This is a genomic window from Methylomonas sp. 2F7 (assembly GCF_057126975.1).
Genome location: NZ_CP195203.1, coordinates 1,037,245 through 1,094,915, shown reverse-complemented (window position 1 = coordinate 1,094,915; position 57,671 = coordinate 1,037,245). Strand labels below are relative to the sequence as shown.

The 57,671-nt window shown below is 52.9% G+C and carries 51 protein-coding genes (2 of these 51 only partly in view); 27 read left to right on the top strand and 24 right to left on the bottom strand.

The features are described from left to right. On the top strand, positions 1-1,246 hold the 3' portion of the coding sequence (locus tag ACR64Q_RS05090) for a L,D-transpeptidase family protein (protein WP_313733794.1). The gene continues 416 nt to the left of window position 1, outside the view; the window shows 1,246 of its 1,662 coding nt (coding positions 417-1,662); its start codon lies off the left edge, out of view; it ends in the stop codon at positions 1,244-1,246. Positions 1,247-1,311: 65 nt separating this feature from the next. Here ACR64Q_RS05090 and mepK read toward each other — a convergent pair whose 3' ends face one another. Beyond that, positions 1,312-2,289, bottom strand: a complete 978-nt coding sequence (mepK, locus tag ACR64Q_RS05085) for a peptidoglycan L,D-endopeptidase MepK (protein WP_313733793.1) — start codon at positions 2,287-2,289, stop codon at positions 1,312-1,314. A 1,081-nt stretch (positions 2,290-3,370) separates the two neighbouring features. Here mepK and ACR64Q_RS05080 point away from each other — a divergent pair. Together ACR64Q_RS05080 and ACR64Q_RS05075 are read left to right on the top strand one after the other, a co-directional pair. Then, on the top strand, positions 3,371-4,693 hold the full coding sequence (locus ACR64Q_RS05080) for a DUF3422 family protein (protein ID WP_020485395.1): 1,323 nt from the start codon (positions 3,371-3,373) through the stop codon (positions 4,691-4,693). Between the two features lie 242 nt (positions 4,694-4,935). After that, entirely contained in the window at positions 4,936-5,106 is a 171-nt protein-coding gene (locus ACR64Q_RS05075) for a rubredoxin (protein ID WP_020485394.1), read from the top strand. 70 nt (positions 5,107-5,176) lie between these two features. Here the strand turns inward: ACR64Q_RS05075 and ACR64Q_RS05070 are convergent, their stop codons facing one another. Further along, on the bottom strand, positions 5,177-6,886 hold the full coding sequence (locus ACR64Q_RS05070; protein ID WP_313733792.1) for a proline--tRNA ligase: 1,710 nt from the start codon (positions 6,884-6,886) through the stop codon (positions 5,177-5,179). 163 nt (positions 6,887-7,049) lie between these two features. Between ACR64Q_RS05070 and ACR64Q_RS05065 the strand changes: the two genes are divergently transcribed. After that, entirely contained in the window at positions 7,050-7,688 is a 639-nt protein-coding gene (locus ACR64Q_RS05065) for a response regulator (protein WP_020485392.1), read from the top strand. A gap of 43 nt (positions 7,689-7,731) precedes the next feature. Here ACR64Q_RS05065 and ACR64Q_RS05060 read toward each other — a convergent pair whose 3' ends face one another. The 3 genes from ACR64Q_RS05060 to ACR64Q_RS05050 all read right to left on the bottom strand — a co-directional run bounded on the left by ACR64Q_RS05060 (position 7,732) and on the right by ACR64Q_RS05050 (position 10,474). Next, on the bottom strand, positions 7,732-8,637 hold the full coding sequence (locus tag ACR64Q_RS05060) for an NAD(P)-dependent methylenetetrahydromethanopterin dehydrogenase (RefSeq protein ID WP_313733790.1): 906 nt from the start codon (positions 8,635-8,637) through the stop codon (positions 7,732-7,734). Positions 8,638-8,684: 47 nt separating this feature from the next. Next, positions 8,685-9,593 (bottom strand): NAD(P)-dependent methylenetetrahydromethanopterin dehydrogenase, encoded by a 909-nt coding sequence (locus tag ACR64Q_RS05055; RefSeq protein ID WP_101055021.1) that lies wholly within the window; start codon positions 9,591-9,593, stop codon positions 8,685-8,687. An 86-nt stretch (positions 9,594-9,679) separates the two neighbouring features. Further along, positions 9,680-10,474, bottom strand: a complete 795-nt coding sequence (locus tag ACR64Q_RS05050) for an inositol monophosphatase family protein (protein ID WP_020485389.1) — start codon at positions 10,472-10,474, stop codon at positions 9,680-9,682. A 90-nt stretch (positions 10,475-10,564) separates the two neighbouring features. Between ACR64Q_RS05050 and ACR64Q_RS05045 the strand changes: the two genes are divergently transcribed. The 5 genes from ACR64Q_RS05045 to ACR64Q_RS05025 all read left to right on the top strand — a co-directional run bounded on the left by ACR64Q_RS05045 (position 10,565) and on the right by ACR64Q_RS05025 (position 14,263). After that, entirely contained in the window at positions 10,565-11,290 is a 726-nt protein-coding gene (locus ACR64Q_RS05045) for an RNA methyltransferase (protein WP_036276353.1), read from the top strand. Positions 11,291-11,294: 4 nt separating this feature from the next. Next, on the top strand, positions 11,295-12,047 hold the full coding sequence (gene cysE, locus ACR64Q_RS05040) for a serine O-acetyltransferase (protein WP_026147227.1): 753 nt from the start codon (positions 11,295-11,297) through the stop codon (positions 12,045-12,047). A 288-nt stretch (positions 12,048-12,335) separates the two neighbouring features. Next, entirely contained in the window at positions 12,336-12,821 is a 486-nt protein-coding gene (gene iscR / locus ACR64Q_RS05035) for a Fe-S cluster assembly transcriptional regulator IscR (protein ID WP_020485386.1), read from the top strand. Further along, positions 12,821-13,924: a cysteine desulfurase family protein gene (locus tag ACR64Q_RS05030; protein ID WP_026603992.1), complete on the top strand. Its 1,104-nt coding sequence runs from the start codon at positions 12,821-12,823 to the stop codon at positions 13,922-13,924. The genes iscR and ACR64Q_RS05030 overlap by 1 nt, the downstream gene beginning before the upstream one ends. 15 nt (positions 13,925-13,939) lie before the next feature. Continuing rightward, positions 13,940-14,263 (top strand): HesB/IscA family protein, encoded by a 324-nt coding sequence (locus tag ACR64Q_RS05025; RefSeq protein ID WP_026603991.1) that lies wholly within the window; start codon positions 13,940-13,942, stop codon positions 14,261-14,263. A 50-nt stretch (positions 14,264-14,313) separates the two neighbouring features. On the opposite strand, the gene ACR64Q_RS05020 is transcribed toward ACR64Q_RS05025, so the two are convergent. Next, positions 14,314-14,658 carry an HvfA family oxazolone/thioamide-modified RiPP metallophore gene (locus ACR64Q_RS05020; RefSeq protein WP_020485383.1) on the bottom strand — a complete coding sequence of 115 codons (345 nt, stop codon included), beginning with the start codon at positions 14,656-14,658 and terminating at the stop codon, positions 14,314-14,316. A 198-nt stretch (positions 14,659-14,856) separates the two neighbouring features. Here ACR64Q_RS05020 and def point away from each other — a divergent pair, with 198 nt between their 5' ends. The 4 genes from def to ACR64Q_RS05000 are packed head-to-tail and all read left to right on the top strand — an operon-like array spanning position 14,857 to position 17,500. Next, positions 14,857-15,384, top strand: coding sequence for a peptide deformylase (gene def / locus ACR64Q_RS05015; RefSeq protein WP_313733788.1), 528 nt, complete (start codon positions 14,857-14,859; stop codon positions 15,382-15,384). Positions 15,385-15,395: 11 nt separating this feature from the next. Then, on the top strand, positions 15,396-16,310 hold the full coding sequence (locus tag ACR64Q_RS05010; protein WP_026603989.1) for a quinoprotein relay system zinc metallohydrolase 2: 915 nt from the start codon (positions 15,396-15,398) through the stop codon (positions 16,308-16,310). Positions 16,311-16,328: 18 nt separating this feature from the next. Then, positions 16,329-17,162 (top strand): quinoprotein dehydrogenase-associated SoxYZ-like carrier, encoded by an 834-nt coding sequence (locus tag ACR64Q_RS05005; RefSeq protein ID WP_026603988.1) that lies wholly within the window; start codon positions 16,329-16,331, stop codon positions 17,160-17,162. Next, on the top strand, positions 17,162-17,500 hold the full coding sequence (locus ACR64Q_RS05000) for a DUF2845 domain-containing protein (RefSeq protein WP_020485379.1): 339 nt from the start codon (positions 17,162-17,164) through the stop codon (positions 17,498-17,500). The genes ACR64Q_RS05005 and ACR64Q_RS05000 overlap by 1 nt, the downstream gene beginning before the upstream one ends. Before the next feature lie 108 nt (positions 17,501-17,608). On the opposite strand, the gene ACR64Q_RS04995 is transcribed toward ACR64Q_RS05000, so the two are convergent. The 5 genes from ACR64Q_RS04995 to ACR64Q_RS04975 all read right to left on the bottom strand — a co-directional run bounded on the left by ACR64Q_RS04995 (position 17,609) and on the right by ACR64Q_RS04975 (position 23,544). Continuing rightward, the gene (locus ACR64Q_RS04995; protein ID WP_313733787.1) at positions 17,609-18,511 is read right to left on the bottom strand and encodes an EAL domain-containing protein; all 903 of its coding nucleotides are present in this window, start codon (positions 18,509-18,511) and stop codon (positions 17,609-17,611) included. A gap of 28 nt (positions 18,512-18,539) precedes the next feature. Then, positions 18,540-19,538, bottom strand: coding sequence for a sulfate ABC transporter substrate-binding protein (locus ACR64Q_RS04990; protein WP_020485377.1), 999 nt, complete (start codon positions 19,536-19,538; stop codon positions 18,540-18,542). 297 nt (positions 19,539-19,835) lie between these two features. Then, positions 19,836-20,564: a VPLPA-CTERM sorting domain-containing protein gene (locus ACR64Q_RS04985; protein ID WP_026603985.1), complete on the bottom strand. Its 729-nt coding sequence runs from the start codon at positions 20,562-20,564 to the stop codon at positions 19,836-19,838. Between the two features lie 573 nt (positions 20,565-21,137). Next, the gene (locus ACR64Q_RS04980; protein ID WP_313733786.1) at positions 21,138-22,640 is read right to left on the bottom strand and encodes a hypothetical protein; all 1,503 of its coding nucleotides are present in this window, start codon (positions 22,638-22,640) and stop codon (positions 21,138-21,140) included. A gap of 502 nt (positions 22,641-23,142) precedes the next feature. Then, positions 23,143-23,544, bottom strand: coding sequence for a hypothetical protein (locus ACR64Q_RS04975; RefSeq protein ID WP_026603983.1), 402 nt, complete (start codon positions 23,542-23,544; stop codon positions 23,143-23,145). Between the two features lie 330 nt (positions 23,545-23,874). On the opposite strand from ACR64Q_RS04975, the gene ACR64Q_RS04970 reads away from it, so the two are divergent. From ACR64Q_RS04970 to ACR64Q_RS04940, 7 genes are all read left to right on the top strand, one after another. Continuing rightward, positions 23,875-24,261, top strand: coding sequence for a hypothetical protein (locus ACR64Q_RS04970; RefSeq protein WP_026147224.1), 387 nt, complete (start codon positions 23,875-23,877; stop codon positions 24,259-24,261). A 433-nt stretch (positions 24,262-24,694) separates the two neighbouring features. Further along, complete coding sequence (gene ftsH, locus ACR64Q_RS04965) at positions 24,695-26,590, top strand: ATP-dependent zinc metalloprotease FtsH (protein ID WP_313733785.1); 1,896 nt, start codon at positions 24,695-24,697, stop codon at positions 26,588-26,590. A 226-nt stretch (positions 26,591-26,816) separates the two neighbouring features. After that, the gene (locus ACR64Q_RS04960) at positions 26,817-28,343 is read left to right on the top strand and encodes a TolC family protein (protein WP_313733784.1); all 1,527 of its coding nucleotides are present in this window, start codon (positions 26,817-26,819) and stop codon (positions 28,341-28,343) included. A gap of 248 nt (positions 28,344-28,591) precedes the next feature. Next, the gene (locus ACR64Q_RS04955) at positions 28,592-28,957 is read left to right on the top strand and encodes a MarR family winged helix-turn-helix transcriptional regulator (RefSeq protein ID WP_483823278.1); all 366 of its coding nucleotides are present in this window, start codon (positions 28,592-28,594) and stop codon (positions 28,955-28,957) included. A 178-nt stretch (positions 28,958-29,135) separates the two neighbouring features. Next, positions 29,136-29,399 (top strand): YtcA family lipoprotein, encoded by a 264-nt coding sequence (locus tag ACR64Q_RS04950; RefSeq protein ID WP_313733782.1) that lies wholly within the window; start codon positions 29,136-29,138, stop codon positions 29,397-29,399. 15 nt (positions 29,400-29,414) lie between these two features. Continuing rightward, a complete protein-coding gene (locus ACR64Q_RS04945; RefSeq protein WP_313733781.1) occupies positions 29,415-30,572 on the top strand; it encodes an efflux RND transporter periplasmic adaptor subunit in 1,158 nt (385 codons plus the stop codon). Next, positions 30,569-32,842, top strand: a complete 2,274-nt coding sequence (locus ACR64Q_RS04940; RefSeq protein WP_313733780.1) for an FUSC family protein — start codon at positions 30,569-30,571, stop codon at positions 32,840-32,842. The genes ACR64Q_RS04945 and ACR64Q_RS04940 overlap by 4 nt, the downstream gene beginning before the upstream one ends. Before the next feature lie 891 nt (positions 32,843-33,733). On the opposite strand, the gene ACR64Q_RS04935 is transcribed toward ACR64Q_RS04940, so the two are convergent. The 5 genes from ACR64Q_RS04935 to ACR64Q_RS04915 all read right to left on the bottom strand — a co-directional run bounded on the left by ACR64Q_RS04935 (position 33,734) and on the right by ACR64Q_RS04915 (position 38,836). Next, on the bottom strand, positions 33,734-34,843 hold the full coding sequence (locus ACR64Q_RS04935) for a HupE/UreJ family protein (protein ID WP_313733779.1): 1,110 nt from the start codon (positions 34,841-34,843) through the stop codon (positions 33,734-33,736). 152 nt (positions 34,844-34,995) lie between these two features. Next, the gene (locus tag ACR64Q_RS04930; protein WP_313733778.1) at positions 34,996-36,165 is read right to left on the bottom strand and encodes a tetratricopeptide repeat protein; all 1,170 of its coding nucleotides are present in this window, start codon (positions 36,163-36,165) and stop codon (positions 34,996-34,998) included. Positions 36,166-36,227: 62 nt separating this feature from the next. Next, a complete protein-coding gene (locus tag ACR64Q_RS04925) occupies positions 36,228-37,868 on the bottom strand; it encodes a DUF4331 domain-containing protein (RefSeq protein WP_313733777.1) in 1,641 nt (546 codons plus the stop codon). Positions 37,869-37,960: 92 nt separating this feature from the next. Beyond that, entirely contained in the window at positions 37,961-38,650 is a 690-nt protein-coding gene (locus ACR64Q_RS04920; protein ID WP_205450847.1) for a DVUA0089 family protein, read from the bottom strand. Between the two features lie 12 nt (positions 38,651-38,662). Continuing rightward, a complete protein-coding gene (locus tag ACR64Q_RS04915) occupies positions 38,663-38,836 on the bottom strand; it encodes a hypothetical protein (protein WP_155931181.1) in 174 nt (57 codons plus the stop codon). Between the two features lie 283 nt (positions 38,837-39,119). On the opposite strand from ACR64Q_RS04915, the gene ACR64Q_RS04910 reads away from it, so the two are divergent. Then, on the top strand, positions 39,120-39,737 hold the full coding sequence (locus ACR64Q_RS04910; protein WP_026603970.1) for a sigma-70 family RNA polymerase sigma factor: 618 nt from the start codon (positions 39,120-39,122) through the stop codon (positions 39,735-39,737). Between the two features lie 5 nt (positions 39,738-39,742). Beyond that, positions 39,743-40,582 carry a cupin domain-containing protein gene (locus ACR64Q_RS04905; RefSeq protein ID WP_026603969.1) on the top strand — a complete coding sequence of 280 codons (840 nt, stop codon included), beginning with the start codon at positions 39,743-39,745 and terminating at the stop codon, positions 40,580-40,582. A 38-nt stretch (positions 40,583-40,620) separates the two neighbouring features. Here the strand turns inward: ACR64Q_RS04905 and ACR64Q_RS04900 are convergent, their stop codons facing one another. Continuing rightward, a complete protein-coding gene (locus tag ACR64Q_RS04900; RefSeq protein WP_036276341.1) occupies positions 40,621-42,213 on the bottom strand; it encodes an ABC-F family ATPase in 1,593 nt (530 codons plus the stop codon). 145 nt (positions 42,214-42,358) lie between these two features. Here ACR64Q_RS04900 and ACR64Q_RS04895 point away from each other — a divergent pair, with 145 nt between their 5' ends. Together ACR64Q_RS04895 and ACR64Q_RS04890 are read left to right on the top strand one after the other, a co-directional pair. Next, entirely contained in the window at positions 42,359-43,045 is a 687-nt protein-coding gene (locus tag ACR64Q_RS04895) for a glutathione S-transferase (RefSeq protein WP_313733775.1), read from the top strand. A gap of 12 nt (positions 43,046-43,057) precedes the next feature. Then, positions 43,058-43,360 (top strand): hypothetical protein, encoded by a 303-nt coding sequence (locus tag ACR64Q_RS04890; RefSeq protein WP_020485356.1) that lies wholly within the window; start codon positions 43,058-43,060, stop codon positions 43,358-43,360. A 97-nt stretch (positions 43,361-43,457) separates the two neighbouring features. Here ACR64Q_RS04890 and ACR64Q_RS04885 read toward each other — a convergent pair whose 3' ends face one another. After that, entirely contained in the window at positions 43,458-43,619 is a 162-nt protein-coding gene (locus tag ACR64Q_RS04885; protein WP_165786391.1) for a hypothetical protein, read from the bottom strand. A 205-nt stretch (positions 43,620-43,824) separates the two neighbouring features. Here ACR64Q_RS04885 and ACR64Q_RS04880 point away from each other — a divergent pair, with 205 nt between their 5' ends. After that, the gene (locus ACR64Q_RS04880; protein WP_026603965.1) at positions 43,825-44,109 is read left to right on the top strand and encodes a hypothetical protein; all 285 of its coding nucleotides are present in this window, start codon (positions 43,825-43,827) and stop codon (positions 44,107-44,109) included. 73 nt (positions 44,110-44,182) lie between these two features. Beyond that, positions 44,183-45,436, top strand: a complete 1,254-nt coding sequence (locus tag ACR64Q_RS04875; protein WP_313733774.1) for a hypothetical protein — start codon at positions 44,183-44,185, stop codon at positions 45,434-45,436. 58 nt (positions 45,437-45,494) lie between these two features. On the opposite strand, the gene ACR64Q_RS04870 is transcribed toward ACR64Q_RS04875, so the two are convergent. The 6 genes from ACR64Q_RS04870 to ACR64Q_RS04845 all read right to left on the bottom strand — a co-directional run bounded on the left by ACR64Q_RS04870 (position 45,495) and on the right by ACR64Q_RS04845 (position 56,345). Then, positions 45,495-49,913, bottom strand: a complete 4,419-nt coding sequence (locus ACR64Q_RS04870) for an EAL domain-containing protein (RefSeq protein ID WP_313733773.1) — start codon at positions 49,911-49,913, stop codon at positions 45,495-45,497. A gap of 5 nt (positions 49,914-49,918) precedes the next feature. Next, positions 49,919-50,863, bottom strand: coding sequence for an ABC transporter substrate-binding protein (locus ACR64Q_RS04865; protein WP_020485351.1), 945 nt, complete (start codon positions 50,861-50,863; stop codon positions 49,919-49,921). Between the two features lie 50 nt (positions 50,864-50,913). Continuing rightward, positions 50,914-53,064, bottom strand: coding sequence for a TonB-dependent receptor plug domain-containing protein (locus ACR64Q_RS04860; protein ID WP_313733772.1), 2,151 nt, complete (start codon positions 53,062-53,064; stop codon positions 50,914-50,916). A gap of 205 nt (positions 53,065-53,269) precedes the next feature. Then, positions 53,270-54,994, bottom strand: a complete 1,725-nt coding sequence (locus ACR64Q_RS04855) for a bifunctional protein-serine/threonine kinase/phosphatase (RefSeq protein WP_313733771.1) — start codon at positions 54,992-54,994, stop codon at positions 53,270-53,272. Between the two features lie 19 nt (positions 54,995-55,013). Next, positions 55,014-55,457: a cyanase gene (gene cynS / locus ACR64Q_RS04850; protein ID WP_313733770.1), complete on the bottom strand. Its 444-nt coding sequence runs from the start codon at positions 55,455-55,457 to the stop codon at positions 55,014-55,016. A gap of 78 nt (positions 55,458-55,535) precedes the next feature. Further along, positions 55,536-56,345, bottom strand: coding sequence for a formate/nitrite transporter family protein (locus tag ACR64Q_RS04845; RefSeq protein WP_313733769.1), 810 nt, complete (start codon positions 56,343-56,345; stop codon positions 55,536-55,538). Between the two features lie 525 nt (positions 56,346-56,870). Here ACR64Q_RS04845 and ACR64Q_RS04840 point away from each other — a divergent pair. Next, on the top strand, positions 56,871-57,671 hold the 5' portion of the coding sequence (locus ACR64Q_RS04840) for a hypothetical protein (RefSeq protein ID WP_313733768.1). It continues 408 nt past the right edge of the window; 801 of the gene's 1,209 nt are visible here — the first part of the coding sequence; the start codon lies at positions 56,871-56,873; its stop codon lies beyond the right edge, outside the window.

Below are 57,671 nucleotides of genomic sequence, written 5' to 3'. Positions count from 1 at the left end.
TCCGCGCGATGTTGAGTATCCGGTACACATCGCTCCCAAACCCGCTTTGGATTTGGCCGGCTTGTTGAAACAACACTTGGCATCGCAAACGTTGACCGAGGTAGTCGGTCAATTTGAGCCTAAAACTAAGCAATACCAACAACTCAAACAAATTTTCACGCGTTTGCAGCAGTTGGGAAATCAAACGGGGCCTCAGGAATTCAAGCCCGGCAAAATGCTACGTCCAGGCGATAAGCATCCTCATATCGTGCATTTGCGCCAACGACTGCGGGACATGGGCTTACTGGACAATAGTGCCGCCGATAGTAAAACTTACGACAGCGATTTGGTTGCCGCCGTCAAAAAAATTCAGCAACAACAAGGATTAACAGCAGATGGCGTGATTGGCTCGGCCACTGCCGCCTTATTCAATCAATCTTCGAGCGAAAAAATCGCCCAGATCGCGCTGGCCATGGAGCGCGCGCGCTGGATTCCGGATACCACCGACGGGCCGATGATTGTGGTTAATATCCCGGCATTTGAGTTGTGGGCGTTTAATTCAGTTGACGACCCTAACCCGCTGAACATGAAAGTAGTAGTAGGCAAGTCCCAGAGCAACCAAACGCCGGTACTTTGGGAAGAAATGAAATATCTGGAATTTATGCCGTATTGGAACATTCCAAAAACTATTTATGAAAAAGAAATACTGCCAAAAGCAGCAAATAACCAAGGCTATTTAGCCAGCCAGGAAATAGAGCTGGTAAGACACCAAAACAGTGAAGAGAAAGGCGGCGGCAGCTATTTGCGCGCGCGGCAGCGCCCGGGCAAGAAAAATCCGTTAGGACGGGTTAAGTTCGTATTTCCAAATACGGCGGACGTATATTTACACGACACCCCCGGCCATGCCGCATTTAACCGCCCACGCCGCGATTTAAGCCACGGCTGTGTGCGGGTATCGGCGCCGGAACAATTAGCCCAATTCGTCCTGGGCGATCAGGCCGGCTGGGACAAAGAAACCATCAAGCAAGCAATGTCGGCCCCTAAAACCCGCCACGTGACGCTAAAACGCGCCGTACCGGTACTGTTTTATTACGGCACGACATTTGTCGATCATCAAAACCAGTTACGTTTTTACCCGGACGTTTACGGCCAGGACGAACAACTGAAAAAGGCCCTGGACAAAATCCATGCTCCAACTACAGCTAGTTCGACAGCGAATAATCAATTGGTGATGAGTAAAAGCCCAGACGTCGGCGCCAATCCATAAGCGGCAAAATCGAGCAGACATAAAAAAAGCGCCGCAAATGGCGCTTTTTTTATGAGCGAACGACTCTATAACTTCCAGGTTCTGAAGGTTCCGGTATCCAGGTGGATGAAGTTTGACTCGGGGTAATATCCTACTCCACCCCGGTGCATGGCCAGCGCCGCACTATGAATACGCCGAAGATCAAAACGCTCGATGCGAATATCCACAGCCCGGCCATGCATGTGAAAACTGTTATTGGCAACACCGGAATTCTCGGCATGCAATTTAGCGTTGGTCAATGGCGAACGATAACCGCAGATAACATCAAACGGTTGATTTAAACCCAAGATTTGTTTCAAATCGTGCAACTGATCCAGTAATTCCGGATCGATAGGATGTACATCGTCGGTGCGATAATCGCGCAACAAAAAGCTGATTTCATCCAACGCATCAGTAAGATAACGGCCTCTTTCAAAATACGTCAGACTTAATTTGTCCCCAGTATGCGGATTTTGAAACGCCAACGCCCGATGTGTCGCCAAGCGACCGTGATCAGCCAAGAACAACGAATCTTGGCTAGATTCCATGAATGGTTCTCTTGGCGCCGGCTGAATAATAGAATGTACTCTACCGCCCTGATTACCATGACGATTGGCATGGTATGACGCCGTGTTTACGTGTTGCTTTTTGCCTGTGTAAATATCTCGCACGCGAGACTCATGCAGGGAGTGGCGTTCCGCATGGGCGGTATGCAGGTGCCCATGCTCGCCGACAACAGATTTAAGGTTGTTTCCGCCAGCGCTTTTGCTTAGTTTGGCAGGTTGACGAACAGCCTTGGTCGCCTGAATGACTCCATGTTTAGGCAAACGCACTGCGCTCCTTGCCGACTTCGCCAATCGATGGTTTTTATCCGCTTTTACCGCTACGCTTTTCGCAGCATGCACTACGCCGGGCATCGCAATAGATAAAACCGCACCAACAGCCAGACGCCCAAAGAAACTGCGTCGAGACAGCTCTACGTCGTCTTGCTTATTGTCTTGATTTTCTAAATTATGTCTCAGCATCCATAATCTCCTGATTAAACATCATTCGGATAGTGATGATTCCGAAGGCTAATGCCTATCGGTGTTTTGTAATTATAGCACTCTGTCACATTTCAAATTTGCTTTTGCCGACATTTTGCCACAAGGATTGCTTACACAGGAGAAGCTTGCAGACATTCAACCCACACCAAACTGCCACTCAATTCAGCTTGAAACCTCACTTTCTCCGCTTACTATTCGCGCTTTTAGAATTTTCCGGACAGCAATAAAAGCACCAGAAATAGCCTGACAACTGCGGACAAACCCAAACAATGTCACCGTTTTGATATGCGAAGCCTGCCAAGCCGCGCCCTATCGAAATAATCAGTTGCTGTCCGCAAAGTACTGTAAAAGCTGACTTGAAAATTAAGCCGCTAAAACTTGCGAGGGACAAACTACCCCCATAAAACGAAAACACCAGCTTTGTGACTCAGGCTGTTTTCTCGCCATTTTTTTAATAAAAACACAAAATATTTTTTACTACGAACCGCGTATCACAGAAGCATTTTGCTAGAAAGCGTATGGTATCTCGACTGCAAATCATTGGAGAACGACATGGAAAAGCTCATTAAACCCCAAAATCAACTGACGCTGTCTCAGCAGCTCTGTCATTCCTTTTTTTCCCAAAAAGGCTACGACCCCTTCATAAACTTTCATTCGCACGATGGCTGCGCCATGTACGACTCTTATTTACGCCACCAAAGGAGTTTTGCATCCGGGATAACAGGTCAAAACTGCCAAATCAGCTTTGTGAGCAAATTTACCAAACTGGAGTAATACTCAACGGCGGACCTAAAAGCCGCAACCGATTACTCAAACCCGAGAAACATCACTGTCAAAAAACGGCCTGCGCCAGAGCCAATGGGCTTGCCAATATCGACATCTATTTAAAATCAATAACTTGCTTGGCGCAAACCATTTCATCAACACACCTGAATAAGGGCGTCACACATTTCTGATACTCGGATTTTTTATCGCCCGTTGCCCGCATCCGCTTGGGCAGTAGCAACCTACCCTTCTCTACGTTATATTCATCGGTAAAAGCGATAGACGCTAACCTTTGATGCTACCCAATTTACTTGTGACTACTCTATTTCAGATCCCGGAAAATCATCCGCAACGGTTTATCTTGCACAACGAAGTCCATGCTAGGGCCTCGTCTATTCTCAGCTTGCCGGTCAGGGCCAGTTACCTGGCATTATCGCTAACAAGCGACGAGAAAATGCAAGAACGTCGGCATTTGAAAGCACTCTGCGAACGGTTTGGAACTGCACCGCCCGACCTGGATGCGGACCACTTTAGCGCCAGCTTCGATGCGTTTCAGATGAGTTGGGAGCAACACGGCGAATTCAGTACCTACAGCTTTTATGCCTACGACACCGCCGCGGAGCCGTTTGCAGACCCTGCTTTAAAAAAAGTCCCAGTCGATTGGTTATCGCAGATCAGCGGAAAAGTGATCGTTGCCGCTCATGCCAGCGTCGTCTCAGCAGCAGACGTTAATTACCAAGACGAAATGGATTTATCGCCACTAACCACCTACTTTGCCGGCAACCCGATCGTCGGCTCAAAAGTAACTGGCGGCGCGGCAGCCGTATTTACCGATTTTCGGATTCATGTCGATGGCTTTAGCCGATTTTTGGTGGTCAATCAAAACTTGAGAACCGCGCAGGCCGGACGCTTATTGCATCGTTTGTTCGATATCGAAGTTTACCGCGTGATGGCGCTGTTAGCGTTCCCTATCGCGCGTAAACTTTATCCGGAATTAAAAAAGGCTGATCGGCAGCTGTATACCATCACTAATTCGATGACCCAACCGGATAACGATGACGCCAAACTACTGGATGAGTTAACGGCGTTGGCGGCTGAAGTGGAGAACCATATTTCCACCCATCAATTTCGCTTTGCCGCAGCCAGCGCTTACTACCAATTGGTCGGCCAACGCCTGGAAGACTTGCGCGAAGTGCGGATTCAGGGCATTCAAACCTTGGGCGAATTTATGAAACGGCGTTTGGAACCGGCGATGCATACCTGCAATTCCGTATCGCACCGTTTTACTCTAGTCTCCGAACGCGTGAGCAATGCCAGCCAGTTGTTACGCACCAAAGTCGACATTATTATCGAGCGGCAAAACCAGGGCTTGCTATCGTCCATGGCCCTGCGGGCAAAAATGCAGTTGCGCATGCAACAAATGGTGGAAGGCATTTCGATGGTAGCCATCACCTATTATGCTGCGAGCCTAATCGGCAAAATCGCCGAAGCATTGCACAGCTTAGGATGGCATGTGGACGCCGAGTTGGTGGAAGGCGCATCGATTCCATTTATTTTGGTCATCATCGGCATAAGCACTAAACGAATTCATAAGATCATTGCGAATACGACAGAATGAATACCATCCCATCATGCTGCGCGCCGTAAACCAGCCAAATATTGAACAGGGCAAAAATGACATTTATTTATGAATATCATGCAATTAGGTAACCTTGAGAATTGACTGACTAAGCCCGACCAGACATCTTTAAGGTAATCCGAACAATCCCCTCCAAATCTTCGTGGTTTTTTGTGCGCAGAGCATCGGCTACAATCGCCGGGCTTTCTTTAAACCGTGATTACAATTCGAGGAATCAATCCATGGCAGAGTATAGAAAATACAAATGCAAAACCTGCGGCCACATTTACGACGAGCAATTGGGCGATCCACGCAACGGCGTCGCACCTGGTACTCGCTGGGAAGACGTACCTGAAGATTGGGGCTGCCCTAAATGCGGCGCGGTAAAATCCATGTTTACTCTGGTACGCTAACAAGCGTCTAGTGCAGTAAATAAAAAGGGCGCAATTTGCGCCCTTTTTCGTCTGATTAATCTAATCGACACTAAGCAAGTTTGTCCTTTATAAAACTGACTAGATTGCCGAACGCAACATTTTGGCTTTCTTTATCCATCCGTCCTTGATATTCGACGGTTCCGCTATCCAGGCCGCGGTCGCCGATTACAATCCGGTGTGGAATGCCGATCAGCTCCATATCCGAGAACATGAATCCCGCTCGAACCTTTCTGTCGTCCAGTAACACTTCGATACCCGCATCCGTTAAATCTTTATAGATTTTCTCGACCGTATCGATCAAGCGATCCGACTTATGCATATTCATTGGGCAAATAGCCACTTGAAACGGTGCTAGTTCGTTGGGCCAAATAATGCCGCGTTCATCGTGACCTTGTTCGATAGCCGCCGCGACCACCCGCGAGATACCAATGCCATAGCAGCCCATGATCATGATTTGGTTTTTGCCGGCTTCGTTAACAATGGCGGCGTTCATCGCTTCGCTGTATTTAGTGCCCAGCTGAAAAATATGGCCCACTTCAATGCCTCTGGCAATGGTAATTTGCCCTATGCCGTCGGGACTCGGATCGCCTTCGACCACCATGCGCAAATCTGCAATGTGTTCCGGCAATTCTAAGTCGCGCTGCCAATTGACACCTTGATAATGTTTGCCGTCTTGGTTGGCGCCGCAAATAAAGTCGGACATCAAAGTCACGCTACGGTCTGCAACTATCTTTATGCGCAAACCGATAGGGCCTATCGAGCCGGGTTTGCAGTGGCAGGCGCCGAGAATTTCTTCATCGCTGGCAAATTGCAGTGGCGACAGTACACCGTCGATTTTTTCGGCTTTAATCGGGTTTAATTCGTGATCGCCACGCAGTAACAGCGCAACCAGGCTGTCGTCCTCGCCCCTGACGATCAAGGTTTTCAGGCATTGCTTGGCATCGACCTTGAAAAACCCGCTGACCTCTTCGATGCTGTGCTGATTTGGCGTATCCACCAAAGTTTTACTTTGGGTCGGCTCGGCGCGTGTCCCGTCCGGCATGACAGCTTCGGCTTTTTCGACATTCGCGGCATAATCGCTGACGGTGGAAAAGGCAATTGCGTCTTCGCCGGATTCGGCAAGTACGTGGAATTCATGGGAGACCGCGCCGCCAATTGAGCCGGAGTCGGCTATCACTGCCCGGAATTTCAAACCAAAGCGGTTAAAGATATTGGTATAGGCTTGATACATTACGTCGTAGGTCGTTTGTAGCGATTCCTGATCGAGATGGAAGGAGTAAGCGTCTTTCATGATGAACTCGCGAGAACGCATCACACCGAAACGTGGACGGATTTCGTCGCGGAATTTGCTCTGAATTTGGTAATACGTTATTGGCAACTGTTTGTAGCTTTTCAATTCATAACGAGCGAGATCGGTGATAATTTCCTCGTGCGTTGGACCCAGACAAAATTCGCGGTCGTGACGGTCTTTCAATCGCGCCAATTCCGGCCCGTATTTTTCCCAACGTCCGGTTTCTTGCCATAGCTCCGCAGGTTGCAAGGCCGGCATCAGTACTTCCAGAGCACCCGCTTTATTCATTTCCGTACGGACAATCTGCTCAACTTTACGCAATACTCGCAAACCCAGCGGCAACCAGGTATAGACGCCGGCGGCAAGTTTGCGAATCAAGCCGGCGCGTATCATGAGTTTATGACTGGCTATTTCGGCGTCGGCCGGTATTTCTTTGACGGTACTAAGAGGAAATTGGGAAGTGCGCATATTGGCCCTGAGGTTGTTTTATCAAAACCGCTATTTTAACGGCTAAACGCCAAAACCACGAATCAACGACGCTATTTGGGTCTATCCTAATAACTTTTAGCGTTGCTGTTGTTGATGAAATTTGGGAAACTTGACCAGATAAAAGACCCAGAAAAAGGAAGTTATGATTAAAGTACTGCTGGTTGATGATCATGAGCTTGTCAGAAGCGGCATAGAAGCTTTGCTGGCAGCTGAAAAGGATATTGTAGTGGTCGCCGTTTGTAATTGTGGCGAGGAAGCTTTGCGGATTGTCGAGCAAGAGCCGCCCGATGTCATTTTGATGGATATTAATATGCCCGGCATAGGCGGATTTGAAGCGTGCCGCCGCATATTGCAATCACGGCCGTCGATTAAAATCATTGCTTTGTCGGTGCATAACGACGGCCCCATACCGCAACAGTTGCTGAAACTAGGTGTGGTCGGCTTTGTATCCAAGGCTTCGCCGGTCAGCGAAATGGTGGCGGCGATTAAATCGGTAATTTCCGGTAAGCGCTATTTGTGCCAGGATGTGGCCAGTAATTTGGCTTTTCAGTTTTTGCCCGGCGCGGATGTTTCGCCTTTTTTACAGCTTTCCCAACGTGAGGCTGAAGTGGTACGTCTGATTTTACGCGGCAGGAGTATTCAGGAAATGTCGGAAGCCTTGCAACTGAGCGACAAGACCATCAATACCTATCGCTATCGCTTGTATCGCAAGTTGAATATAAAAAACGATGTGGAGTTGACCAGATTAGCGGTCAAATTTAATTATCTTGATGCCATTTAAGGAGCAGGGATGTGGGCTGTTTGCCACACATCCCTAGAAATAGTTAGACCAAGGTGCGGGCTTTGGTAAAAGCTTCCCGAAAATCCAGAAATACCGGCTTTTCAGCTTCCAGCATCATTTTCAACAATTCGTGTTGTAACTGGTATTTAACATTACCTATTGCCAGCGCACCGACACCGACCGCATTTGTCGATTGATTCGCCAAGGTTAATGGTGCCGATAAATCGTTTAACTCTATGCCTTCTATACCTGATGGCGGTACGGCATTAACATCGCCGGCTACTTTCAACTGCTTGGCTTGCGCGAGCACTGCGGCATTGATGACGCGGATACCGGCTTTTGCGGTGCAAAACACCAGATCTGCATCGGCTACTAACGCTGCTTTTTCTTCGTCATTATGGGCAACCCCTCCAGTCATGCTAGCGCCAAAGCGCCGGTTGTATTGTTTGGCAGCATCCTTTGCGGAATCGATCGATAGATGATCCACCAAGATTGTTTCTGCGCCTTGCAAGGACGCTATCACGCCGGTGGCGATACCGACCGGGCCGGTGCCGCCGAACACAACCGCCTTGCTACCCTTCAATTCCTTGCCATGATGTTCTTTCAGCGCTTTTTCCACGCAAGCCACCAAAGCAGCCGCTGTGGTACAAGCTCCGCTGGGATCGGCAAATACTGAAACCTCAAATGGCGGCACCATGGCCGGCTTGGTGGCTTGCAACATGTCGATAGCCATGCCCATATCCCTGCCGCCGATAAAGATCGCGGTTTTTTTGCTGGCCGACGGACTACGCGAAAAAATCGCATCTTGGGTCAAATTGTGAATGGTCTCCAATTTGACGTTGGAATACGGCATCAGCACATCAAAGCCTGCGTCGAGTGCCATGTTAATGTCAAACGGACTGTTGTTTGGCATCGGGTCGAACATGTGAAGTATGCTGCGTTTTGCCATTTTTACCTTACCCTCTGTGATAGGCAGACTTTGGGGAGCTTAGCTAATTACTTAGACGATTTGATGAATTCGCGAGCGACTTCGAAAGCGTGTTCGAAATGTAAGAATAGCGGTTGATCGCTTTCCAGCATTCTTTTCAGCAAACGGCTTTGCGCTTGGTATTTGATGTTGCCTATCGCCAGAGCGCCTATACCTACCGCGCCACTGGTGGATCCGGCTAACGGTTTGCCGTTATCGAACGCATCCACACCGGCAATACCGGCTGGCGGTACCGCGTTTACATCGGCCGCTACTTTCAATTGCGCAGCTTGGGAGATTAATTCTGTGCTGAGCAATTCAATGCCGGCCGCACCCGTTGCAAAAACCACATCGGCGGTTTTCATGTATTCGGCCTTATCGGCGTCGGCGCCTGCCAGCACTGTAATTTTGCCATCGCCAAATTCTTCGCTGCATAGCTCTGCGGTGCGCTCGGCTTTATCGAGTTGCCTACCGATGATTCGGACTTTAGCGCCCGCTTGAGCGGCAATCACCGCAGCCGCTTGACCGACCGGACCGGTACCACCCAAGGCGATCACGTTTTTACCTTCCAGCGTGGTGTCGAATTTTTCAGCCAGTTCTTTTTCAACTGCTGCGACCATGCCGGCTGCAGTGGTGAATGCGCCGCTAGGATCGGCGAATACTGATACTTCGAAAGGCGGGACCATGGAATTCTTGGCCATTTTCAACATATCCATTGCTTGCTTGGTCTCCCGGCCACCGATAAAAATAGCGGTGCGCAACAGGCCTTTCGGACTGCGCGAAAAAATAGCATCTTGGACCAAGCCCCTGACTTCGCTGGGTTCAACGTTGATGTAGGGGATTGCTGAAATCCAGCCGGCGTCCATCGCCATATTGACGTCGAACGGGCTTAAGTTCTTGGCTGTAGTCAGCATGTGCAGGATAAAGGGTTTTTCCATGATGGCCTCTTATAATTTGATTAGCCGGTAAGTATAAAAGAAAAGACAAGACGATAACAATTCTAGGCTAAATGCCAAATTGCGCTTTATTTTAAACGCGCCGGCACATGCGGCTCGATAGCATGGTACATCAACTGGTGCATCTTGGGGTTGCCAACGATAATGTTACCGGACTGTAAGTATTTGTCGTTAAAGGAAAAATCCGTGGCAACACCGCCGGCTTCCTGCACCAGCAACACTCCGGCGGCAATATCCCATTCCTTCACGCCGATTTCCCAATACGCATCCAGACGACCGCAGGCCACATAAGCCATATCCAGCGCGGCGGCTCCGGCGCGGCGGATACCGGCAGAATCTGCGCAGACCGCTTTGAACATACCTAGATAGGGCTCTATGTTTTCCATGGTTTTAAACGGAAAACCAGTGCCAATAAGGGCACCGCGCATACTGCTTTGTTTGGTTACCCGGATTTTGCGATTATTCAACATCGCCCCGCCGCCGCGTTCGGCAGTGAAGAGCTCGTCGCGGCTGGGGTCATAAATCACACCCAATTCCAGTTTGTTTTTGTTTTTTAGCGCTATAGACACGGCATATTGTGGAAAGCCGTGTAAAAAATTAGTGGTGCCATCCAGAGGGTCGACAATCCAGGTGTAATCGTTACCTTTATGCTCGCCGCTTTCTTCGGCCAGAATGCCATGGTCGGGAAACGCGGCACGGATGACTTTGATAATTTCCTGCTCGGCAGCCCGATCAACTTCGGAGGCGTAGTCGTTACGGCTTTTTTGATCGATGGTGAGTTTCTCGATATTTTGTGAAGAGCGTTGGATTAGGTCGCCGGCATTCCGCGCTGCGCGGACGGCAATATTAAGCATCGGGTGCATAGATCGAATTGGAAATGAGCAGTTAGAAAACTCGGATAGCATAGCAAATTTTGCTAGAATCGCTGCTTTTTTAGCCGCAGAGGCCGGGCATTGCTATCACATTTTAAAGTGGTTTTAGTGGAGACTTCCCATCCCGGCAACATCGGTGCGGTGGCTAGAGCTATGAAAAATATGCGGATGGATCAACTCCGATTGGTATCTCCAAAATTTTTCCCGCATGCTGACGCCACGGCCAGAGCTTCCGGGGCCGACGATGTGCTAAGAGCCGCAACTGTCTTCGATTCCTTGCCAGATGCTATCGCCGACTGCCGGATTGTATTGGGTTCCAGTGCGCGCGATAGGACCATCAGCTGGCCAAGTTTGACTGCCAGGCAAACCGCCGAAAAATGGGTAGGTGCATTACCGAAGCAAAATATAGCCTTGGTGTTCGGCCGTGAGAATTCGGGCTTAAAAAACCATGAATTGGACTTATGCCATTATTTGTTGCGGATTCCGTGCAATGCAGAATATAGCTCGCTGAACTTGGCGGCGGCAGTGCAAGTTGTGTGCTACGAGCTATTCGTCGCATCCGGCCAGGAAATGGTCAGTACGGTGGGCGATATGGGTGAAGAACCTCTGGCGACAGCCGAACAAATGGAAGCCTTCTATGTGCATCTCCAGCAGACTATGGCGGATATAGGTTTTCTACACCCGGAGCGTTCTAAATCAATCATGCGTCGCTTGCGGCGAATCTTTAATCGGACCCAGCTCGATACCAAGGAGCTGGATATCCTGAGAGGCATTCTGCGCTTCTCGCAAAATCACAATGCCGAATAACGCCATGCTGGCCAGACTTAAAGAAGATATAAACTGCGTATTTGCCCGAGATCCGGCCGCACAATCGGCTTTTGAAGTAATAACGACCTATCCTGGTTTCCACGCCGTACTGATTCACCATTTCAGTCATTGGCTGTGGTTACGTGGTTTTAGGTGGGCGGGCCGTTATTTATCGTTTTTGGGCCGCTGGCTGACCGGCATCGAAATTCATCCCGGCGCGCAAATCGGCCGGCGGTTTTTTATCGATCATGGTATGGGTGTGGTAATCGGCGAAACAGCGGTGATAGGCGACGATTGCACGCTATATCATGGTGTGACCTTGGGCGGTACCAGTTGGAACAAGGGCAAGCGCCATCCGACATTGGGCAACGGCGTGGTAATAGGCGCCGGCGCCAAAGTGCTGGGACCGATTGAAATTGGTGATGGCGCCAGAGTCGGTTCAAATTCGGTGGTGGTGAAATCGGTGCCCGTTGGTGTCACGGTAGTCGGGATTCCGGCCCATATCGTCGATGCGAAAGCCAAGCAAGAAAAAGCGCGACGCGACGCAATGGCCCAGAAAATCGGTTTCGACGCATACGGGGCGACTGGTGATATGCCGGACCCCATCGCGAATGCCATCAATCTGATGCTTGATCATATCCATCAGCTCGATAAGCAAATAGCCGATATGCAACACGTGCTAAACGATGCCGGCATCGATTGCCAGCGTCAGGCCATGTCGGCATTGGATGATTGTGAGATAAAGGATAAGCAATAACATAATCAGGTATTTTCTAACAACAAACCCTCCAGCGCTTGTCATCTGCGTGACTCAAACTGATTAGCGTTTGCCTTGAGCTTCTTGCAGAGTCGCGAGATTTCTACCCCGCAAATTCCCAACGAGTTCAAGCTGTAAAACGCTTGATCTGTCCTCAGAATTCAAAAATATGCGTTACAGATTGTCTGTGTTTAATACCTCAAGAACCAGTTACGATTGAATACTTGACCAAATTACTGGGTTTATTTATAGTCAGCATTATTTTCATTAGTTTGTAAGGGGTTTGAAATGCGGCTTACCACAAAAGGGCGTTACGCGGTCACCGCGATGCTGGATTTGGCTTTTCACAGCCAATCCAACCCGGTGACTTTGACTGACATTGCGACTCGGCAAACCATTTCCTTGTCTTATCTTGAACAATTGTTTGCTCGTTTACGCAAGGCCGGCATGGTCAAAGGTGTACGAGGACCTGGTGGCGGTTATACGCTCAGCCGTAGCGCCCGAGATATCAACATCGCCGACATTATCGAGGCAGTCGACGAACCTGTCGATTCAACCAAATGCGGTGGCAAGGCCAATTGCCACAACGACGAACCTTGCCTGACACACGATTTGTGGATGGGCTTGAGCGAGCAAATTCGCGCTTACTTAAAAGAAATCAGTCTCGGGCAATTGCTGGAGCGCGATTTTGTCAGTGACGTGGCAAAAAGACAGAGCAAACAAGTCGAGCATGTAATCGAAATGCAACCCAGGCAGGAAAAACGCATCGCGTAATGATCTATCTGGATCATAACGCCACCACCCGCTGTGACGAGCGAGTGGTGGAAGCGATGTTGCCTTACTTGCACGGCATGTATGGCAATCCATCCAGTCTTTATAAGCTTGGCCGCATAGCCCGTAGCGCCATCGACACCGCCAGGGAGCAAATCTTGGGGCTGATCGATGCACCAGGAGCGCAGATTGTATTTACCAGCGGCGGGACTGAAGCAAATGCATTGGCGCTAGCCAACGCCCGCGACCACGGGCTGGCGATTTCTGCAATCGAACATCCCTCCATTTTCGAAAACGCCGCACACTACCGGCGGTGTTTTCGCGACGTGCAAACGCTTGAGGTGGATGGCGCTGGAATAGTGCCATTACTCGCGTTGGATAAAGCCAATTGGCAAGCCGGCGACATGGCCTCGGTGATGTTGGCCAACAATGAAACCGGAGTTATTCAAGACATTGCTGACATCGCCGAACGTTTGGCTGAGCGAGGTGTCAACCTGCATACCGATGCCGTCCAGGGCTTGGGTAAAACATCATTTTCGTTCAAAAAGCTAGGCGTTAAATTGATGAGTTTATCCAGTCACAAAATATACGGGCCAAAAGGCTGCGGGGCGTTGGTAGTTTCAGAAGATTTTGTTTTAAAGCCCTGGCTGCGCGGAGGCGATCAGGAGCATGGCTCACGGGCCGGCACGGAAAATGTGGCGGCAATAGTGGGTTTTGGCAAAGCAGCGGAATTGGCTAAGACGGAAATGAACGCAAGGGAAGCTCGCATGCTTGCGCTGAGAATGCGTTTGGAGCAAGCTCTACGCACCATTCCGGGCTTGGCGATATTTGCCGAACACGCCAAACGATTGCCGAATACCGTGCAGTTTGGTATCCCCGGCATTAGCGGCGAAATGTTGTTAATGCGGTTGGATCAGCGCAATATCGCGGTTTCCAGCGGCTCCGCCTGCTCAGCGTCGTCCGGCGAGATCAGCCCGGTGTTGACGGCTATGGGGGCGGACGCCTCTTTGGCTAAATCAGCGATCCGCGTGAGTTTGGGTAAAGACAATCAAGAAACCGAAATCGATCAATTCGTCGATGTGTTAAAAGCATTGATAGCAAATTAACTAGGAGAATTAGCAATGGCTATTACCGTTACCGAAAGTGCCGCGAGGCAAATCCAAAAGCAGTTACAAAAACGCGGAACTGGCCTAGGTTTGAGATTAGGCGTTAAAACCTCGGGATGCTCGGGGTACGCCTACGTGCTCGATTATGCCGATCAGGCCGAAGCCGACGAAGTGATTTTCGACCAATACGATGTAAAAGTGCTGGTGAAACAGGCTGATCTGGATAAATTGAGCGGCATTGAGTTGGATTATGCCAAAGAAGGTTTTAACGAGGCCTTTAAGTTCAACAACCCCAATGTAAAAGGTACCTGCGGTTGCGGGGAGAGCTTTTCGGTTTAGCGTAAGAAACGCCGGCTTTCCTATTTAGATAAAGCCGGCGTCATCGGCGCTTATTTCATGTTCGCGCCGCAGTTTCCTTCCATTTTTTTGCCTTCAGCAGCTTTGTCCGCAGCTGGAGCAGCCGGTTTGTTACCAGCGCACTTGCCTTCGGTAGCAGCTTTGCTGTCAGTGCTTTTTTTCATCATAGACGCGCCGCATTTCCCTTCTCCGCAAGAGCCGTCTTTCATTTTATCGGCACCGGCTTCAGGTTTGGCTTCGGCAGTCAGCATATAGCCTGAGCTCAACTCAGACAACGCAAACGGATTGCTATCGGCTTGAGCAAAATTGCCCGCCAGCGTTGGCAGCAGAGATGCGCCGATTGCGATGGCGAACGGGGTTTTGTTGATTTTCTTCATACTATCTCCTGTGGAAAAAACGAATTGTTCTAATAAGTGGTTTGCCACCGGAACCCTGCATTTCCGGCAACTGGCCTGTTGTTAATATCACAAAAAAGCCTTGTAAAGTAAAGGCAGGAAGATTCTGCCAATCGGCAGTATACTTTCGCCCGAAACGACTCATTTCCGCAACCTACCAATGCGCTATCCAGCAAAACCATGACTTCAAAAAAACCGATTGCACAACTGGGAGCCGAGGTTTTGCGCCAGCAGGCGCAGCCAGTTGACGACTTTACCTGTCCGGAGTTCCACAAACTGATTGAAATCATGCATGAGACTATGCTGGAGGCCAATGGTGTCGGCATAGCTGCCCCGCAATTGGGTGCTTCCCGGCAAATTTTGATCATCGCTTCCCGGCCAACAGCCCGTTATCCGCATGCTCCGGAAATGCCGCCGATTCTGATGGTCAATCCAAGTTTCGAAATTGTTGACAGCACTTTACATAAAGATTGGGAAGGCTGTTTAAGCGTACCGGGTATCCGGGCCCTGGTGCCGCGTTACCAGGCTATCGTAGTGCAATATCAAGATCAGCAAGGCGAAATCTACAGCTTAGCGTTGCAGGATTTTCCCGCCCGAGTATTCCAACACGAATTAGATCATCTATTGGGATTGGTCTATCTGGATAGGGTTGAAAATAACCAAGATATTATCTCCGAAACCGAGTTTTTCAAACGCATCGCCGCATAGGAGCCAACTGAATGAAGTTTGTGTTGTTGTTAATAGGCCTATTGACCAGTTACAGCAGTATGGCTTTGCCGCCGCTGTCTTTCAGTCAAGTGGCGCCGGGCATCTATCTGCATACCTCTGCACACCATTGGCCGGATCGAGATAATCACGGCGAGATTGCCAATATCGGCTTTATTGTTGGTGAGCGCTGCGTGGCGGTCGTCGATAGCGGCGGCAGTCCGCAACAGGGAGTCGCGCTACGCAATACCATCAAGCAAGTTACCGCTAAACCGGTTTGTTATGTGATCAATACCCATGTGCATCCCGATCATATCTACGGCAATATCGCCTTTAAGGGACCGGGCGTGCAGTTTGTCGGCCATCATAAGCTGGCGCGCGCCATGGCGACGCGCGGCGACCATTACCTCGGTCGTGCAGCGGAATTGCTGGATATTCAGGTCAATCAAGACAATATTATTCCGCCCGATATAGAAGTAAAAGACACAATGACTTTGAACCTGGGTAATCGCGAACTGCTCCTGACCGCCCATCCGAGCGCGCATACCGATAACGATTTGAGCGTTTACGACAAGTCCACCGATACTATGTGGCTAGCCGATCTGTTGTTTTTAGAGCATATCCCGGTGATAGACGGCAGCATCAAAGGCTGGTTATCGGAGATGGAGCGCTTGGAGAAAAATCACTACAAATTAGTGGTGCCCGGCCACGGTCATTTGGTTAAAGATTGGCCGGTAAGCCTACAAGCGCAAAAAGCCTATTTGACTGGATTGGCAACTGAAGTGAGAGCCATGATCAAGCAAAGCAAAACCTTGGAGCAGGCCGTGAATAGCGTCGGCTTGCCTGCTAAAAAGAATTGGCAATTATTTGAACAATTCCACCGCAAAAATGTGACTATCGCATTTGCCGAGCTGGAATGGGAAGATTAAATAGTGGAGAGTAAAAGCATGCATAAACCTTACAACCTTATTTATCTGTTGGCTTTAATGATTTTGCCCGCGACCGCCGCCGCGGAAGGCGACGACATTACCTGGAACACGGTTTTGAAAAGCCAGTTTTTCGCCGGTAAAAATATCGAAGAATCCAATGCGGTTATCGAGTTGGATGCTCCTTATCGGGCGGAAGATCCGGCGATTGTACCGGTTAAAGTCACCGGCAAGTTTGCACAAAGCAAGGATAAATACATCAAAAAAATCTGGTTGTTTGTCGATAAAAACCCGTTTCCATTTGTCGGTGAATTCGAGTTCTTTCCGGAAAGTGGCAAAGCCGATTTAGCGTTGCGCGTGCGCGTCAATACCTATAGCGACATTCGCGCGGTGGCCGAAACCAATGACGGCAAGTTCAGCATGACCAAAAAATTCGTGAAAGCCAGTGGCGGCTGCTCGGCACCGATCGGCGCTGATCTGGATGAAGCCATGAAGCGGCTGGGCAAGGTTAAGTTTAGGCTCGACGACAGCATTCAAAGCGGTCAACCTGCCCTGACCCAATTGATGATCAGCCATCCCAACCTCACGGGTATGCAGATGGATCAAATGACCCGATTTATCAGAAAATCGCACTTCATCGATCAACTGAAAGTGACGTTTAACGGCAAACCCGTGCTTAACGCCAAAATCGATATTGCGATCAGCGCCGACCCGAATTTCCGCTTCTACTTTGTGCCGGATAAGGCCGGCGAGTTAAAAGCCGAATTTACCGATGTGTCTTGTGAATCGCCCACCAGCCGGAATGTTTGCAGTAAGGGCGGCAGCTACTCGCAAAGTTATACGGTAAGCCCATAATGGCAGGTTCGCCAATCAGAGGGATACTGTTGGCATTGGGCATGCTGGCATTTGCCGGCGATGCGCTTGCGCTGCGCTGTGGACATAAACTGGTCCAAGTGGGCGACTATAAATCGGAAGTGTTGGAAAAATGCGGGGAACCCGATTCGGTCGAACAGCGCCGAGCAATCCGCGGCAGCCGCTTGCGGCATCCCTACGGTGCATTGGAGATAGACCAGTTCGAAGAAGTACTGATCGAGGAATGGATTTACAACTTTGGGCCGCGCAAGTTTCAACAGCTGTTGGAGTTTGAAGACGGTGAGTTGAAAAAAATCCGCAATTTAAGCTATGGATACTGAAGCGCAAAAAGAACCCGCCGAAAAACGGCGGGGTTAGCAGGATTGCCACAGGAGAGCCCATCTCACCGAGCCATCGGTAAAACATTAAAAATTTACGATCATCACACCTTACATACCATGCTGGGCCGGGACACTGAAACTACCAAAATGCTGAGGCGCACCGGGCATTAAAGGATTGTCTTGCACCACCGACCTAGGTTTTTGCCAGTGCCCAGCCGCAGCCGGCCGGCCCAGGAAATAACCTTGCAACAATTTGCCGCCGGCATCCAAGGCAATATCCAGTTGCACTTCGTTTTCGATGCCTTCGATGATCGCTTGCGCGCCCAAGGCCTGGATAATTTCGATTAATTTCGGCAGTACCCGGCGAATCTTGGCATCGGTTTGCGCCTGATGGATGATGCTTAAATCCAGTTTCACAAAGCTGGGCGATAAACGCCACAAGCGGTCCAGATTGGAATGCCGGCTACCGAAATTATCGATAGCCACCTGAAAGCCGCGATCGCGATAATTGTCCACCGCCTCTAGCAACTGTTGATCGGCTTCCACCGCGTTTTCCATGATCTCCAGCACGACTTTTGTGGTCGGCACCGAATGCAGATGCAGAATGTGTTCGAACACCTTGCCGTGCGTATTCACGCTCACCAGCAATTTGGGATGTACGTTTAAAAACAGCAAGCCCTTATCCGTCGGCAGATTCAGATAGTTAAGCATGTGCAGGGTTCTCGCCACCCTATCCAACTTCACCAGTTTGCCCTGGTTATCCGCCCAACTAAATGCAAAATCCGGACTCACGGCTTCCAAGCCGGTGGACGTGCGCAGCAAAGCTTCGTAGCCCAACAGGCCATGGGATTTTCCTGCATCGAATATCGGTTGAAACTCGCTGCGCAATTTCAGGCCAATAAACCGACTCAAAACTTCCTGTTGCTGGATTTCCAGTTTGAATTCGTCCAGATCCAAATACAAGGCCCGTTCCAGATCGTCACGGAGCAATTCGATGGTATTTTCCACCATGGCTACACCCTCCACTGCCTAAGCATTCTTAGCGCCCGTAAATTTTGTCGAACACACCGTTATCGTCGAAGTGTTGTTTCTGTATAGCACTCCAACCGCCCAGTTGCGCGACGCTGACTAGGTCCAAAGTCGGGAATTGTTTGGCGTATTTAGCCGCGATGTCTTTGTCGGTCGGCCGATAGAAGTTTTTGGCGATAATCTCCTGGGCCTCCTTGGTGTAGAGATATTTCAGGTACTCGGTCGCCAGGTCCTGGGTGCCGTTCTTTTTCGCCACCGCTTCGATCACCGCCACCGGTGGCTCGGCCAGGATGCTAAACGGCGGGGTGACCACTTCGAACTTATCGGCGCCGAATTCTTTCAACACCAGGTAGGCTTCGTTTTCCCAGGTAATCAGTACGTCGCCGATTTCCCGTTCGGCAAAAGTGGTGGTGGAGCCGCGCGCGCCGGAATCCAGTACCGGCACGTTTTTAAACAGCTTCTCCACAAAAGCCTTGGCGGCGTCCTTGCTGCCGTTTTTCTTTTCCGCGAACGCCCAGGCCGCCAGGTAATTATAGCGGGCGCCGCCGGAGGTTTTCGGGTTGGGGGTGACGACGGAGACGCCGTCTTTGACCAAATCGTCCCAGTTTTTAATGGCTTTGGGGTTGCCCTTGCGCACCAGGAACACGATAGTCGAGGTATAAGGCAAGCTGTTGTTAGGCAATTTGCTTTGCCAGTCTTTTGGCAACAAGTTGGCTTTCTCGTGGATTTGATCGATGTCGCCCGACAGGGCCAAGGTCACCACATCGGCTTCCAGGCCATCGATCACGGCGCGGGTTTGTTTGCCGCCGCCGCCATGCGATTGCTGGATGGTGACGTCTTCGCCGGTTTTGGTTTTCCAGTATTGGCTAAACAGTTGGTTATATTCTTTATACAACTCGCGAGTCGGGTCGTAGGAGACGTTCAGCAAGGTGCGTTCGGCCAGTGCGTTGCCGCTCAGGGCCAGGGCTATACCGAAGAGTAAGGGCTTAAAGGTATGGGTAAATCTCATGGGTGCTCCTGAAAAAGGGTTATCGGATCTGCTTGCGGCAAGCTGGGCTTTGTTTGACCACGTTGCGTATGCTACGCAAAGCCGACAACCAACAAAAACGATATATTTAGAATTGAATATCTGATATTAAGATATTAGATTCCGGATACAGACCTAACCGACGCGTGGTCAGGTTTGCCATAAACAAAGGCTTTCAGGGAAATTTCGGAACAGCAGCGAGTAAGGAGTTCGCTAGTTTTGGTGCGATACCAGACCGTAAAACAGCGGGAAGCCGAAGCTTCCCGCTGCTAACCAAGGTCAAACCGCAACTATCTTACGCCGCCCTACCGCCGCCAATCCGGCCAGCGCACTGCCGAATAACCAAACGGCGCCGGGAACCGGCACTTGCGAGACGGTGATGGTATTGCCAGCCAGAGAAAAATTCAGGGTATCGGAGCTCAAGGTGAGCCGATAGTCGCCGTGATCGCGGGCGGCAAGCCCTGTCGGTAAGGTCAAGTTATCGTTAGTATTGATACCGGCGACAGCTTCACTGGTCGATAAGGTGTAATCGGCCACCAGATACAAATAATTGCCGGCCTGCAAGGTTACGTTAAATGCCGGATCGCGCAAGAAAAGGGAACCGTCCGCCGAACCGTCGGTGTTAGTCAAAATCGGCTGATTGCTGCTATCGGGGCAGTGATTGCCGTCGGAATCGTCGCAACGCGCCAACATATCGCCAGCATCCAGCAAGCCGTCATCGCGGTAGATATAAGTATCCGGATCCAGAAATGTAATTTCACCGTCGTTGTTCAGGTCGATTTCCTGGTAACCGGCGGTGGATGTTTGCTTTTGAGTGGCCTCATAAGCCAACAAATCGACTTTGAAAGTACCGCCGCTAAGCATATTGATTTTCCAAGTATCGTAGGTAGTGCCGCCGCTTACTTTATAAATGGTTCCTGACACTTCCAGAGTATTTGCTTGGGCCTCGGCAATGAACGCATACCCCGCCAATCCGGCGATACCAATTGATTTTATTAGTTTATTCACGATTACAACCTTTATGTTGATTGAAATTAGAGCGCATTGGCAACTTGATTTTCAGGGCCTCTAAAAATTCGTCATTCCCGCGTATTCGGAAGCGGTTAATCCGCGCGGCGGGTCCAGTTTGCAAAGTCAGCGACAGAACCGAATATGAATGATTGGAAGTCCCAAATCGTGTTAGCCGTTTCTACGCCTACGGCTAAGCACGCTGATCCACATACAACATTCAGACCACAAAACATTTTTCTTTAAATACAGAAAGATACGTAGATGGCGAGTGGTAATGCGCGGGGAATTTTCCGTGAAATAACTCATGTGCAAAGTTATTTGCCACAACTTATGCCCTTTGGGTATCTGAATAGGCATGACGGATTTTTTGGTTTAACTGAAGCAGCTTATTAACCCGATTCTCAAATATCGTCGCTCTCGCCAACGCGGGAATAGCGGAAGCGAGCAATTTAAGGGCCCACTGAATAGGCTGAAGAGAGGGAGCGCAACCGCTGATACAAAGTGTTGATTACGCTCGCAATCAGCGTGCTGAAGCGCTGATGAAAACTGCTTGCCCAGAGTTTCCTTAAATCAGCATACTTGAATGTTGCACCGTTTCCCGCGAACCAGCCAGCCAAGCCCGCCGAGCGCGGAAAAGAACAAGTAAAAGGTGCCCGGCAACGGAACCGGTGCCGATTGCAGCGGACTCATATGCCAGGCCAATGCGTAATCCCAGTTGAACGGACTGGCTTCACCGGACTTGACCCGTAATTCGTAGTGATGACCGGTGACCAGACTAAGCCACAGGTTCTCGCTGTTGTCGGCGCTGCTCGCCGAGAACGCGGCGATATTTTGGGCCGTGCTATCGAACAACTCCAGATTCAGGTCGTGCAAAGTGCTTGTCATATTCAGGTCGTTCGATACCCCAAGATTCCATACCAAAGACGCCTGCAAATTCAAATCCATCGCGGCGGCGAACTTATATGTAGCCAGACTATTACTAGCCAAACCGCCAAACTCGGTATCCACGTCGAATCCGGCCAAGCCGATGCCGTTCTGGGCACCGCCATCTTCCAGGCTATCTTGTTCGCCACCGGCGATGATTTCGTAACTATGCAAAATATTCAGCTGGCCGGCGCCGAATCTATCGTCCAGACCATTAATGGTTTGGTGCCCGCTGCTGCGATAGTCGACGATATTGTCCGTGGTTGAAGTATTTTGCGTCGCTCTGTCGGCACCCGCCAGCAACGCGGCTTTAACGGTTTCGGCGCGCTCGGCGTTGTAAACCGTTCCCACTCCGTCAATATCAATAGATCCCTGCGATAGATTGGCCGCGCCCTTGTGGCCGGTCTCGACTAATAACGCGGCAGCAGCGGCTACTATGGGTGTCGCTCCACTGGTGGTGGTTTGCGGCGCGACTACATCAGGACGCGTCCGTCCCGCTATATATAAAGAATCCACCGCATCGGACCCCCTATCTTGTCTGCCATCGGTACGACCCACCGCAATCGCGTTGTAAGCGCTACCCAATAAGGGCGAGTCGCTAAGGCCATTGTTCATACCAACCACCTGGATGAATTCGTTGCGCTGCACTTGCCTGTCAACAAGGCGCAAAATCATCGCCGTTTCCGACGCGCTGTCGCCTTTGCCAATCCAGCTATGGTTCGCAATCCGACTGGCGTTGACTGGAGCCAACGCAGCTGGACTAATGAGACTTTCGATCCAGGCGTTGGCATCATAACTGGCGATATTGTTTATACCGTGGGCGATAGAATCCTTACCATAAAATCTGGCACCAACGCTGTCGGCGTGTCCCGATGGTGAGGTACTGGCTTTTTTTCCCGGAAAACTGAACGTCTTACCGACAAATTGGGTGTTACGAATATTCGGCGCATAGATGGGGTAATCAGTGTGGTCCCTCGATTCGACTAATGACGCTTCGGCGTGAACCACATTGACGCCCTCGCCGGTCGGAGTGTTTGCGCCCAATTGAGTTAGCAAGGCTTGATAGCCGATATCGGCTTTGTAATCGGCGGCAGCTGCGGATGCCAAAAACAACAATGGAAACAGATAAAACCCAGGCTTTTTAATCATTGTTATCACCTTTTTAATCTCTTGACGTGCGGTTATCTCTACCCAGCCGTTCCGGAAATTACCTCGCGGGTAACCTAGTAGTCCGGCTGGTGACTGCACCAGGATTGGGCATTACTCTGAACGCCTCTAACGTCCCAACACTGGATCTGTCGATTAATCGCAACTATAGACCAGATATCCAGTATTGCCGGATGCTCCTCTATCGTTGAGTTTTGAAGTTAGGGAAGGGGTTTAGGTTTTGCATGCCCTATGGCGGTCAGTCCCGCGCAGAGAATCCTATGCAGCCACAGGCTCCCGCCGGTGCGGGACTTAGGAAATTTGAGTCCCAGGTTAAAAATCGGCAAGACAAAGGGAAAAGTGTTTAAAACATTTTTAGAAAGCAGTCATGCAAAGAACCCTGGGCATTCAAAAGCCTTGCTAACTAGCGAGATTGCAGCCCCTGCGGGTTGTTGGCCAGGGGCTTAGGTCGGTAAAAGCCTCGGGTGAACCGAGATTTACGCGATCAATGAATGCGAATCAGATACCCGTCGGTTTTTTCACAACCGGGTTTGCTGTGTGCGGTAATACTCAAGCGCGCGAAACCACCTTCTATAGGTCTATCCACTTTGCCCTTTATCTCCAAGCGACCGCTGGGTTGTTGGGTAATTTGCAGTTGTTTAGAGGTGAAATGATATTTGGTTTCACCGGCACTGACGTTAACCACAACCGAGGTCGGCGTCGTGTTGGCCGAAGCCATCAACGAAAACTCGCTAAACGATTGCAAATATTTATTGGTTGCCGGCTGAAACTCCGAAAACACCGGTTTATCGCAGTGCTGCGAACTCTGACTGCTGCCATAGGCATGTGCCGCAGTACCACTCAAACTCAACAAAGTGGCGGCAGCAATTTTTAATAGCGTGATCATTTTTTCTCCGAGGCGTGGTTATAAGAATAGTTATGCCCTTAGCTTACCAATAAATCACGGAATTGCTGGCGATCAATTCAATCCAGCACGTGCCTTCGTACCAATTCTCACCGTTACGATTATGCATATTCAAATAAAAATTGTGATGAAAAACACACAAGTAGTTCTGATGGAAACAAATTAAGTTCTAATAAGAACCATAATCTGATAAACTCTACCCACACTAACAATTGAAACGAAGCTCTCGAAACATAAGTTCGTTTTGATCCGGAAGTGCCGAGGCCCAACCCGCTATCGATTTATTTTTTCTTGTTTACCGAGGTTAACATCATGATGTCACGCAAAGAATTCATAATTTTCTCTATAGCAATCTCCCTTATCAGTGCGCTGTGTTTTCCTGTCTCCGCGGCGACTTTTAGCCACGAAGAAGTAAGAGCCGCTCTGGAAAGCACCATTTCCAAAGTCAAAGCGTCCATCTCCGCGGTGGAAAACGGCGCGGACAAGGAAACCGTAGCCGAGCTGGTCAGCAATGCCAAACAACAGCAAAAAGACATCGAGAACAACGATCTCGAAGTCAAACGCCAGCATGCCGGCAAACGTCTGAATACGGCATGGAAAGCAGCCCGCGGCGGCGATTTGCAGTTGGCCGGCGAATCGTTGAAAGAAGCTTTGAGCCGCTATGAAGAAATGCACAAACTTTATGTTTCCAGCCACTAAGCCGTAAACGCAGGCCGATTCAGCCATGTATCAACGGACCGCATCGGCGCACAAAATAGGGGCGTTTTGTGTGCATATTGGACATAAGGCTTGAACATCACCGGCTCCAAGCCTTTTGTAAACGCTCCCTTTTACGACCTGCATTGTCGATAACGCCGGCATATTTGATGCGCGTGGCCGGCCTTGGACCTATGTTCCAAGCGTTTTCTTACCTCCGAAAAGAAAAACGTGACAGTTAACTCGTTCGCCAACTGGCGAAGCGGCGATGCAGGTCTTTTTATATCGAATTAATGGCGCAAAAATTGCTGATTTTCTTATGTCGAACCAGTGTTATCTTCTCGCCTGGCTTGATGTGGAAAATGTCCGAGCACAAACCCAAGTCTTGCCTAAGCGTATTACTTGAACCTTGCATCCTAAACAGGAGATCGCAATCATGAAAAAGCTCTTAATCGCCCTGTCCGTAACCGTTGGCATTGCTATCGCGCTATTCGCGGCATTCAATCCCAGGCTATCTGCTTACAACTCGCAAAACGACATTTCCTATTCCGATTTCATCAAGGACGTACGCAGCAAGTCCGTGGCCGAAGTGGTGATAGACGGGAAATCTATCGATGGCCGCCGCCATAACGGCACGCGCTTTACCACATTCAATCCTGGCGATGCGCGAATCATAGACGACCTATTGGAGTATGACGTCAAAATCAAAGTCGAGCGGCCCGAGACCCAATCTACCCTAACGCAACTTCTATTCTCATGGGCTCCCACCTTGTTGTTGATCGGGGTATTGATCTATTTCATGCGTAAGCAGCAACAGGGTGCCGGCGCACAAAACGGCTTTGGTAAAAGCCGGGCTAAATTGATGACGGAAGATCAGGTCAAAGTGCGTTTCAATGATGTGGCCGGCGCCGAGGAAGCTAAACAAGACGTAGCGGAAATGGTGGACTTCTTGAAAGATCCGGGCAAATACGAAGCCTTGGGCGGCAAAATTCCCCGCGGTGTGCTGATGGTAGGCCCTCCCGGCACCGGTAAAACCTTATTGGCGCGGGCCATTGCCGGCGAGGCCGGAGTGCCGTTCTTCTCGATCTCGGGTTCCGACTTTGTGGAAATGTTTGTCGGCGTCGGCGCCTCCAGGGTGCGGGATATGTTCGAACAAGCTAAAAAACGCGCGCCCTGCATTATTTTTATCGATGAAATCGACGCAGTCGGCCGCCAGCGCAGTACTGGCGGCAATATCGGCGGCGGCGAAGAACGCGAACAAACCCTTAACCAACTATTGGTGGAAATGGACGGTTTTAGCGGCAACGAAGGCATCATTGTCATTGCGGCAACTAACCGTGTCGACGTGCTGGACAAGGCTTTACTAAGACCGGGGCGTTTCGATCGCCAAGTGCAGATCGGCTTGCCGGACATCAAGGGCCGCGAACAAATTCTCAAAGTCCACGCCACCCGAGTGCCCCTGGCCGACGATGTCAACATCAACGATCTGGCGCGCGGCACACCCGGTTTTTCGGGTGCCGAACTAGCCAATCTAATTAACGAAGGCGCCCTATTCGCTGCCCGCAACAACCAAAGGGAAGTGACCATGCACGACCTGGACAGCGCCCGCGACAAAGCCATCATGGGCGCCGAAAAACGCACCATGATCATGAGTCGCGAGGATTTGCTGATGACTGCTTACCATGAAGCCGGCCACGCCATCGTTGGCCGCTTGATGCCGGAACACGACCCGGTTTATAAGGTCAGCATCATGCCGCGCGGCGGTGCTTTGGGCATCACCATGTTCCTGCCGGAACACGACCAATACAGCGCCTGCAAAGATAAACTGGAGGGCCAAATTTCCAGCCTGTTCGGCGGCCGGATTGCCGAGGCTCTGATTTACGGCAAAAACAAAGTCACCACCGGCGCCTCCAACGATATACAACGCGCGACTCAATTGGCGCGTAATATGGTCACTAAGTGGGGCTTATCCGATCGCCTAGGCCCCATGGATTGCGGCGACAACGACAGCGGATTTATGGGCTCAACCAAACCGATGTCGGAGCAAATGGCGCGCCTGATCGATCATGAAATTAGACAAACCTTGGCGAACAACTATCGGCGCGCCGAGGCCATCCTTAAAACGCATATAGATATTCTGCACAACATGGCGCAAGCCTTACTGGATTGGGAGACGCTGGATAAATATCAGATCGACGAGTTGATGCAGGGCCGAAAGATCGCACCGCCCAAGGCCGTAGAGCCGGCAAAACGGCACTGCGACAACGGCAAATCGCCCAGGCCGACGACAGAAACGGTAGCTCCTATCGGCAAAATACCGGCTTTGTCGTGATCTCAAGGCCCGATAGACCTTTCGCACGGCAAATTTCAGCACATTCGTCCCCCCGCCATCCGGGAGAGGGTTGGGGGCGAGGGAATCAAAAAACCGAAATTTGCAGTGCGATGACGGGATAAAACAGTAATTGCATTAATGAACTGTTGCTCGCAGGCCCCGAATAAATGATAGAGTTCGGGGCCAAAGAATAGATTAATGACTAGGGGATTTTTTCCAAACTAGAGTGATTCGACAACCCAATAAACGCTTGAAAAAATTCGTTTCCAGCTCGGCAATATTGCCCTATTTAGCGCCAGCCTATCGCAACGCGGCGCTTGCGGCACTGACATTGTTGACAGCCTGCACCGTACCGAAGCCGGCGCCAATTGCGGAATATGATCCGCCACCCCCTTTGTCCAGGCACGCTTATCAAGCCCAAAACCGCCCGCCAGCGCCGGATACATCCAGTTCTCCAACTGAAGATGCCGGAATCGATACCCAGCAAACCTACGATTTGCCGGCCTTGGTGGATTTGGCCCTGCACACGCATCCGGAAACCCGGATTAGCTGGGAGGAAGCAAAAGCCGCCGCCGCGCGCCTGGAAAGAAATCGCAGCAACTGGTATCCCACACTGACGGTAATGGCATTCGGCCAGCATTTTACCAGTAGCTTCCCCATCCCCGGCAGCGCGCTGGTCAGCAACGGTTACGCGGCGTTTGCCAGCCTGGATTTGGCCTGGACCTTATTCGATTTCGGACGCCGGGAAGCGTTGGTTGATGCCGGTACGCAACGGCTGAGCGCGGCTAATTTTGCCTTTGACCGTAAACATCAGGAAATTGCCTATCGGGTAGCCAGTAGTTTTTTTGCTTATCAGGCCGCCTTGGCCAAGGTGACGGCGGCGCAGCAAACTTTCGAGTCGGCGAAAACCAACGCCGATTCGGTTCAAGCCAAACTCAAACAAGGACTGGCCACCAAACCCGACTTGTTGCTGGCGCTGCAAGAGCAGGCAAAATCCAGTTATGACCTGCAAGATGCGCGCGGCTCGGTCACGCAGACCCGTGCCGATCTAACGACGAGCCTGGGAATATCGCCGGCTTACAGCCTGCAACTGGTCGACCTGAGCAAGCTACCGTTGCCCGCAGAACTGGCGCAATCAGTGGAAAAAATCGTCGATCAGGCTTTGGAACAACGCCCCGATTTGCTGGCGCGTCTTGCCGAATTGCGGGCCCGCGAAGCGGATGTTAAAAAAGCCAGAGCCGAATTCTGGCCCAAGGTTTCGTTGCGCGGCATGGTGGGTAATCAATACTGGGGCAATGTGCATACCAAGCCATCGGGCGGCGAAAGTTATTCCGCCAACACCATGGTCGATACCGCCATGTTGAATGTGGAATGGACCTTGTTCGACGGCTTTGAACGCAGCAATGCGGTGCGGGAAGCGGAGGCCAAAAGGTCGGCGTCCCAAGCCCAGTTGGAGGCCTTGCGCCTGGAAATCATGCGCGACATCTGGAAAGCCTATGCCGACACCAAAACCGCACTGGAAAAACGCGAGTTTGCCTTGGCTCTGTTGAAAGCCGCCGAGGAATCCTATGCGGCAACCCAGGAGTCTTACACACACGGTTTTTCGACGGTAATCGAGCTGTTATCGGCGCAAAAGGATTTGGCGCGTGCCCGCTATACCGAAATCGATAGTCGAGCGACTTTATTACGTTCTGCCGCAACGCTGGTTTATGTGTCAGGCGAGCAAAATCCGGAAGTGTTGGATGAGCATTAAATGACTGTCTTTCATACTGTGGCCTCTAAGCATTTCTAGTTCAACACAGCAAATACCGGCTAAGCGATTCACCAGGTTTTTCTTGAGCGTGAATAGGCTTATAGCTATTATCGAATCCTAATTAGAACAATTATTTTTAGATTATGTCCTCCGACTCTACATTTCCGACCGCACTGCGCCAGTTACTCCGCACCCACCAGGCCTTTTTGTCGTATGCGGCCAGACACGTTCACCGGCTCGAATTAACCTTGCCGCAATACGATGTGATCATCACGCTGGGCAAAACCGCCGGCATGCAGCCCAAGAAACTTGGCGAGGAAACGTTGATTACCAAAGGCACGCTCACCGGTGTGGTCAGCCGCTTGGAGGACAAGGGCCTGGTGGAAAGGTCGGCCTCAAAAAAAGACGGCCGCAGCCAGATCATCCGCTTGACCGACGCGGGCCGCGCCGTTTACGAACAAACTTTCCCCGAGCATCTGGCCCATATCGGCCGCCTGTTCGACGATTATGCGCCCGAGGAAATCTCGAAGCTGGAGGCGGATTTACAGAGGCTGCATGAAGCGGTCATCACCGCGCGCGGCAATCATATTGAACAAGTCGATGATGAATTCTAGCGAGTACCGAAATGTTCATACGTTTGAGGTGAAGCGCACAATGATCTCTGGGCAATTACTTAAGTGGGCCTCTAAAAATAAAAACACCTCCTTCTCCCCCCGGGAGAAGGTTGGGATGAGGGAATTAAAATCAATTACTTACCCCCCTCACCCTAGCCCTCTCCCTGAGGGCGAGGGAATGTTTAGAGGTTCCCTTAAAACGTTTTTCCCGGCGAGTCTCTCGATTTTCCTGACCGCTTGCGACCCAATGCTAAGCCTGCAAGGTTCGTTCTGGCCGGCCTGGATCATCTGCATCCTCAGCGGGCTGGCGACCAGCATGCTGCTGATGTGGCAATTGGTGCACTACCGCCTGGCACCGCATTTGGGTCCACCGCTACTGATCGCGCCCAGCCTGTGGGCCTTATGCACCTTTATCATCTGGCTGGTGTTTTATGCAGCATGAATACGGCGGTGCCTGATGGAAAACATTCAAAACGATAGCCGAGGGTTAAGCCTGAAAAATCGGATATTGCTGGGTCGCGTCATTGGCATTGTTATCGTATTGGGTGCGCTGGCGACCGGCTCGGCGGTTTGGCATATCAACTATCAAAATCCGCGCACCAACGACGCGATGGTGCGGGCCAACATCGTCGGCATCGCCCCGGAAGTCAGCGGCCGCATCGTGGAATTGCATGTCGAAGATAATCAATATGTCAAACAGGGCGATTTGCTGTACGTGATCGACCCGCGCCCCTATCAGGCCAGATTGGACAAAGCCAAGGCTGAATTGCTGCTCGCGGAAAAAGATGTCGATTCCCGGCGTGCTTCCAGCGGTTCCGCAGAAATTGCCATCGAGCGTCTGGAACACCAGCGGGCCGCCGCCAACGCCGAAGTCAACAAAATCGAGGCGGAAGACGAATATCTGCATAACTATCTGGAACGCCTGGAACCCTTGGCGGATAAGCAATATGTCACCACCGATCAGCTGAAACAGGCGCGTTCCCGCTATGCGGCTTCGCGCGCCGAGTTGGCGGATGCAAAAGCTAAAGAACTGTCCGCTCGCAGTGCCATCGAGGAAGCCAAAAGCGACAGCCGCCGGGCGGTATCATTAATCGCCCAAGTCGGCGACGTCAACGCCCGCATCGAAGCGGCCAGAGCCCTGGTCACCGCCGCCGAACTCGATCTGGAATATTGTTATGTGCGCGCGCCGTTTAACGCCTATGTCACCAATTTGAATACCCGCGAAGGCGAATACGCCAAGGCCGGCGCGCAAATGTTTGCTTTGGTCGACGACCGCCACTGGTATGTGATCGCCGACTTCAAGGAAACCTATTTGCGGTCGATCAAACCCGGCCAGGAGGCCGAAGTGTTTCTGGTCGCTTATCCGGGCAAACGCTATCGCGGCGTGGTGACCGGGATCGGCTGGGCCAATTCGCCCGACAATATCAAACAGCATGGCGTATTGCCGGAAGTTGAACGCACACTGAACTGGGTCATTCTGGCTTCGCGTTTTCCGGTACGGATCGAGATTAAAGAGCACGACCCCGAGCATCCGCTCCGTATGGGCATGACCGCGTTTGTTACGGTGCGGAAACCAACTGCCGACGCAGCCGATACAGCCCTGCCGCCGCCATGACCATTGGCGACAGCCGGCCTGGTTTAAGCTCGCAACCAAAACCCAACCGGCTTTGGTTTGGCACCAGCCTGGGGCAATTCCTCCACGCGGAACTCAAAGATTCGCCGGCACGGCGCGTTGCCGCCCTGCGCTTGTTTGCCGTCACACTGACTATCGCACTTGTCAGCCAAACCTTGCATATCCCGCCGCTAGGGGCAATCTCCATATTGATTTGCCTAAGCTACGACGCATACGCCAACGCCGGCCAATCCCTGGCGTTTGGAATGCGCCAGCTCGGCTATCTGATCGTCACGACCTGGGTATCGGTATTGACGCTGATGTTGGCCGGCAACGACCCGTGGTTGCTGCTGCCGCTGTCGTTCGTCATATTGGCGCTGTCCTTGTTTCATGCCCGTTTGATCGCCTGGCCTACCGGCATTGCTTTGTGGTATTCCGTGGCGGTGCTGTACAGCCCCAGCACGCCCGATGAAAACATTTACCATGCCTTATGGAACATCCCCATTATTGGCGTACTGGCGCTGGGAACATGGACGGTAGTGCATTTGACCATCAAACCGCAAGATCCGCTAAAACTGTTAAAAGCGGAGATCGCCATGCAATTGGCGACGGTGGAATACATTTTCAGCGCGCGTCTGGCCGATGCCGGTGCGTATAGCCCCAGACCTGAAGCAGCCATGCACGCCGCTGCCGGCAGCCTTGGCAAACTGCTGGGTTTACTGGCCAACGCCGAATTGATCCATCCTGCTTTACACGAACGCCACCTGACTTATCGGGCGCTGTTGCTGGAAATAGACGGTTTGCGCCAGTTGTCGGACTGGCTTAATCAAGTGTTGGCTGCGGAATATAGGGCCCAGCCGCTGACGCCGGAAAAACTGCATGTATATCGGGCTTTACAAAGCGCCTGTGCCAGATTACGGCAAGGCGTGGCGGAATCGCGCGACGTGTCCGTAGAAATCACCAGCTTGCTAAGCGATGAGGTATTGCAAAACTATGCGCGGGAAGCCAATCCCTCGCTGTTAACCGCCTTGTGGCGGGCTCTGCAACGCATTGCCGGCTTGATGCATGATTTGCATCAACCGATAGCCGCCAAAGACAGTAAAAACATCAACGCTGAATCCGACGACAAGCCTGAACATGGCTGGCTGCCAGCCTGGTTTGCTTACGAGTTTTGGGCAAGCCGTGCCGACAGTTTGCAATTCGGCATTAAATTTTCCCTGGGCGCGATCCTGTGCATGCTGATCGTGGAAAGCCTGGGCTGGCCGGACATCAACACCGCGATTCCCACCTGTCTGGTCGCGGCACAAACCAGTCTCGGCGCCGACTACCGGCTCTCGCTGTTACGGGTGTCGGGCGCCGCCGTCGGCGGGATCTGCGCTTATTTTTACGTATTGGTCTTTCAATCTCAGCTCGCTACCATCGTCGGCTTTGCGTTTGCCACAGCGCCATTCTGGGCGCTGGCAGCCTGGATTACCGCCGGCAGCGAACGCATCGCTTATCTGGGCCGGCAACTTGGTTTTTCATTTGCGTTGTTTGTGCTGCACGATTTCGGTCCAGTCACCGACCTATATCTGCCGCGCGACCGGGTCATTGGCATATTGCTCGGACTCATCGTGATGGGCGTTATCGATTACGCACTGTGGCCGCGGCGCTCGATTGCACTGGCCCGCCACCACAGCGTAGCGGCGTTGCGCACACTTGCCAGCTTCACCAAGCGCTTACCCGACGTCAGCCACCTGCTAACTTACACCTTACCCTTACGGCTATCGGCGGAAAAAGAGCTGGCCGCCGCTCAAGACTTGTTGGCACACGCGGTATTGGAACCCGATGCGCGCTTGGTCGAGAAAGTGCATGAACGAGCGGCGCTGCGGACAATTGTGAAGGACGCCGGCCATTTATCCGGCTTGTTACAAGTCCGCAAACGCTATCGCTTACTCAGCGGCCAGCGCTTCAGCCACTTTCCTGATGAATTGCAACAGCTCAGCCGGGCGTTCGATGCCGAGCTGGCGACCGCCCTGGAATATGCCGCAAGACTTCTGCAAGGCGAACAAGCCGGCAACCGGATCGAGCTTGCCAATCATCAAGCGCGTCTAAAGCAAAGTTATATCGATCATCATCGTATCGACAATCTGGCCGACGATTTGGCCGTCGAGTGGGAGCTACGCTTTATGCTGGACCAACAAATTGTGGAGCTGATAGCCCACATCGAAAAAGCAGTGCTGGCTGCCACGTCATATCCGCAACAATCCGCTCCTGACCTTGATGTGCAATAAGGCCGCGCAGTGCATCCAATATAGCCCCTGGGCTCCCGCCTGCGCGGGAGCGACGATATTTACTAATCCAGCCTATTTATCACGGGTATTCCGTTGAGGTTGAGCGTGGCGAAGCCCAGGCTGGTCTGCCCTTAGACAGGCGAAGGGTCGCGGTAGGAATACCGGTTGCCCGGTACCCCCCGCACAGATCCCAGCGAGCGCTGCTAACGCACTGGGCTCCTCCCTCGAGTACGAACGTCAAAGCGGTAACAAGGGTGGGATGTAATAACCTGCACATCCTTCTTTGTCGCGCCGCTTGGCGCACATCAGCCAATCCATTCGACGCAACTCCCCGGCTCTGAGTCCGGACTGCGGTTGCCTGACCGATGTTCCTCTTGGGCAAAGCCCTTCCCTCCACAGCCTCCGCCAAGGACAAGTCCTCTTTGTTCGGTTGCTTCATCGGTACTACGGCTTTGTCCGACTTCTCATCTGCGTACATATTTATCGTTCAGTTTCTACCTTAATAAACCGGCTCGATATGCCTATCGAGCACAGATGAGACCTCCCAGGTTCCGTACAAAGGACTTCTCCACATGCATGGGGCCTACGACTGCGCGAGGTTTGGACTCATGCTGGCCAAAACGCATGAACCAATATTGCTTTCTCCTCAACTGCACGGGATCAGCACCTCGAAGTTAGACCCATTTCGCAGCTCAATACCCAGCCTGTGGTCTCCCCTGTGAACGCTTCACGTTTACCCTCGCGAGTAACCGCGCATCACTCGGGGCCGAGACGGTGAGCTAGACCTTATCTCGTGGAGGACTTTCACCACCTATCCTTTGCCAGCTTGTCCTGGCGCACGTAGTTAAGGGCCGGGTTAATAATCAGCAGCACCGATATACGCCAAGTTGCTCAAAATATGTTCATCTGAAAATCCAGACTTCGTTCCGCTAACCAGACTAAAGCCACGGCGACGATGGATGCTGAGCCGGTTTTCATCACGACTAGCGGATAATAGCGATAGCGGCTAAAGCCGACTATCAACGGCAAAACCGCACCGACAATCGCCAACTGCCCTGCTTCCACACCCAAATTAAAGCCCAATAGTGGTAACAGCCGCTGCGTGTCCGGCAAGCCCATGTCCAACAACACACTGGCGATGCCCATGCCGTGGATCAAGCCGAAAGCAAAGGCAAACCAGGTGCGGCGTTTTACCAACACCGGATAAATATTGTTCAACGCTGCCAACACCACGGAGGCGGCAATGGCCGATTCTACCCAGCGGGACGGCAAACAGAGGTATTGCAACACCGTGAGGCTCAAGGTGAACGAATGTGCCAACGTGAAGGCGGTAACCACACCTAGCACGTCGAAAAATACCGGTCTAATGCCTGGTTTTGGCTGCCAAGCACCCCGCTCCCACGCCAAAGCCGCCGGCAGCAACAGACTTAACAAAAATAGAATATGGTCAAAGCCGATCCAGATATGCCATAGCCCGGCGTAGCCGAATCGCGCCACGGTCCGCCACCCGGAATAATCAGCGTCCCGCACAAATTCGCTACGTTGGTGGTCAGGACTAAAGATCGCGGTATCGGTTTTAGCGGCATGAATGACGCTTATCAGCCCGCGATGCTGCGGGTCGAGATCGAAAAGCAAGCGATAGTCTATCGACAACGGCGTGGACGCAGACGGACAAGTCGCCCGGAAACTTAATACGGCGTAATGACCATCGCTGTGTTCGTCCACCCGTAAATCCCCTGCTTGCAGCGAACAGACTTGCTTAGCCGTCGTCATTTGCAAACGACTCAGCGCATAGGCATACACAACATCCCGACTATTTCGCAACTCCGCCCAGGTAATATTGCCGTCGTCGTTTGCATCCAAACCCAAGGCGTAATCCAGGTCGCGCAAGGCAATATCCCATTGCCCGGAGATCTGCCACCCATCAACCTGCACCGTCATGTAACTATCGCTGGCCTTATGGGCAAAAACGCTAAAACTTGCAGTCAGCAGCCAGACCATGATTAACCCGACCCAAATGACCCCGGGTATTCGGTTCGAGCCTAACCCGTCTAAGCTTGGCGGGGCCTGCCCTTCGACAGGCCTGACCTGAGCGCAGTCGAGAGGCCCAGGGCAAACAGTATTTAAGCGGTGAATAAATTTTGCCGGCCCGTTCATGCTCCGCTCCCACCAATTTGCGCGAGTAGCGTTTGTAGTCGCACATCTTGCAATTTGGACTCTGTTAAAAACATCAGCAGCGGTTGTGGATTTTTGCCGGCAGCCACCGCCGCTTCCAACAAAATGCGCGCGTCGCGCGGCTCGCGCTGCACGGCCCAATTGGTTTGCGCCAGGGCCAGCGCCGATTCGGGCTGGTTTAACACATGCAATAAAAAGCGCGCCTCTTCGCCTTGATGGCTGGTATCGCCACGCATCCGGCTGGCGGCAAAGCGAGCGGTCAGCGCATCTATATGCACAGCGGCGGTTGGCAGCCGTAAGGCTTTTTCGGCAAAAGTCAGGCGCAGTAACAAGCCGTCGGCGCGCGTATCGTTGGCTAACAATTCCACCACGTCTTGGAAACGATTCCGGTCTAATAAATAATCGGCATAGGTAGCCAACAGATAACCATTGCGGCGCGGCACTTGCAGCGCCTGCCGGTAATAACGGTCGGCCGCATCTGTATTACCCAGGCGCTCGGCCATTTCCGCCAGCGTGGTCAATGCCCATTGTTGGTCTGCCGGTGCGGCACTGTGCGCAGCGCTTACTGCTCGTGCCAACTGGCGATAAGCGGTGTCGAGCTGGCCGGAAACACTCAGAATGGAATTCAGACAAACTTGGCCGATCAGCGGCTCTGCCAATTTCAACAAAGGTAAACAGCTGTTCAGAGCATCGGCGTGTTGGCCTTGCACTTCCAAAATCGCCGCCCGCGTCAACCAAGCTTGCGCCAAGCGCGGCTGACGCGCCAAAGCCCAATGCAAATATTCCAGAGCCGCCGGAAATTCGTGGCGATTTTGAAACAAGGTGGCTCGCAACGTCAGGACTTCGGCACTCGGTTGCGCGACTGTCAGCCAAGGCGCCAACGCCGCTTCCGCGTAACCGAAATAGCGCGGATCCGATTCAGCGCGGCCCAGTTCGATATAGCGCCGGACTAAAGCTAAAGCCGGTTCCAAGTCATTAGGCTGAGCCGCGACTTGTTTGCGCAAGTAACGAATTTCCAGCCAGCTTTCGCCCCTGGCCGGCAAGACTTCGACGATTTCGTCATCGGTCTTGGGTAAATAAGCTTGCGCCCCCGCATCACTGAGTACAGCAACAGACATTATTAAACCTAATGTAAGCCAGTGCTTCATTGGCTCCTCCTTCGGATGTTTATCGAACAGGGGGCGCGCACCGCCGCCCCCTTCCCTCTTTTCTAATTGTTTGGACAACTCCCTACAGCCAGGGAGACGGCATCGAAACAACCGGCCTCACCAGGATCGACATGGCGGCTTTGCCGGCCGCTATTGGCAAAAGCTACATAAGGAAACACTTCCTGATAGCTTCTATCGTTGGTGTTAACGCCGTCGGCAACCCGGTTATTCGGAAAGCTGTTAAAGGCCGGATTCAAAACCCCAACCACAGCCTGCGCGGCAATATCGGTGACGTCGTCGGACACCCGCCGACCATTGGGAAAGCCGGCAGTATCGCCCGCCAGAAATGCCATGCGTTTCCGCGCGCTTAACGCCGTGGGGCCGATACCGGTGTTTAAACGCAACAAATCCGCGATCGGCCCGCGTTGCGAGGGAGAACAACCTGGGCAAATCGGCGCGGCATAAAACACCAAGGGACCGAGATCGAAACTGGGGTTGGCCGGATTTACGCGCGGTGGCGTTGGAATGGGTACCGCACCGCCATAAGCGGCATTGACGACTCTCGCCAACAGCGGATCCAGCACATAACCGGCAAAACCAGCGTCATCCTTGGGCTCGCTCATGCTGAACCTGTCTTTATCGCCGGTACCGATCAACACCTCATTAATCAAGGGGTTACCCATCCGTTGAATCTGCACATAGGCATTGGCGAGTTTGGGTTTGCCGCCCGGTTTATCCGCATAGGCTTTGGTACGTGGCCGGGAGGTGGTGGCGTAAGTACCGACTACCGCCAAGGCTTCGCCGGCGCTATGTTGCTTGCCGTCTTGGGTAAGCATGGCGATAGGCAACTCGATAGCAATGGAATTGACGTTGTACCCGGCCACATCGTCGGACGCGAAGTTTTGATTTTCCGCATCATTTTGGTTCTCGGCAAACACTCCCGGCACACCGACGCCGGACGCGCCAGCCCTAAAATTAAATGTATCGAAAGTCGCACCCAAATCAATGTAAAACGGATCGTCGACGGTGCCGGCAAACACGCTAACCCCGCCGCCAAGATCGTAAATGCCTTGGCTGGCCAAATTCTGGTAGTTGGGCATCGTGCGCGGTCCGACGTTGGAAGGCACCGCGTAGAGCTTTTGCTGATTGGTCAGATCGATAACTTGCCGATTGGCGCCCTTTCCTTTAATCAGCGTCACCGTATAACTTTGCCGCAAACCCAAGCCTTCCGATCCGGGGCCATCCAGTGCAGTAATGGCAGGCGGCACGATCAAGGTACCGGCAGCGACCGGGTTGGGCGAATTGGCCGGGGCGACAATACCCGTGCCGGCACCGACAAAACCGGTAAACACGCCAGGCAAGCGGTTTTCGGTTTTAAATCTGAACTGGAGGGTAATGTCTTCGTCGGCGTCGAAATTGTTATCCACTTTCATTTCATACAAAACTTCCGGATCGAACGGAAAATAATTCGGGCCGTTGCTGGGTTCCAGCAAGGGATCGACATTTAGAATCATGGTCACTTTACTGGGATCGTTGTAACTGACAAAGGCGTACCAATCGGTGATGTCGGCCTTGGTATCCAACGCTGTTAACGGCGCTTCGCGATGATTGGCGGCCTCAACGGACGGTATGCCGCCCATCAATAATAAAGCGCTGGCAAACATGGTCAGCGGCCAACGGCTGTAGTGATGTAAGTCTTTCATAGTCTAATACCTCATTAATTAAAGCCGCAGCTTCAAGCAGCTGCGTTAGGGAATACGCGGAAAATCGGCAAACGGATGCCGGAAAATGGAATTTATGCCAAACGCACCGGACTGGCCGCTTCCGCGTCGGTTCGCGGTGCGGATCTAGCCTTTCCCAGTCGGCCACCGAGCAAAAACAAGCCGGACAAACTCAGCAGCATCAGGGTGGGCGGTTCCGGCACACTGACGATTTGGGCATTGGCGACGTTGAGAATGTGTAGATCCCAAGCCGCCGTGCGATTCGGTTCCACCGGATCGCCATTGCTATCGGTTAAAGATCCCTCGCAAAACCGACCGTTCGAACAACCGAAGGCGGCGGTAAATTGCGGATCGGCATCCCGTAAAAATCCGTCGGCCAGCGCGGCACTTACCGAAAAGTTGTCGTATTGAGTCAAGGTTGCCAGGTAATTCCCGGCGACAAGATTGATGGCTAAATAGCTGTCGAATTCGCCGTAATTGAAATTAACCCCGTTCGACAATTGGCTGCCGCCCAAGCCGCCGTCGTCTTGCTCGGCCAATTGGTTACCTAAGCCGTCCCACAACGTCAAAATCGGATCGAAACCGCCGCCCAGCCAGGACGAGGTAAACAAGGTCACCGTGCCGGGCGAGCCGAGCGAAAAGGCAAAGCTCAGCTTATCGTTATCGTTGGCAAAGTTGCCGTTAAATTCAAAGTCCGCGGCCTCAACGGCTGTCGCTGCGGTCAGGCAGGCGCCTAACAACGCAACCGGAAATAGCTTTTTCATCGTGGTTTCCTCTCAGTCTATGGTTAGAAATGGCAAGCCGGCGGCGGATTCCAGATGCGGATGGCGATACTCGGCATTCGCGCCGGCTTGCGATGACTGATACGCGGCCAATTCGGCATTGGATGCAAAACAGGTAAAAATACTTGCGGCCGGGTTTGTACAACGAACTGGGTCGGTGCTTGGCACATAAGCATCTTTCGATACGAAACGACGAGTGTTATTAACCCAGAGCACAAGCCATAATCGCTTCGGTAGTTTGACTATTTGCCACGCGCAAACGGCTGTTTTATAGTGGTCCAACCACAAACTCCTACTCTCTGCCCTCTTAAATGCGGCCACCAATCTTGGCAAACCAAGAAAAATCCACAGCCCTTATGTCGCCTGGTTCACACTTTGAGCGCTATCCCAACATCGCCTCGCATCCAAACCAACCGATGCAGCGTATAGCTTTTAAAGGGATGCGAGGACGATGACGGATAGCGATTCGGACGACGACCAGAACCGACAGCTGGCAACGACCGCCGACGAAGCCTTACTGAGGGAATGGATCGCCGACATCGTGGATCAGGATCAAGCCGCGCTGGGGCGCTTATACGATAGCCTGGTCGATCAGGTCTACGGTGTGGCACTACGCATCACCCGGCGGTCGCAGTGTGCCGAAGAAGTGGTGCAAGACACGTTCTGGCAGATCTGGCGGCAGGCGCCGCGCTTCGATGCCGAACGCGGTTCGGTAAAAGCCTGGGTGATGACGATGGCTCGCAGTCGGGCACTGGACGCCTTGCGGCAACTGGACGGCAATCTAAGCGAGCTGGAACCGGACGCTCTGGTGCTGATCGAAGCCCCAGCCGAACAAATGCCGCCGGATTTACTATCAGCGGTGCAGCAAGGCCATCGCTTGCAAACGGCCCTGGCGGCTTTGGAGCCCTTGCCCCGGCAATTGCTGTCTTTGGCATTTTTCCGGGGTTTGAGTCACGACGAAATCGCCGTTTGCAGCGGTTTGCCATTGGGTACTGTGAAATCGCATATCCGCCGGGCTCTACAGACTATGCAGCAATTATTGACAGCCGATGCCGGCGAGGTTAACTAAACAACATGACAGACAAATTCCCGCCTTTGGATAGCGCAGATGCCAACGATTTGCGGCAACTAGAAACGCTGCTGGCCGACGGTTTCGCGCCGATTCCGGTTGCCGGCGAACGCCGCAATTCGTTACGCCAAGGCCTGATGACGCAAGTCTCTGCCAGCCTTGCCAAACAAGCCGGCTTACTCACCGTGCGCGCCAGACACGGCGCCTGGCAAGCCCTGAAAACCGGCATCCGCGTCAAACCACTCTGGGACGGCGGCCTGCAAGGCCACTCGGTATTGATCGAATTCGCCCCCGGCGCCAGCCTGATACCGCATCGGCACAACTGTCTGGAAGAAGGCATCGTCTTGCACGGCGATTTGCAAATGGGCGACTTGCGGCTTGGTCCCTTGGATTACCACGCCTCGCCGGCCGGCAGTCGGCACGGCGGGATAAGGTCTGCTAACGGCGCACTGGCCTATTTACGCGGCACTTCACTGGGCGATAGTCGCGAGGTGTTGCGGGAAGTACTGGCGGGTCTGCTGCCGTTTGGCAAGTCTGAGTCGTTTAGCGTGTTTACCAAGCAAATAGACGACTGGCAGGAAATAGCTCCCGGCGTCTGGAAAAAACCGCTGTGGCAGGACGGGGAACGCGAATCCGGTTTTTATCGCCTGGAAGCCGGCGCTAAATGCCCGGCACACGGCCATCGGCTGGAAGAGGAATGCATGATGCTGGACGGCGACTTGTTTATCGACGACGTCTTGCTGCGCGCCGGCGACTACCAACTGGCGCCGGCCGGCAGCGCGCACCGCGAGGTGTATACCGACGTTGGTGCGACACTGTTCGTGCGCGGTGCCAGAAATTACTGACCGATTTATCCGCGCCGGAATGCCCTGGCGGCTTAGCCTTAGTTGATGTCTTGACTGTTTAAATAGTCTTCGTAATTACCGCTGAAATCGACGATGCCGTTCGGCGTCAGTTCGATAATCCGGGTCGCCAACGACGAGACGAATTCGCGGTCGTGACTGACGAAAATCAGCGTGCCGGGATAATTTTCCAAAGCCGCATTCAGGGATTCTATCGATTCCATATCCAAATGGTTGGTGGGTTCATCCAGCACCATGACGTTGTTTTTTTGCAGAATCAATTTGCCGAACAACATCCTGCCTTGCTCACCACCGGAAATGACTTTTACGGATTTGTTGATTTCGTCATTGGAAAACAACAAACGCCCCAGCGTGCCGCGTATGGTTTGATCGTCGTCGGATTCTTTGCGCCATTGGCCCATCCATTCAATCAGCGGCATGTCTTCGGCAAAATCCTCGGCATGATCCTGCGCAAAATAACCGACGTCTGCGTTTTCCGCCCACTTCACTTCGCCGCTGTCCGGGCTCAAATCGCCGACCAGGGTTTTCAATAAAGTGGATTTACCAATACCATTCGGACCGATGACTGCGACCCGCTCGCCGACCGCGATCATCATGTTCAGATTCTTGAATAATGGCTCCGCACCGTAGCCTTTGGCCAAATCTTTGGCTTCCACAGCTAAGCGATATAGCTTCTTAGCTTGATCGAAACGAATAAACGGATTGACCCGGCTGGACGGCTTGACTTCGTCGAGCTTGATTTTCTCTAACTGCCGCGCCCGGGAAGTGGCTTGCTTGGCCTTAGAAGCATTCGCCGAAAAGCGCGCCACGAAGGTTTGCAGTTCGGCAATCTGGGCTTTTTTCTTGGCGTTGCCGGCCAGCAATTGTTCGCGCACTTGGGTCACGGCGGTCATGTAATCGTCGTAGTTGCCTGGATACACCCGCAATTCGCCGTAGTCCAGATCGGCCATATGCGTGCAGACGCTATTCAAAAAATGCCGGTCATGCGAGATGATGACCATGGTCGAATTGCGCTCGTTCAGCACGTTCTCAAGCCAACGGATCGTGTTGATATCCAGGTTGTTGGTCGGCTCGTCCAGCAGCATGATGTCAGGATTGGAAAACAAGGCTTGCGCCAGCAAAACCCGCAGTTTCCAGCCTGGCGCCACCGCGCTCATGGGGCCATTATGTTGTTCCAGAGGAATATCCAAGCCTAGTAGCAATTCACCGGCCCGGGCTTCGGCGGTATAGCCGCCGAATTCGGCAAACACCGTTTCCAGATCAGCAGCGCGCATATAATCGTCTTCGCTGGCTTCCATATTGGCGTAGATGGCGTCACGTTCCGACATGGCCGCCCACATCTCGGCATGGCCCATCATCACTACATCCAGCACTCGCTGCTCTTCGTACGCGAATTGATTCTGGCGCAAGATACCCAAACGCTCGTTGGCATCGACGCTGACGTTGCCGGATGTAGGTTCCAGGTCGCCGCTGAGGATTTTCATAAAGGTCGACTTGCCGCAGCCGTTGGCGCCGATCAGGCCGTAGCGGTTGCCGTTGCCGAATTTCACGGAAACGTTTTCAAACAGGGGCTTGGCCCCGAATTGCATGGTGATATTAGCGGTAGAAATCAAGAGAGTGTCCGAGGATTAAGAGTAAAAAGAGCGTTGTCGCCGTTTCAGGCGTGTGACGAAATAAATGGGTTGACGCGAAAATGGGTTATTTTACCAGACTTTAATCAACGATCATTTACAGTAATGTGTCACTGACAAGCCCGATATGATTGCACCGTCCCCCACCGCAGAACCGATTTATCCGATCTTTTACAGCTTCCGCCGCTGTCCGTATGCGATGCGAGCACGCTTAGCCATTGCCGTATCGGGGCTAAGCGTCGCACTCCGAGAAATCGAGCTCAGCAATAAACCGGAGGCGATGCTAAGCGTTTCGCCAAAAGGCACCGTACCGGTATTAGTGTTGCCCGACGGCCAAGTGATCGAACAAAGCCTGGATATTATGCGGTGGGCCTTGGCGCAACACGACCCGCAAGACTGGCTGGACCAAATGCCGGAAGATGCGAAGCGATTAATCGACTGGAACGACGGCGATTTCAAATACTATTTGGACCGCTACAAATATGCGGACCGCTATCCGGAACAAACGCAAACTGTTTATCGTCAACAAGGCGAGGTGTTTTTAGCCAAGCTGGAAACCCGCTTGCAGCGGACTCGCTTTTTGTGCGGCTTAACTTTCGGCTTGGCCGACGCCGCCATTGCGCCGTTTATCCGGCAGTTTGCCGCAGTGGATAACGCTTGGTTTTCCAGCTCGCCCTACCCGGCCTTGCAACACTGGTTGGACGACTTTTTAACATCCAATCTGTTTGCGGCGGTTATGCGAAAATACCCGCCCTGGAAAGCTAACGACCCGTTAGTCCTTTTCGGGAACGAGGCCGGCCTCGTACCATTTTAAAAGGTGCCCGACATGTTAAAAATCTACAAGAAAACCATCCGCATCGACAGCTCCGGTGCGCATCCCCGCCTTGAGTCACCTCCACAAAGCAAGCTGTCCAATCTGCTGACCATTCCGGCGATGATTGCCGGCGCGGTCTTGGGTACCGTGGTGTTTTCGGCTTTTTTTGCCTTACTGCTAATTCCGCTGACAATAATCGGTATCAGAGGCTGGTGGTTGCTGCGAAAGCTGAAAAATGCGCAGGTTGACGGGCAAAGCCTTGAAGCTGAATATACTGTGGTTTCAGACCCGGCAAAAACCTCCAAGTCCGACTGAGAAATCGCCTGCTTGAATACAAAAAAAGCCCCCACCTTGAGCAGGGTGGAGGCTGTGGAATGTGTAGCGTTACAACGAGGAGGTACTACGAAAAAACTTAAAATCGGACCGGTTTAGCCACTTCGATATTGCTAAACAGGGAAGCAGCGCCAAAAAACAGTGTGGAAAGAACAAACTGACCGGACAGGAAGCTGAACATACCGGTAGCAAAAAACAATCCGGTGACGATGTCTTTATACAGATTGCTTGACTTGTTCATTTTTCCACCTTGACTGGGTTTCAGCCGATTCATTGAAGACGGTTTAACTATAAACCTTTGCCATTTATTTACAATAAGGCATTTATTACATGATTTGTTTCTTATTTTGAAACAAATTTAGTTAAACACCACCTTTCACCAGCCAAATTGAACCCCAACTCGGTTCAAACTTAAGCTACCAATTTTGATGCAGGAGGATGCCGCCATGAGCCACCATTTAAATCTGCTACGCGCGATATTCCAGGATCCGGTTAGCGGCAACATCCATTGGCGGGAAATAGAATCGCTGTTGCACCACCTGGGCGCCAACCTGCAACCTAGCCACGGCGCGCGCTTTCACGTGAGTTTGAATAACGTCGAAGGCGTGTTACATCATCCGCATCACAGCGGCATTTGCAATAAACAGGAAATCAAACATCTGCGCGAATATCTGGCAAGCGCCGGCATCAGTCCGTCCACATATGAAGAACAGCGCAATAAACCGCATTAGCTCAAGGCCGGCGATAAGGTATTAAGCACTTAGCATGGTCATTGCCCACAGCAAGGATTGAACAGAACGACCCATGAAATGGATTGCAAAAAGCTTGCTACTGACCCTCTTTCTATTGCCCGTATTATTGGGATTGGCATTGTGGCTGGCCATTGACGACACGCCGAAACTACAGACCCGAGCCGACCTGACCCCGGAGCAAATTGCCCGAGGCAAACTGATTTTTCGGCAAAACGATCCCCGCCGGCTGAAGTCCGGTGCCATCGCCAGAGTTGCACTTAATCAACAGGAACTGGATCTGGCGATCAACTACCTGGCCAACCAATACGCTAACGGCGTGGCCGGCTTACGGATCGACAATGGCCGGGCCCACATCGACGCCACCCTGCGTTTGCCGCGTAATCCCGTGGGTCAATATCTGAATTTGACGCTGGAGTTCAAGCAAACCGCCAACTTACCGGAAGTCGATCAACTGTCTGCTGGCAAACTCCGGCTACCCGGCATGCTGGCCAATCCCTTGCTGAAATTGGCGCTCAACACCTTACAACCGGCGGCGGATCGTCAAGCCTTCGCCAACATTCTCAAACATGTGCTGTTTCAACCGCAGCGCCTGACGGTCACGTATCGTTGGCAAGCAGACTTACCCGGCAAATTGCGCGGTGCATTACTAACGCCGGAGGACCTGCAGCGTCTGGAGGCATATCAACGGCGTTTAGCAGAACAAAGCCAGGCAGATAATAGAAGCGTCAGTCTCACTGATCTCAGCAAACCACTTTTTAAACTGGCATTACAAAGAAGCGCCAGCGGCGACCCGATTGCGGAAAACCGGGCATTGATTTTGGTACTGACGCTTTATGTCAATCAACAGCGCCTGACGAAAATCATCCCGGAATCGCGGCTCTGGCCGCGCCCGCTTTGGCGCCAGGTAACCTTGAACGATAGAGACGATCTGTCCAAACATTATATGGTTTCGGCAATGCTGGCCGCCTATTCGGGCACCCCATTGGCTGATGCGGTGGGATTGTTTAAAGAAATAGAAGATTCGCGTGGCGGCAGCGGATTTTCATTTAACGACCTCGCCGCCGACCGCGCCGGCACGCGCATGGGCGAACAAGCCGTCGCCAACCCGGCACAGGCGCAGAAAATTCAAGCCATTATGGCTGTCGCCAATGAAGATCAGATGATGCCGGCTACCGCCGATTTACCGGAATCGCTAAGCGAAGCCGAGTTTATCCGCCGTTTTGGCGGCACCGACGGCGAAGCCTACAAACAACTGATGCAAGACATTGAAAATCGCATCGCAATGTTGCCGGTATCTCGGGAATGATGGCTGAGCGAAAACCTCGCTAAGTGGGGAGGCGGCTGCAAACTGCCCGTGCCTAATCCTAGATCACATTGACTCGCGCCAACAAGGCCGAAAATTCTTCGGCCGCCATCGGCTTGCCAAACAGATAACCCTGCGCCTCGTCGCAGTCGTTTCTCAACAAATATTGCGCCTGTTGCTCCGTCTCGACGCCTTCCGCTATCACCTTGAATTTCAGGATCTTGGCGATGGAAATAATCACCATCACGATGGCGGCGGCGTCGGCGTCGTCGGGTATGTTCGCCACAAACGAACGATCAATTTTCAGCTTGTCGAAGGCAAACTGCTTGAGTTGGTTCAGGCTGGAATAACCGGTACCGAAATCGTCTATCGAAATTTGCAAGCCGGCTTCCCTGAGCTTGGCCAGGACAGCCCGCTTGCGTACCGGATTGCGGATGAACAAACTTTCCGTCAGCTCCAATTCCAGATATTCGGCAGGCAAGCCGGTTTCGTTGACGATAGCGATGACTTGCGCGACAAAGTCTTCCTGATCCAATTGCCGAGCCGACACGTTGACCGCCATCGTGAAGGGCGGATAGCCGCTTTGCCGCCAAATTTGGCTCTGCCGGCACGCCTCGCCCAACACCCACGCGCCTATCGCCTCGATCAGACCGATTTCTTCGGCGACCGGAATGAACTGATCGGGCGCTATCAAGCCCAGTTCGGGATGCCGCCAGCGGATCAGAGCCTCTGCGCCGACAATCCGCCCGGAATCCAGATCGATTTGCGGCTGATAGTGAAGAAAGAACTCGTCGCGCTGTAGCGCCCGGCGTAAGTCGCTTTCCAGACGCAGCTTGGTCGACACGACAAATTCCATGTTGTCTTCATAAAAACAATAGGTATTGCCCTGTTCCTTGGCGCGATACATCGCAGTATCGGCGTGCTTGATCAGCAAACCGCTGTCGGTGCCGTCGGCCGGATACAGCGAAATGCCGATACTGGAGCTGACGTAAAACTCTTGCTCCATCAACGCGAATGGCTGGGCGATGGCGATACGGATCTTGTCGGCGACGGCAGCGGCGACTTGCGGATTGGTGATGTTTGCCAGCAACAGCGTAAATTCGTCGCCGCCGAACCGAGAAACCATGTCTTCCCGTCGCACACAGCCTTGAATCCGTTCCGCCGCGGCTTTCAACAATTGGTCGCCGACATCATGCCCCAAGGTGTCGTTAGTCAGCTTGAACCTATCCAAATCCAGGAACAGCACAGCATGAAGCTGATTTTGATCCGCGCTGACGGCGATCACCGAGTTCAGCCGGTCAATGAATTGCGTGCGATTGGCCAGATTGGTCAAGGGATCGTGGTAAGCCAGGCGATTCAAGGTCCGCTGCGTCAGGCTGGCTTCCAACAAATGCGCGATACGTTTACGCAATACCGCGAAATGGATCGGTTTGGGAATGTAATCATTAGCCCCTATCGAGAAAGCCAATTCCACCGAATGGTCGTTTTCCAGAGCGGTAATCATCAGTATCGGCACGTCGGCGCCGTGGGGCAGCGCGCGAATTCTGCGGCAGGCCTCAAAACCGTCCATTTCCGGCATCATCGCGTCCATTAAGATCAAATCAGCCATTTGCCGCTGGCACAGCGCCAGCGCCTGCCGGCCGGTGCCGGCCAAATCCACCAGATAGCCGTCTTTCTCCAGAACATCTTGCAAGGCAAAACGCATGGCTCTATCGTCGTCCGCCACCAGAATTCTGGGGCCCGCCTGCGGGATCGGCTCAGCGGCGGCTTCCCCGCCCATTTCCAAGCGCAACAGTTGTTCGATGAAGCGGTATTCGTCACGCAACTGCTGCAACAAGGCCTCGCCGTTTTCAATCTGTGCTTGAGTCGCCTGCTCTTCCAGTTGCCGGGCAATAAGCGCTAGCTTTTCCGCGCCCAGGTTACGGCTGGCGCCTTTCAGGCCATGGGCCGATTCGCGTAATTGCGAACGATTGTCCGTAGCAAGCGCCAGGGCGATTTGCTCGATTTGCGCAGGCGCATCTTCCAGGTAATAGCCGACCATCTTTACAAAACCCTGGCCGATTTCATCGCGCAATTGCCGTAAAACCGCGTGATCCAGCGTCTCGAGCGCGTGGTCCGGCGACAGCGGCTCGGCGGTCACGCACGGCCTGCCCTCGAACCAACTCAACAGTTTCTCCTGCAACGGCTTCAGCTTGATCGGCTTGGCCAGATAATCGTCCATCCCGGCCGCCAGACATAAATCGCTATCGCCTTGCTGGGCGTTGGCGGTCATTGCTACGATGGGCAACCGGCCCAGCGGTTCAGGCAACAGTCTGATGCGTCGAGTCGCTTCGAAGCCGTCCATGGTCGGCATGTGGCAGTCCATCAGAATCAAATCGAAAGCCTGATGCTCCAGCCATGACAAGGCCTCGACGCCGGAGCCGGCGATTTCGTAACGGCAACCGAGTCGCTCCAACATGCCCGCCGCCACCATTTGGCTGGCACGGTTGTCTTCGACGATCAATATCCGCCGCCCGAGCACGACGGTTTGCTCGACCTCGGGCGCCAAGTCGGCCGCGGGTTCCTGATAATCCTGACCGGCGGTTAATATGAAATCGTATAGTCTGGAAACCTGTACCGGCTTGGCCAACTGCGCGGCAACGTTTGGCAAGCGCGGCAGATTGACGGCATTGCCGGGGTCGGACAGCAACACGATTTTGACAGCCGCGAGCGCCGGATCGTGAACGATCATATCCACCCAAGTGGCGTCGTCGGCATCTCTCAGATCAATGATGACAAAATGATACGCCTGATCCTGATCATTGGCGGAACGCAACATATCCACGGCTTTGATGCCGTAGCCGCTATGCCGGTAGTGAATTTTCCAGCGCTCCAGACTTTGCGCCAAAAATTGCCGCATTTTGTCGTTTTCGGTAACGATCAATATCCGCAGATTGGCGAAATAGGCTTGCCGGGCCTCTGAGATGCCCTCGGTACCGCGCGGCGGATTGAAGGGTACGGTAAACCAGAACGAACTACCTTGCCCTTCCCGGCTTTGGACACCGATTTGCCCGCCCATCAGCTGCACCAATTGCCGGCAAATCGCCAAGCCCAGGCCGGCGCCTTCATAATGCCGGGTTCTGGAACCGTCGGCCTGGACAAAGGCATCGAAAATACTGCTTTGCGCCGCCTCGGGTATACCCATCCCGGTGTCGCTAACGCAGAATCTCAACTGGATGGCATCGCTTGCCGCCGCTTCGGTGTGCACATCGATGGCGATGCCGCCTTGTTCGGTAAACTTCAGCGCGTTGCCGACCAGATTAATCAGCACCTGCCGCACCCTGGAGGCTTCGCCGTTCAACACCAGCGGTATATCGTCGGCTAGCGAGTAAGTGAGTTGCAGATTTTTTCGATGCGCCTGAGCGGACATCAATTCCACGACTTCATCCAAGGTTTCGTAAAGCACGAAATCGACCGGCTGCCGCTTCATCATCCCGGATTCGATGCGCGAGAAATCCAGAATATCTTCGATCAACTTCAACAGCGCTTCGCCGGCGTTGCGGGCTACCATCGAGTATTCCAGCTGCTTGGGCGTCAACCCCATGTCCTGCAACAACTCCAACATACCCAGCACCGCGTTCAGCGGCGTGCGCAGCTCGTGACTGACATTGGCGGCAAACTCGCCTTTTAGGCGCGCCGATTCTAAAGCCGTGTCGCGAGCGCGTTCCAACTGCCTTTCCCGAGTTTCCAACACCGCCATCATCGTGTTGAAGGCTTCGCCCATTTCGATGATGTCGCGCGGCCCGCTCAACCGGGCCCGAACGTTTTTTGCGCCGGCCGAGGCCTTACGCATCCTCAGCGCCAGTTGTTGAATCGGCAAAGTCAAGCGCCGCGACATCGCCAATAGAAACAGTAAAAACAGCGCGGCCGAGCCGCTGGACGCCATCAAAGTGGTCCAGCGAATTTTTTCTTTCATGACATTGAGCGATTGCTTGCCCATCACCAAGCGCACGTAGCCGACCAATTCCGGCGTCGGCATTTGCGCCTCGAACGGTGACGTCTCTTGCCCCGTGGCGTTGCGCGCGAATACCGGCGCGGCAAAATACCAGGCTTGTTCGTTTTCATGCACCAAGGCCAGGGATTCCGGCCAGCGCACCGCGTCGGCATCGGGCATGGCCGGTTCGCCGCGTTCGAACAAAGGCTCCAGAGCATTGTTGTAAATGGCTACGCCGCGCACATCGGGAAACGCCAGGAAGCGTCGGGCCGGCTCCTCGGCATTCTCCTTGCTGGCATACAGCAAGGCCAACGTGCTCTGTGCAGCAAAGGCCTCCGTGGATTGCCGGCCTTGGGCGACCCATTTATCGCGGACGATGTAGTAAGACAGCGTGGAAATGCCGAATGCCGACAATATCGATATCACTACCAGACCGAAACAAAAGGTCACGGCAAGCTGTTGCAGGAAACTCGCCCGCTTGAACCTAGGCCATCGCAAACGCTTCATGGCGTCTAAGGCACCGGAAAAACCATCGCGAATTCGCGGCGTGTCTGGCTGGAAAAGCGCAAACCCAGATGTTCCGCGGTGCGTAAATTGACGGCTACCAGCAAATCCCGCAGCAGTTCGACCGATTCGAATTTGCCGCCCGCCTGTAATTGCTGGATAGCCAGACCGGCCAAACTGCGGCCCATGCTGAAATTGTCCGGGTACAGCGAAAATAATGCGCCTTTGCGCACATGGTCGAGGTTGCTGGAAAACACCACAAAATTTTTCTCCCAGGCTTCGCGCAGCACTTCCGGCAACAAGGACGATTCGTCCATGGCGGCGTTTTCGCGCGGCAGCCAGAGCGCGATGGAATTGTCTTTAATTTCCAGCAGAATCTGCCGGAACTGATCCGAAGAATCGTGTAAGTTGCCGGTCGGTTGCGCTACCAGCGTCAAGCCGCGTTCAAGAGCCGCCCGCCCGGCGCGCTCGATCTCCCAGGCTGTTTGCCGTGGATCGTAGATCACGGTCACTTTTTTCACCTCCGGCACCAGTTTTTTCAAATGATCGAACATGGCTTCCGGGGCCGGCGTCAGGCTGATGCCGGCCAAGCCTTGCACTTCGTCCGGGCGGATCATCGTCGCGCCGATCACCACCGGAAATTGGGAAGATACCGCTTTGGCGACCGCCAATCCGGCGCGGCCCAGCGTCACCACCACATCGATCCTGTCGTTTTTCAGGTCCTGAATCAATTTGTCGACGGACTTGTCGCGCTCGTTCAACAAGTAATGCCCTACCGGCTTACCCAACTCTTGTTCCATGCCGCGCGCAATCTCCATGAACACCGAACGATAAGGCTCGCGCACATCGGGATAAACGATGGCAACGGTGGGCGCTTGCGCCCAGGCACCGCCGCAAAAAGGCCACAGCACACATAAGGCCAACCCTAGCTGAAAAAATAGTCTATAAAACAAAATGACTCCCGAACTACGGTATAAGCAAGACCCGACCAACGGCGCCTTGGCTAAAAATGAAGACTGATTTCGCCGTAAAAACTGCGCGGCGCCAACGGCAAGTCGTTGGGAATGGCGGCCGGATTGCCTGCCAGACTGGGTTCCCGGGCGCTGACATCGAACAAATTACGCACAGAAAAGGCCACTTCGAAATGTTTGGCCAAATTCTGCCGGCGTAGCGTCACATCCACCCAAGTATAATCCGCGACCGGCTTGCGCGTATCGCCGAAACTGCGGTCCCGACCCACAATCCATTTCGCTTGCGGACTGAGCTGCCAATCGGGCAAAAACTGCCAATTCAGCCGCAGATAGACCTGATGGTGCGGCGCATAACCGCTATCGCGGTCCAGGGCCTGGTCACGGCTACGTTGATAGGCGTAGTTGCCGATAATTTTTAAGGTGTCGGCGGCCTGCCATTCCGCTTCCAATTCGGTACCGTAGCCTTGCTGGATACCGGTATTTTGCGCCGTCGAAGTGGTGGCACCGGCATCCGGCACGAAGCGGATGATGTCCTTCCACCAGAAGTTAAAGAAATTCAAACCCAGGCGCAGGCTGTCCGTCGGCCGATAGTCAAAACCCAGTTCGACGTTTTCCATGGTTTCCGGGCGCAAGGCGGCATTCCCGAGCTGCGCCGGGTTGTTGATGATATACATTTCCTGAAACGACGGCGCCCGGAACGCCGAACCGTACATCAATTTGGCGGTCAGGTCGTAGCGGGCTTCCCATATCAATGCCGCGCGTGGATTGAAGGTGTTGCCGAAATCCGAATAGCGGTCGTAACGAGCGCCGGCGGTCAAACTCCAGTCGTTGGCGAAGTTCCACTGATCCTGTAAAAATAGATAGGCCACTTTCCGATCCACCTCGGGGATAAACGTCGAGGAGGTGCCGGAAACGTCGGTCAGCGGGATGCCCGGCAGCGACGGTATCGGCGCGCCGGTGGCGGGATCGATGCCGAAATTCTGGCTGACCCGCGCCTTGAACAGGCTGTCGTAATTAAAGCCGATACCGCTGCGCAATTGATGTTGCTGAAAACCGCTATAAGCGAAGGCTTGGCTGATGCGGACATGGCGCTCCCACACCTCGGGATTGCCGATATAACCGTTCGGAAACGTCACCGGCGCACCGGCGCCAATCTGGCCGTTGGCACCGATCGGTAAAGTAGTCCCGGCTGGAAACAGCGTCAAATTGCGCTCGATTTCCTGGCTGGATTCGAAATAACTGACCTGGGTGGTCAAATCCCAGTTTTCGATGTCGTCGGTGTGGTAGGTCAGATCGGCGTTCCAGCGGTCGCCGGCATAGCGGTTGACCGGATCCAGGGCTTGAGCGACGCCGGAGCCGATGCCGAGATCGCTACGATGTTGCAATCCGCCGCGAAACCGCCAATTACCGCGCGACAAATCCAGCCGGGCATCGAGATTATCCCGCGACATATTCAACGGCCCCGGTGCCAGCGAGGCGCTGGTCCCCAGCAAGCGGTCGAACTGGCTTTGCAGGTCAGCATCGACGACGGCGTCCTGACCGGCGGTCTTGTGGTATTCAAAAGCCAGCGCGACGTCGAAGCCGGCCCATTCGCCGCCATGCAAGCCCCAGCCGTCGTAAGTGTCGAAACTGCCGACCCGGCCGCCAAGCTCGGTGCCTTCGATGTCCTGTTTGGTTTTGGTGATGACATTGATCACGCCCGCGAAGGCGTCGGCGCCGTAGACCGCCGATCCCGGTCCGCGCACGACTTCGATGCGGGCAATGTCGCGGATCGGCATGCCGCCCCAAACCTCGCTGCGGCTGCCGGTATAGGAGTTGGTAATCGGAATGCCGTTGACCATCATCAACACTTGTTGATTGAACTGCGAAAAAATGCCGCGAAAGGTATAGATAGGGTTGTAGCCGATGGTGTTACGTTCGACATGCAAACCCGGCACGGTTTCCAGCACTTCGTCGATGTCGGTGGCGCCGATCTGCTTAATATCGGCGGCGGTAATCACCGTGGCGATGGACGGCGCCTTGGAAATCGGTTGTTTGTATCCGCTGGCGATACTGACCATTTCCTCGGTACCGTAAATTTGCGATAAGGCTCTTTCTTCTTCCTCCGGAGAAACCGGTTGCGCTTGAGCGGTCGCGACTATTAGGTAACCGCAACAACTAAGAAGCAGCGGGCGGAAAAACATGGATAACTCCTGTTTTGAATTGTAATTATTAAGAAGTTACGTATTAACCGTAGGGCTAATTTTCCGGGAGAATACCAGGGAGCATGAGGCGTTTTCTAAATTCAGCCCTTCGTTAAATTCAGATCAATTCTTCTAGGTTTTCCGGCACAGCCCATAGGATAGCAGAGGCGGGAAAATAAGGGACATCGATACCTGCGACGAAATTCTATCGCTTAATCAACAATATCGCGATAACGCCGGCCAATATGAAGGACACACCTTTCCAGAACGCCGCCGGGTTGCGTTCCAACAATGCCGGCCCGGTCTTGGTCAAAAATGCCGGATTGGGATGGCGTAAATCAAAGATAAACTCGGATAAGTCTTCGTAACGTTTATGCGGATCGGGATGCGCGGCCTTGCGGATCGCATCGTCGACCCAGCCTGGAATCTCGCGATTGCGATACAAGGTGGCGTCGTAGCTGAGTTTGTGTTGTGCGGCTCTGGATTTGCATTTAGCCACTTCCGCCCCGTAAGGCAGTTTGCCGGTCAGCATTTGATAGGCAATCACCGCCAGGGAAAACTGCTCGGAACGCACCGAGCCCTGCTCGCCCAGAAAATACTCCGGTGCGGCATATTGCGCGGTGCCGAGCATATGCTGATGGCCGACGGGGATGCCCATTTCCATCACGCCGGCGACTCGCGTCGAGCCAAAATCGATGATTTTCACGGTGCCGGTGCCGTCTATCATGATGTTGTCCGGCCGCAGATCCTGATGCAGCATTTCCAGACGATGAAAGCCCCGCAAGCCCTTGGCGATTTGTTCGACGATGCCGCGCACGGTTTCCAGGTCCGGCTGCGGATGGTCGATCATCCACTGCTTTAGCGTTTGACCGTCGATAAATTCCGTCGCCACATACAGAAAATTGCGTTTGCGGGTTTGCGCGCACGGCTTTAACACGTGCGGGTTGTTGATACGCCGGGCAATCCAGTCTTCCATCAGAAAGCGCTCCAGGTACGCCGGATCGCCGCGCAAATCGATGGACGGGGTTTTAATCGCCACCTGCGCCTGGGTCTCGCTGTCCACCGCCAGATAAATGTGACTGCGGCTGCTGGCGTGTAATTGGCGGACGATGGTGTAACCGTCAAACGCCATCCTGGCCTCCAATTGCGGCGGGAACGGCAAGCCGGTTAAGGACTGATACAGTTCGTTGGCGCTGGGTAGCGGCAGTTGGTCGATGCGCACAATCTGCACTGTCAGATTATCGCCGCTGCCATTTTCGTAGGCCGCCTGGACGATGGCTTTGGCCGCGCTGTCCAAGTCGTCGCCGGCTTGGCGGATGGTTTGGCTCACAAAGTGCGCACTGACGTATTCATAAACGCCATCGGTCGCCAACACGAACACATCACCCAAGCTGACGGTCAGCGCTTGATAATCGATTTCCAGACGCGAATCCATACCCATGGCCCGACTCAGGTAACTTTTCTCCTGAGAAATCCATAAGCGGTGGTCGCGGGTCAGCTGTTCCAGCTCGTCGCCGAGCACCCGGTAAATCCGCGTGTCACCGACGTGAAATAGATGCGCGGTAGTGGATTTGAGCACCAGCGCGCTCAAGGTGCAAACGTAGCCGCGATCCATGTCGTAACAATCGCGGCTTTGCCGGGTTTGCGCGTACAGCCAGGAATTGGTGGCGGTCAACACCCGCTGCACCGACTTCTTCACCGACCAGGCTTCCGAGGTGCAAAAATAATCCGCCAAAAAGCCAGTCACCGCCGCCTGGCTGGCAATATGGCTGACCTCGCTACTACTGATGCCGTCGGCCAAGGCTATCGCAATGCCTTTGGCGCTTAACTGCGGTTCCTTGGCGATATAAACGCCGTGAAAATCCTGATTCAGCGCCTTGCGGCCTTTATCGGAATATTGACCGACGGCGACGCTCAATGGCCCGGACATGACTTAAGGCACATTCGCCTTAATAGCTTTTATAAGGCAGAAACTTCCCGCTCATCACGATTTTGACCCGATCACCTTTCGGATCAGGTTCGCGTTGCAAGTCCATGCTAAAGTCGATAGCGCTCATGATGCCGTCGCCGAACTCCTCATGAATCAGCGCTTTAAAGGTCGTGCCGTAGACATTCACCAGCTCGTAAAAACGATAGATCAAAGGATCGGTCGGCACGGCGCTAGGCAACGAACCTTTGTAGGGCACCACTTGCAGTTGCGCAATAGCCGCGGGCGGCAAATCTAGCAGCGCGCCGATGGTGGCGGCTTGTGCGGCGTTCAAGGTCATCTGCCCCAGCAATGCAGCGGTGGTCCATTCCTTACTTAAACCAATCGCTTCGGCTAGTTGCGCCCAGCTTAGTTGTTTAGCCAGTTTTTGCGTAACGACCAATTCGGTCACTTCGTTGCGTGTCATCTTTAACTCCTTTGCCCATTAAACAGAGAAAAAGCCTCGCGCCTAGCAGCGTCGAGGCCGGAATAGAATAACGATCAGTTAGAAAGAGCGTTTCGGCGCGGTTCTGACGTGCGTGGAATACAGGGTCAAGCCGGTGAAGGCCAAGCCGCCAACCAAATTGCCTAAAACAGTCGGAATCTCGTTCCAGACAAAATAATCCATAATCGAGAAATTGCCGCCCATGATCAAACCTGAGGGAAACAAAAACATGTTCACGACCGAGTGTTCGAAGGTCATGCCAAAGAACAGCATGATTGGCATCCACATCGCGATCACCTTACCGCTGACAGAGGTCGAAATCATCGCCCCCACCACGCCGGTGGACACCATCCAGTTACACAGCATGCCGCGAATAAAAATGGTAAACCAGCCGGCGATGCCGTATTTGGCATAACCCAGGGTCCGCGCTTCGCCGATGCCGGCCAGTTTTTTGCCGACTGCATCCGGTTCAACGGAAAACCCATAAGTAAAGACGATGGCCATCATCACCGCCACCGTCAACGCGCCGAGAAAATTGCCTAAAAACACCAAACCCCAGTTTCTGAGGATACCGCCCAGCGTCACGCCGGCGCGTTTGTCCAGCCAAGCCAGCGGCGTCAATACGAACACCCCGGTCAGCAAATCGAAACCCAGCAAATACAGCATGCAAAACCCGACCGGAAATAAAATCGCCCCAAAGATCGGCGAGTTGGTTTGCACGGTAATCGCCACGGCAAATACCGCCGCCAACGCCAGGATCGCCCCGGCCATATAAGCGCGAATCAACGTGTCGCGGGTTGACATGAAGATTTTGGATTCACCGGCATCGACCATCTTTGTGACGAATTCCGACGGGATCAGATAGGACATAACTCACCTTTTAAATGTGGGAAAAACATGAATATCGGTGTTTTGCAAGCACCGCCGTTCGTTTGATTAAGCCTGTGTGCGCAAGCTAAAGCTCCCCTGGAAACGGGTGTGTTACTCGTAAGCGAATGTCTTGAAGAAATAAAGGCAGGCACGACGGACGAGTAAACGATGCAGCGGGTATAAAACCAGCAACGTTTCAACGCCGTTGTTGAAGGGAACCGAGGGTGCGCCATTGCACCGCGTAACTTGCAGCACGGATTGTGCCAGCCATCCGAATCCAGCGACGGCAAGCTCTAGGCTGCGAATCCAAGCAAGCCAAACCCAGGTTTCGCACCAAAACGGATTGCCAACGCACCAAAACAGGAAAAGGCGAATCTAAAATACACCGCTCAACGGCGACCCAGCCAATATCGACATCCGCGCCCCCATCCCCTATTTTCTGCAAAAACATCAAGTAGCGGCTATGCTTCGCCGACGATTACCCCGCAACCAATTCCAACCTCATCGCCCTATGTAGCCTAGCCTATGCCATCGTCGTCGCTAAATAAAAAACTGGTTCTTACTTACAGTGTATGGAAAAAACTCCTTGCTCTATTCGGATTGGCGCTAGCCTTACTGCTGGCTTGGGCCGGGTTTTTGAGCAATTTTTTCATCCTCGAAGTTAGTTTTATTTTGTTAGGGGCTTATTGGGCTTGGGTGATTCTTGGCTATGTGTCGACAATATCGATAACTCTTTATCCAGATAAAATCGTCAAACGCAGTTGGCTAGGCGAAACCACCATTCCAACCCATGCTTTGCTGGTAGCCGATAGCCAAGATCAGGATGGTGCAAAATCCTGGCGTTTTTTTCACGGCTCCAACAAAAACACCCGCGAGTCGATTCAAGTAGTAGGCAGTTTTTTGTCGTCGGAGCTGAGATTATGGCTGGATTCTTATCGCCGCAACATCTATCGGCTGGGCAGCTTTTCCAGCCGCCCATTGAGCAGCAACAGCGCCGTCTGCGTGGAATTCGACAAAGCGCTGTCGTCTTTCCGCTTCATGGCAGTGCTTACAGGCGTATACCTATTGGTGTATGTGATTTATGCAACCATGCTGTACTGGCAATATCCGGTGTTTGCCGGTTACGCGCCGCAGTTGCCGGCGTGGCCGGTGCGCTTATTGTTTGTTGCCGTGGCCTTGGCGGCCTATCCGCTATTGCAAACGCTGACCAAGCCGCCCGTCAATGTGCCGAACTATTCCTTACGCGTTGCACAAGCCCAGCAACAGGCTTTCCGTTCCGCATTGATCGCCAATGGCGTGGCCTGGTTGGGCTTGCCGCTGTTTCTG

What these genes read in the sequence shown, in the direction of transcription:
- mepK (WP_313733793.1), bottom strand. Translation starts at nt 2,289, where the DNA reads ATGCTGAGACATAATTTAGAAAATCAAGACAATAAGCAAGACGACGTA.
- ACR64Q_RS05080 (WP_020485395.1), top strand. Translation starts at nt 3,371, where the DNA reads ATGCTACCCAATTTACTTGTGACTACTCTATTTCAGATCCCGGAAAAT.
- ACR64Q_RS05075 (WP_020485394.1), top strand. Translation starts at nt 4,936, where the DNA reads ATGGCAGAGTATAGAAAATACAAATGCAAAACCTGCGGCCACATTTAC.
- ACR64Q_RS05070 (WP_313733792.1), bottom strand. Translation starts at nt 6,886, where the DNA reads ATGCGCACTTCCCAATTTCCTCTTAGTACCGTCAAAGAAATACCGGCC.
- ACR64Q_RS05065 (WP_020485392.1), top strand. Translation starts at nt 7,050, where the DNA reads ATGATTAAAGTACTGCTGGTTGATGATCATGAGCTTGTCAGAAGCGGC.
- ACR64Q_RS05060 (WP_313733790.1), bottom strand. Translation starts at nt 8,637, where the DNA reads ATGGCAAAACGCAGCATACTTCACATGTTCGACCCGATGCCAAACAAC.
- ACR64Q_RS05055 (WP_101055021.1), bottom strand. Translation starts at nt 9,593, where the DNA reads ATGGAAAAACCCTTTATCCTGCACATGCTGACTACAGCCAAGAACTTA.
- ACR64Q_RS05050 (WP_020485389.1), bottom strand. Translation starts at nt 10,474, where the DNA reads ATGCACCCGATGCTTAATATTGCCGTCCGCGCAGCGCGGAATGCCGGC.
- cysE (WP_026147227.1), top strand. Translation starts at nt 11,295, where the DNA reads ATGCTGGCCAGACTTAAAGAAGATATAAACTGCGTATTTGCCCGAGAT.
- iscR (WP_020485386.1), top strand. Translation starts at nt 12,336, where the DNA reads ATGCGGCTTACCACAAAAGGGCGTTACGCGGTCACCGCGATGCTGGAT.
- ACR64Q_RS05030 (WP_026603992.1), top strand. Translation starts at nt 12,821, where the DNA reads ATGATCTATCTGGATCATAACGCCACCACCCGCTGTGACGAGCGAGTG.
- ACR64Q_RS05025 (WP_026603991.1), top strand. Translation starts at nt 13,940, where the DNA reads ATGGCTATTACCGTTACCGAAAGTGCCGCGAGGCAAATCCAAAAGCAG.
- ACR64Q_RS05020 (WP_020485383.1), bottom strand. Translation starts at nt 14,658, where the DNA reads ATGAAGAAAATCAACAAAACCCCGTTCGCCATCGCAATCGGCGCATCT.
- def (WP_313733788.1), top strand. Translation starts at nt 14,857, where the DNA reads ATGACTTCAAAAAAACCGATTGCACAACTGGGAGCCGAGGTTTTGCGC.
- ACR64Q_RS05010 (WP_026603989.1), top strand. Translation starts at nt 15,396, where the DNA reads ATGAAGTTTGTGTTGTTGTTAATAGGCCTATTGACCAGTTACAGCAGT.
- ACR64Q_RS05005 (WP_026603988.1), top strand. Translation starts at nt 16,329, where the DNA reads ATGCATAAACCTTACAACCTTATTTATCTGTTGGCTTTAATGATTTTG.
- ACR64Q_RS05000 (WP_020485379.1), top strand. Translation starts at nt 17,162, where the DNA reads ATGGCAGGTTCGCCAATCAGAGGGATACTGTTGGCATTGGGCATGCTG.
- ACR64Q_RS04995 (WP_313733787.1), bottom strand. Translation starts at nt 18,511, where the DNA reads ATGGTGGAAAATACCATCGAATTGCTCCGTGACGATCTGGAACGGGCC.
- ACR64Q_RS04990 (WP_020485377.1), bottom strand. Translation starts at nt 19,538, where the DNA reads ATGAGATTTACCCATACCTTTAAGCCCTTACTCTTCGGTATAGCCCTG.
- ACR64Q_RS04980 (WP_313733786.1), bottom strand. Translation starts at nt 22,640, where the DNA reads ATGATTAAAAAGCCTGGGTTTTATCTGTTTCCATTGTTGTTTTTGGCA.
- ACR64Q_RS04975 (WP_026603983.1), bottom strand. Translation starts at nt 23,544, where the DNA reads ATGATCACGCTATTAAAAATTGCTGCCGCCACTTTGTTGAGTTTGAGT.
- ACR64Q_RS04970 (WP_026147224.1), top strand. Translation starts at nt 23,875, where the DNA reads ATGATGTCACGCAAAGAATTCATAATTTTCTCTATAGCAATCTCCCTT.
- ftsH (WP_313733785.1), top strand. Translation starts at nt 24,695, where the DNA reads ATGAAAAAGCTCTTAATCGCCCTGTCCGTAACCGTTGGCATTGCTATC.
- ACR64Q_RS04950 (WP_313733782.1), top strand. Translation starts at nt 29,136, where the DNA reads ATGTTTAGAGGTTCCCTTAAAACGTTTTTCCCGGCGAGTCTCTCGATT.
- ACR64Q_RS04945 (WP_313733781.1), top strand. Translation starts at nt 29,415, where the DNA reads ATGGAAAACATTCAAAACGATAGCCGAGGGTTAAGCCTGAAAAATCGG.
- ACR64Q_RS04940 (WP_313733780.1), top strand. Translation starts at nt 30,569, where the DNA reads ATGACCATTGGCGACAGCCGGCCTGGTTTAAGCTCGCAACCAAAACCC.
- ACR64Q_RS04935 (WP_313733779.1), bottom strand. Translation starts at nt 34,843, where the DNA reads ATGGTCTGGCTGCTGACTGCAAGTTTTAGCGTTTTTGCCCATAAGGCC.
- ACR64Q_RS04930 (WP_313733778.1), bottom strand. Translation starts at nt 36,165, where the DNA reads ATGAAGCACTGGCTTACATTAGGTTTAATAATGTCTGTTGCTGTACTC.
- ACR64Q_RS04925 (WP_313733777.1), bottom strand. Translation starts at nt 37,868, where the DNA reads ATGAAAGACTTACATCACTACAGCCGTTGGCCGCTGACCATGTTTGCC.
- ACR64Q_RS04920 (WP_205450847.1), bottom strand. Translation starts at nt 38,650, where the DNA reads ATGAAAAAGCTATTTCCGGTTGCGTTGTTAGGCGCCTGCCTGACCGCA.
- ACR64Q_RS04910 (WP_026603970.1), top strand. Translation starts at nt 39,120, where the DNA reads ATGACGGATAGCGATTCGGACGACGACCAGAACCGACAGCTGGCAACG.
- ACR64Q_RS04905 (WP_026603969.1), top strand. Translation starts at nt 39,743, where the DNA reads ATGACAGACAAATTCCCGCCTTTGGATAGCGCAGATGCCAACGATTTG.
- ACR64Q_RS04895 (WP_313733775.1), top strand. Translation starts at nt 42,359, where the DNA reads ATGATTGCACCGTCCCCCACCGCAGAACCGATTTATCCGATCTTTTAC.
- ACR64Q_RS04890 (WP_020485356.1), top strand. Translation starts at nt 43,058, where the DNA reads ATGTTAAAAATCTACAAGAAAACCATCCGCATCGACAGCTCCGGTGCG.
- ACR64Q_RS04885 (WP_165786391.1), bottom strand. Translation starts at nt 43,619, where the DNA reads ATGAACAAGTCAAGCAATCTGTATAAAGACATCGTCACCGGATTGTTT.
- ACR64Q_RS04880 (WP_026603965.1), top strand. Translation starts at nt 43,825, where the DNA reads ATGAGCCACCATTTAAATCTGCTACGCGCGATATTCCAGGATCCGGTT.
- ACR64Q_RS04875 (WP_313733774.1), top strand. Translation starts at nt 44,183, where the DNA reads ATGAAATGGATTGCAAAAAGCTTGCTACTGACCCTCTTTCTATTGCCC.
- ACR64Q_RS04870 (WP_313733773.1), bottom strand. Translation starts at nt 49,913, where the DNA reads ATGAAGCGTTTGCGATGGCCTAGGTTCAAGCGGGCGAGTTTCCTGCAA.
- ACR64Q_RS04860 (WP_313733772.1), bottom strand. Translation starts at nt 53,064, where the DNA reads ATGTTTTTCCGCCCGCTGCTTCTTAGTTGTTGCGGTTACCTAATAGTC.
- ACR64Q_RS04855 (WP_313733771.1), bottom strand. Translation starts at nt 54,994, where the DNA reads ATGTCCGGGCCATTGAGCGTCGCCGTCGGTCAATATTCCGATAAAGGC.
- cynS (WP_313733770.1), bottom strand. Translation starts at nt 55,457, where the DNA reads ATGACACGCAACGAAGTGACCGAATTGGTCGTTACGCAAAAACTGGCT.
- ACR64Q_RS04845 (WP_313733769.1), bottom strand. Translation starts at nt 56,345, where the DNA reads ATGTCCTATCTGATCCCGTCGGAATTCGTCACAAAGATGGTCGATGCC.